The organism is Xanthomonas sp. WHRI 7945 (assembly GCF_035026585.1).
Window position 1 is genome coordinate 228,473 of record NZ_JAYIQP010000002.1, and the last position, 57,671, is coordinate 286,143.

Annotated in this window: 38 protein-coding genes (1 of these 38 cut by a window edge); 28 read left to right on the plus strand and 10 right to left on the minus strand. The window is 68.1% G+C overall.

The features are described from left to right. Nucleotides 1-338 precede the first annotated feature (338 nt). Nucleotides 339-7,691 carry an MBG domain-containing protein gene (locus VDQ83_RS02915; protein ID WP_455433786.1) on the plus strand — a complete coding sequence of 2,451 codons (7,353 nt, stop codon included), beginning with the start codon at nt 339-341 and terminating at the stop codon, nt 7,689-7,691. A gap of 44 nt (nt 7,692-7,735) precedes the next feature. Next, nucleotides 7,736-9,412 carry a ShlB/FhaC/HecB family hemolysin secretion/activation protein gene (locus tag VDQ83_RS02920; protein ID WP_455433787.1) on the plus strand — a complete coding sequence of 559 codons (1,677 nt, stop codon included), beginning with the start codon at nt 7,736-7,738 and terminating at the stop codon, nt 9,410-9,412. Between the two features lie 701 nt (nt 9,413-10,113). On the opposite strand, the gene VDQ83_RS02925 is transcribed toward VDQ83_RS02920, so the two are convergent. The 6 genes from VDQ83_RS02925 to VDQ83_RS02950 are packed head-to-tail and all read right to left on the minus strand — an operon-like array spanning nt 10,114 to nt 20,625. Beyond that, on the minus strand, nt 10,114-11,295 hold the full coding sequence (locus VDQ83_RS02925; RefSeq protein WP_455433788.1) for a VWA domain-containing protein: 1,182 nt from the start codon (nt 11,293-11,295) through the stop codon (nt 10,114-10,116). Beyond that, nucleotides 11,292-13,610: a DUF5682 family protein gene (locus VDQ83_RS02930; RefSeq protein WP_455433789.1), complete on the minus strand. Its 2,319-nt coding sequence runs from the start codon at nt 13,608-13,610 to the stop codon at nt 11,292-11,294. The genes VDQ83_RS02925 and VDQ83_RS02930 overlap by 4 nt, the downstream gene beginning before the upstream one ends. 13 nt (nt 13,611-13,623) lie before the next feature. Next, nucleotides 13,624-14,706 carry an ATP-binding protein gene (locus VDQ83_RS02935; protein ID WP_263398351.1) on the minus strand — a complete coding sequence of 361 codons (1,083 nt, stop codon included), beginning with the start codon at nt 14,704-14,706 and terminating at the stop codon, nt 13,624-13,626. Between the two features lie 27 nt (nt 14,707-14,733). Beyond that, nucleotides 14,734-16,260, minus strand: a complete 1,527-nt coding sequence (locus tag VDQ83_RS02940) for a DUF5691 domain-containing protein (protein ID WP_455433790.1) — start codon at nt 16,258-16,260, stop codon at nt 14,734-14,736. Continuing rightward, nucleotides 16,257-17,651 (minus strand): SWIM zinc finger family protein, encoded by a 1,395-nt coding sequence (locus VDQ83_RS02945; RefSeq protein WP_455433791.1) that lies wholly within the window; start codon nt 17,649-17,651, stop codon nt 16,257-16,259. Before VDQ83_RS02945 ends, VDQ83_RS02940 begins: the two co-directional genes overlap by 4 nt. A 58-nt stretch (nt 17,652-17,709) precedes the next feature. Further along, nucleotides 17,710-20,625: a sensor histidine kinase gene (locus VDQ83_RS02950; protein ID WP_455433792.1), complete on the minus strand. Its 2,916-nt coding sequence runs from the start codon at nt 20,623-20,625 to the stop codon at nt 17,710-17,712. A 546-nt stretch (nt 20,626-21,171) separates the two neighbouring features. Here VDQ83_RS02950 and VDQ83_RS02955 point away from each other — a divergent pair. After that, nucleotides 21,172-21,663: a cupin domain-containing protein gene (locus VDQ83_RS02955; RefSeq protein ID WP_455433793.1), complete on the plus strand. Its 492-nt coding sequence runs from the start codon at nt 21,172-21,174 to the stop codon at nt 21,661-21,663. A 117-nt stretch (nt 21,664-21,780) separates the two neighbouring features. Beyond that, complete coding sequence (locus VDQ83_RS02960) at nt 21,781-22,575, plus strand: SDR family NAD(P)-dependent oxidoreductase (RefSeq protein WP_455433834.1); 795 nt, start codon at nt 21,781-21,783, stop codon at nt 22,573-22,575. A 166-nt stretch (nt 22,576-22,741) separates the two neighbouring features. On the opposite strand, the gene VDQ83_RS02965 is transcribed toward VDQ83_RS02960, so the two are convergent. After that, nucleotides 22,742-23,365: a response regulator transcription factor gene (locus tag VDQ83_RS02965; protein WP_455433794.1), complete on the minus strand. Its 624-nt coding sequence runs from the start codon at nt 23,363-23,365 to the stop codon at nt 22,742-22,744. 175 nt (nt 23,366-23,540) lie between these two features. Here VDQ83_RS02965 and VDQ83_RS02970 point away from each other — a divergent pair, with 175 nt between their 5' ends. Both VDQ83_RS02970 and VDQ83_RS02975 read left to right on the plus strand, forming a co-directional pair. Continuing rightward, nucleotides 23,541-24,182, plus strand: coding sequence for an isochorismatase family cysteine hydrolase (locus VDQ83_RS02970; protein ID WP_455433795.1), 642 nt, complete (start codon nt 23,541-23,543; stop codon nt 24,180-24,182). A gap of 87 nt (nt 24,183-24,269) precedes the next feature. Further along, entirely contained in the window at nt 24,270-25,193 is a 924-nt protein-coding gene (locus VDQ83_RS02975; RefSeq protein WP_455433796.1) for an alpha/beta fold hydrolase, read from the plus strand. A gap of 232 nt (nt 25,194-25,425) precedes the next feature. Here VDQ83_RS02975 and VDQ83_RS02980 read toward each other — a convergent pair whose 3' ends face one another. Continuing rightward, the gene (locus tag VDQ83_RS02980; protein WP_455433797.1) at nt 25,426-26,169 is read right to left on the minus strand and encodes a siderophore-interacting protein; all 744 of its coding nucleotides are present in this window, start codon (nt 26,167-26,169) and stop codon (nt 25,426-25,428) included. Further along, entirely contained in the window at nt 26,166-26,870 is a 705-nt protein-coding gene (locus tag VDQ83_RS02985) for an O-methyltransferase (protein WP_455433798.1), read from the minus strand. Before VDQ83_RS02985 ends, VDQ83_RS02980 begins: the two co-directional genes overlap by 4 nt. Before the next feature lie 137 nt (nt 26,871-27,007). Here VDQ83_RS02985 and VDQ83_RS02990 point away from each other — a divergent pair, with 137 nt between their 5' ends. From VDQ83_RS02990 to VDQ83_RS03095, 22 genes are all read left to right on the plus strand, one after another. Next, on the plus strand, nt 27,008-27,838 hold the full coding sequence (locus tag VDQ83_RS02990) for an AraC family transcriptional regulator (RefSeq protein ID WP_455433799.1): 831 nt from the start codon (nt 27,008-27,010) through the stop codon (nt 27,836-27,838). Nucleotides 27,839-28,357: 519 nt separating this feature from the next. Continuing rightward, nucleotides 28,358-29,353 (plus strand): sigma-54 interaction domain-containing protein, encoded by a 996-nt coding sequence (locus tag VDQ83_RS02995; protein WP_455433800.1) that lies wholly within the window; start codon nt 28,358-28,360, stop codon nt 29,351-29,353. Between the two features lie 124 nt (nt 29,354-29,477). Beyond that, entirely contained in the window at nt 29,478-29,843 is a 366-nt protein-coding gene (locus VDQ83_RS03000; protein WP_263394557.1) for a hypothetical protein, read from the plus strand. A 21-nt stretch (nt 29,844-29,864) separates the two neighbouring features. Next, a complete protein-coding gene (locus tag VDQ83_RS03005; protein WP_455433801.1) occupies nt 29,865-31,769 on the plus strand; it encodes a phage tail sheath family protein in 1,905 nt (634 codons plus the stop codon). A gap of 25 nt (nt 31,770-31,794) precedes the next feature. Then, on the plus strand, nt 31,795-32,319 hold the full coding sequence (locus VDQ83_RS03010) for a phage tail protein (protein ID WP_263394559.1): 525 nt from the start codon (nt 31,795-31,797) through the stop codon (nt 32,317-32,319). A gap of 11 nt (nt 32,320-32,330) precedes the next feature. After that, entirely contained in the window at nt 32,331-33,092 is a 762-nt protein-coding gene (locus tag VDQ83_RS03015) for a hypothetical protein (protein WP_455433802.1), read from the plus strand. Then, nucleotides 33,089-33,889, plus strand: coding sequence for a hypothetical protein (locus VDQ83_RS03020; RefSeq protein ID WP_455433803.1), 801 nt, complete (start codon nt 33,089-33,091; stop codon nt 33,887-33,889). The genes VDQ83_RS03015 and VDQ83_RS03020 overlap by 4 nt, the downstream gene beginning before the upstream one ends. Next, the gene (locus VDQ83_RS03025; RefSeq protein WP_455433804.1) at nt 33,886-35,169 is read left to right on the plus strand and encodes a DUF4255 domain-containing protein; all 1,284 of its coding nucleotides are present in this window, start codon (nt 33,886-33,888) and stop codon (nt 35,167-35,169) included. The genes VDQ83_RS03020 and VDQ83_RS03025 overlap by 4 nt, the downstream gene beginning before the upstream one ends. Nucleotides 35,170-35,174: 5 nt before the next feature. Further along, complete coding sequence (locus tag VDQ83_RS03030; RefSeq protein WP_455433805.1) at nt 35,175-37,244, plus strand: ATP-binding protein; 2,070 nt, start codon at nt 35,175-35,177, stop codon at nt 37,242-37,244. Then, nucleotides 37,241-37,489, plus strand: coding sequence for a hypothetical protein (locus VDQ83_RS03035; RefSeq protein ID WP_455433806.1), 249 nt, complete (start codon nt 37,241-37,243; stop codon nt 37,487-37,489). Before VDQ83_RS03030 ends, VDQ83_RS03035 begins: the two co-directional genes overlap by 4 nt. Continuing rightward, complete coding sequence (locus VDQ83_RS03040; protein WP_455433807.1) at nt 37,486-41,907, plus strand: eCIS core domain-containing protein; 4,422 nt, start codon at nt 37,486-37,488, stop codon at nt 41,905-41,907. The genes VDQ83_RS03035 and VDQ83_RS03040 overlap by 4 nt, the downstream gene beginning before the upstream one ends. A 29-nt stretch (nt 41,908-41,936) precedes the next feature. Then, a complete protein-coding gene (locus VDQ83_RS03045) occupies nt 41,937-42,365 on the plus strand; it encodes a hypothetical protein (protein ID WP_263394566.1) in 429 nt (142 codons plus the stop codon). Between the two features lie 7 nt (nt 42,366-42,372). Continuing rightward, nucleotides 42,373-43,026 (plus strand): hypothetical protein, encoded by a 654-nt coding sequence (locus VDQ83_RS03050; RefSeq protein WP_455433808.1) that lies wholly within the window; start codon nt 42,373-42,375, stop codon nt 43,024-43,026. A gap of 10 nt (nt 43,027-43,036) precedes the next feature. Further along, a complete protein-coding gene (locus tag VDQ83_RS03055; protein ID WP_309916084.1) occupies nt 43,037-43,360 on the plus strand; it encodes a LysM domain-containing protein in 324 nt (107 codons plus the stop codon). A gap of 3 nt (nt 43,361-43,363) precedes the next feature. Further along, on the plus strand, nt 43,364-44,491 hold the full coding sequence (locus tag VDQ83_RS03060; protein ID WP_455433809.1) for a hypothetical protein: 1,128 nt from the start codon (nt 43,364-43,366) through the stop codon (nt 44,489-44,491). Next, complete coding sequence (locus tag VDQ83_RS03065; protein WP_263394570.1) at nt 44,488-45,027, plus strand: phage baseplate assembly protein V; 540 nt, start codon at nt 44,488-44,490, stop codon at nt 45,025-45,027. The genes VDQ83_RS03060 and VDQ83_RS03065 overlap by 4 nt, the downstream gene beginning before the upstream one ends. 14 nt (nt 45,028-45,041) lie before the next feature. After that, on the plus strand, nt 45,042-45,401 hold the full coding sequence (locus VDQ83_RS03070) for a hypothetical protein (protein ID WP_263394571.1): 360 nt from the start codon (nt 45,042-45,044) through the stop codon (nt 45,399-45,401). A gap of 17 nt (nt 45,402-45,418) precedes the next feature. Then, entirely contained in the window at nt 45,419-45,775 is a 357-nt protein-coding gene (locus VDQ83_RS03075; RefSeq protein ID WP_263394572.1) for a GPW/gp25 family protein, read from the plus strand. 21 nt (nt 45,776-45,796) lie between these two features. After that, complete coding sequence (locus tag VDQ83_RS03080; RefSeq protein WP_455433810.1) at nt 45,797-48,301, plus strand: putative baseplate assembly protein; 2,505 nt, start codon at nt 45,797-45,799, stop codon at nt 48,299-48,301. Further along, complete coding sequence (locus tag VDQ83_RS03085; RefSeq protein ID WP_455433811.1) at nt 48,298-51,459, plus strand: putative baseplate assembly protein; 3,162 nt, start codon at nt 48,298-48,300, stop codon at nt 51,457-51,459. The genes VDQ83_RS03080 and VDQ83_RS03085 overlap by 4 nt, the downstream gene beginning before the upstream one ends. Nucleotides 51,460-51,467: 8 nt before the next feature. Next, the gene (locus tag VDQ83_RS03090; RefSeq protein WP_455433812.1) at nt 51,468-53,681 is read left to right on the plus strand and encodes a hypothetical protein; all 2,214 of its coding nucleotides are present in this window, start codon (nt 51,468-51,470) and stop codon (nt 53,679-53,681) included. Between the two features lie 19 nt (nt 53,682-53,700). Continuing rightward, on the plus strand, nt 53,701-55,236 hold the full coding sequence (locus VDQ83_RS03095) for a DUF6519 domain-containing protein (protein ID WP_455433813.1): 1,536 nt from the start codon (nt 53,701-53,703) through the stop codon (nt 55,234-55,236). Between the two features lie 40 nt (nt 55,237-55,276). Here VDQ83_RS03095 and VDQ83_RS03100 read toward each other — a convergent pair whose 3' ends face one another. Then, on the minus strand, nt 55,277-57,671 hold the 3' portion of the coding sequence (locus tag VDQ83_RS03100) for an efflux RND transporter permease subunit (protein WP_455433814.1). Its footprint extends 671 nt past the window's final position; only the last 2,395 of its 3,066 coding nucleotides appear in the window; the start codon falls outside the window, past its right edge; the stop codon is at nt 55,277-55,279.

Sequence of the window (57,671 nt, forward strand, 5' to 3'; positions counted from 1 at the left end):
AGGCCCGGCGTATCGACTCGCTATCGCCTGCCGTCTTGCCAACGAAAACCTCGTTCCCCGTGTCGTCATTCCCGCGAAGGTGGGTGGCGCTTTACAGCAGCGAAGCTGGCAATTGCCCCGCAAAAGCGAACCGCTCCTCCACTGTGGCCTTGCCGTCGCAAGCGATTGCTCGTCACCCCGACGTCGTCATTCCCCCAACCTCCCCTTCCCAACTGAGACAGCCGATCAAGTCGCCTGTGCGTTCGCGCGCAAAATTCCCAGCTAACCAACCCGGTCATCGAGCCTGTGCAAGAGAAGCTTGCCCCGGGGAAATCTGCGTTGCACCACAGGGGAATCGCATGAATCACGTCTACCGGCTGGTCTGGAGCCAGGTCCGTCGCACCTGGCTGGTCGTTTCCGAACTCGCCCGCGGTCGCGGCAAGGCGGGGCGTACCTCGACATCGCGCCGCACGCGCCCGGCCGGTTGGGCTGCGCTACCCCTGAGCCTGCCGATGCTGGCCCTCGCTACCGCGCCAACCGGCGTTACGGCGATGGCCGCCGCCCGTCCGGCGGCGGCCATCGCCGCCGCTCGTCCGACGCTCGCGCCGACGGTCACCACGTCGACGGCATCCTCGACCCATCCCACCGGCGGTCAGGTCAGCGCCGGCAGCGGCCGTATCGACTACGGCGATCACCTCACCACCATCCAGCAGAACAGCCAGAACCTGTCACTGAACTGGCTGAGCTTCAACATCGGTGCGCAGGACACGGTCAATTTCCTGCAGCCGAACGCGCAGTCCATCGCCGTCAACCGCATTGCCGACCCCAACGGCAGCCTGATCCTCGGCCACCTGAACGCGAACGGCCAGGTGTTCCTGATCAACCCCAATGGCGTGCTGTTTGGACAAGGCGCGCAGGTCAACGCGGGCGGCCTGGTCGCCAGCACGCTCGACGTCAGCGACAGCCAGCTGGGTCGCGGCACGTTGCACTTTACCGGCGCAAGCGTCGGCCGCGTGACCAACCTCGGCACGATCACCGCTGCGCCCGGCGGCTACGTGGCCCTGCTCGGCCACGCGGTGTCCAACCAGGGTGCGATCCACGCGCCTGCCGGCAGCGTGGCGCTGGCCGGCGGCAGCGCGGTCACCTTGAGTTTCGACGGCAACCACCTGCTCGACATGCAGATCGACGCCAGCACCTTGAACGCGCTGGCCGAGAACAAGCAGCTGATCGTCGCCGACGGCGGCCAGGTGCTGATGAGCGCTGGCGCGAAGGATTCGTTGCTGGCCAGCGTGGTCAACAACAGCGGCACGATCCAGGCGCGGACGGTCGAAAACCGCGCCGGCAGGATCGTGCTGCTCGGCGGCATGGAAGCAGGCACCACGCAGGTGGACGGCACGCTGGACGCCAGCGCGCCGAATGGCGGCGACGGCGGCTTTGTCGAAACCTCGGCGGCGCATGTGCAGGTGGCCGACGGCGCAAAGATCACCACCCTGGCCGCCATGGGCAACGCCGGCACCTGGCTGATCGATCCGCACGATTTCACCATCGCCTTCAGCGGTGGCGACATAAGCGGTAGCACCTTGGGCAGCCAGCTTGGTGGTGGCAATGTCACCATTCAGTCCAGCCAAGGCGCCAACGCCAGCGGCAGCGGCGACATCTACGTCAATGATGTAGTGAACTGGGGTGCCAACACGCTCACGCTCACCGCCGCCCACGATGTCGATATCAACGCCGTGATGACGGCCAGCGGCAGCGCCGGCCTCGCGCTGAATCCCAGTACCGCCAACGGCGGCGATGCGGCGATTGGCGGCGGCACCGTCAATGTCAACATGGTCAGTACCATGCCGGGCCAGAGCGGCCGGGTGGATTTCACCGGCGGCAGCAACACGCTGAAAATCAACGGCCAGTCGTACACCATCATCACGACGTTGGGCGCCCCCGGCAGCACGTCCGGAACGGACCTGCAAGGCATCAGCGGCGCCCTCAACTGTTTTTGCTATTTCGCGCTAGGTGCCAATATCGACGCCAGCGCCACGGCCAACTGGGGAGATTCCGCCTTCGGCTCTGCCATCGGCTCCGGCTTCGTGCCGATCGGCCACAGGTTCAACGCCACCGATTCCAAGATGTTCACCGGTACCTTCGACGGCCTCGGCCACACCATCAGTGGCCTCACCATCAACCGGCCCGGCTCCAACAACGTCGGCCTGTTCGGTTACACCTACACCACAACGACGATCCGTAACATCGGCCTGCTTGGCGTGTCGATTCAGGGGCAAAGCAACGTAGGCGGCCTGGTCGGGTACAACTACGGCACGATCAGCCAGGCCTACGCCACCGGTGCGATCAACGGCAATCCCGGCGGTGCCGACGTCGGCTCCGGCGGCGGTGCCGACATCGGTGGCCTGGTCGGATACAACGACAGCAGCGGCCGGATCAGCCAAGTCTATGCCAGCAGTGCGGTCAGCGGCGTGGCCACCGTCGGTGGCCTGATCGGGTACAACAACCACGGCTCGATCAGCCAAGCCTATGCGACCGGTACGGTCAGCGGCAGCGGCGGTGAGGTCGGCGGCCTGATCGGGATCAACGACGGCGGCCCGATCAGCCAAGCCTATGCGACCGGTACGGTCAGCGGCAGCAAAGACGCCGGCGGTCTGGTCGGATACAACATCAGCGGCACGATCAACCAAGCCTATGCGACCGGCGCAGTCAGTGGCAGCAACTATGTCGGCGGCTTGGTCGGGAACAACGTATCCGGCACCACCATCAGCCAAGTCTATGCCACTGGTGCGGTCAGCGGCACCGGCAGCAACGTCGGCGGTCTCATTGGGTTCAATAATGCCGGCACGATCACCAACAGCTACTGGGACACGGAAACCACCGGTCAGTTCACCAGCAGCGGCGGTACCGGCCTGACTACCAAGGCACTGATCGCAGCGCTGCCCGGAGGTTTCACGGCCGCCAGGTGGGGCAACGTCGGCAACCAGACCACGCCATACCTGCTGAGCATGTCCGGCAATCAGGTATTCAACACCAACGACCTGCCCGCAGGCACCGTGACGCGCAGCAACCGGCCCAACCTCTACACCGTCATCCAGGATCTGAATCAGTTGCAGGGCGTGAACACCGGCCTCGCCGGCCGTTATGTGCTGGGCAACGACATCGACGCCAGCGCCTCGAGCGGATGGGTTGGCCTCGAGTTGGACGCCCAAGGCCGGCCCATCTTTGCCTACAACGGCTTCAGGCCGATTGGCGCCTCAGGCGCAGCGTTCACCGGCGTCTTCGATGGCCTTGGTCACACCATCAACAACCTGACCATCAATTGGCCGAACACCGATTACGTCGGCCTGTTCGGCGTCACCGGCAACGGCAGCGCGATCCGCAATCTCGGTCTGATCGGCGGGTCGGTTGCAGGGCAGAGTTACGTGGGCGGCCTGGTCGGAGACAACGGCGGCACGATCACAAACACCTATGTCGCCGGGATGGTCAACGGCTTCACCTCCGACGAACGCGACTACATCGGCGGCTTGGTTGGCTTCAACGAAGCGGGCGGCACGATCACCAACACCTATGCCACCGGGCCGGTCAGAGGCAGCAACTATGTCGGGGGGCTGGTCGGAAGCAACCTCGGCGCGATCACGAACGCCTATGCCACCGGGGAGGTCAACGGCATCCTGTACAGCGGCGGCAACTACGTCGGCGGCTTGGTTGGCTCCAACGAACCGGGCGGCACGATCACAAACACCTACGCCACCGGGGCGGTCAGCGGCAACAACTATGTCGGTGGTCTGGTCGGTTTCTACGCCGCAGGCACCATCATCGGCAGTTACTGGGACACGGAAACCACAGGCCAATCCACCAGTGACGGCGGCGGCACCGGCCTCACCACCGCACAGATGATGGACCCGGCCAGTTTTGCGGCCTGGGGCACGGATATCAGTGCCGTCGGCGGCAGCTCCGCGGCCTGGCGGATCTACGCGGGTGACACCGCGCCGTTGTTGCGTACCTTCATGACGGGCCTGGCGGTCTTCACCGTGAATATCGGCACGTTCTACAACGGCACCGCCTTTGCTGGCAGCAGCAGCTCGATCCTCGGCACGCTGACGCCGAGCCACTGGCGGCCAGCGAGCAGTGTGGATGCGAGCCTGATTCTGGGCGACGCCAACGCCAGAACCAGCACCCCGGCGACCAATGCCGGCAGCTACGCGCTGACTAGCGACCTGTATTCCGGCCAGATGGGTTACGACATCGCTTTCACGCCCGGCACGCTGACCATCGCCCCAGCCACCCTGACCTATCTGGCCAATACCGCAACTACCACCTACGGCGGCACGCCGACAGGGTTGACCGGCACGGTGACCGGCTTCGTCAACGGCCAGACCCTGGCCAACGCCACGACCGGTACCGTCGGTTTCACCACCGGTGCCACAGCCACCAGCAACGTCGGCAACTACGCCATCGACGGCAGCGGCCTGACCGCGAACTACGGCAACTACACGTTCGCACAAGCGGCGGGTAACGCCGCCGCACTCACGGTGAATCCGGCCCTCCTGACTTATGTGGCCGATACCGCCACTACGACTTACGGCAACACGCCAAACGGGTTGACCGGCACGGTGACCGGCTTCGTCAACGGCCAGACCCTGGCCAACGCCACCACCGGCACCGCCAGTTTCGCTGCCGGTGCCACAGCCACCAGCAACGTCGGCAACTACGCCATCGACGGCAGCGGTCTGACTGCGAACTACGGCAACTACACGTTCGCACAAGCGGCAGGTAACGCCGCCGCACTCACGGTGAATCCGGCCCTCCTGACTTATCTGGCCGATACCGCCACTACGACTTACGGCAACACGCCGAGCGGGTTGACCGGCACGGTGACCGGCTTCGTCAACGGCCAGACCCTGGCCAACGCCACCACCGGCACCGCCAGTTTCGCTACCGGTGCCACAGCCATCAGCAACGTCGGCAACTACGCCATCGACGGCAGCGGCCTGACCGCGAATTACGGCAACTACACGTTCGCGCAAGCGACAGGTAACGCCGCCGCACTGACGGTGAACCAGGCCATCCTGACAATCACGGCGAATAACGCCAGCAAGACCTACGGTGACACGCTCACGTTTGCAGGCAACGAGTTCACGGCCAGCGGCCTGCAGAACGGCGAAACCATCGGCGATGTCGCGCTCACCAGCGCCGGTGCCGCGGCAAGCGCCGGCGTCACCGGCGGCCCGTACACCATCACGTCGAACGCAGCTATCGGCGGTAGCTTCAACACGGGCAACTACGCCATCACTTACAGGAATGGCAGCCTCACAGTGGGTCAGGCCGCGCTGACGGTCACCGCCAATGACGACAGCAAGACCTACAACGGCCTCGCCTACACGGGCGGCCACGGCGTCACCTACAGCGGCTTTGTCAACGGCGAGACCACCTCGGTACTCGGCGGCGCGCTGGGCTATGCCGGCGATGCGCAAGGCGCCACCAACGCGGGCGGCTACACGATCACCCCCGACGGCCTCACCGCTGGCAACTACGCCATCGCTTACAGGAATGGCAGCCTCACAGTGGGTCAGGCCGCGCTGACGATCACCGCCAATGACGACAGCAAGACCTACAACGGCCTCGCTTACACGGGCGGCCACGGCGTCACCTACAGCGGCTTTGTCAACGGCGAGACCACCTCGGTACTCGGCGGCGCACTGGGCTATGCCGGCGATGCGCAGGGTGCCACCAACGCGGGCGGCTACACGATCACCCCCGACGGCCTCACCGCTGGCAACTACGCCATCGCTTACAGGAATGGCAGCCTCACAGTGGGCCAGGCCGCGCTGACGGTCACCGCCAATGACGATAGCAAGACCTACAACGGCCTCGCCTACACGGGCGGCCACGGCGTCACCTACAGCGGCTTTGTCAACGGCGAGACCACCTCGGTACTCGGCGGCGCGCTGGGCTATGCCGGCGATGCGCAAGGTGCCACCAACGCGGGCGGCTACACGATCACGCCTGACGGCCTCACCGCTGGCAACTACGCCATCGCTTACAGGAATGGCAGCCTCTCGGTGGGTCAGGCCGCGCTGACGGTCAGCAGCAGCAACGTCAGCAAAACCTACGATGGCGGGCTGAGCGCGATCGGCACAGCGGTAGTGAGCGGCGGCACGCTGTTCGGCAGCGACACCCTCAGCGGCGGCAATTTCGCCTTCACCGACAAGAACGTCGGCATCGGCAAGCACGTGACCATCAACGGCGTCACCGTGAGCGACGGCAACAGCGGCGGCAACTATGCCGTCACCTACGTCGACAACAGCAGCAGCACCATCACCGCGCGGAGCATCACCGTCGGTGCCACCGGTACCAATCGCGTCTACGACGGCACCACCGCCGATGCGGTAAAACTGGTCAGCACCGGCATCCTCGTCGGTGACACGGTGGGCTTCAACGGCACCGGTGCCTTCGCCGACAAGAACGCCGGCAGCAACAAGGCCGTCACCGTCAGCGGCATCACCGCCAGCGGTGCCGATGCGGGCAACTACAGCTACAACACCACCGCGAACACGACGGCCGACATCAGCCAGCTCGGCATCACCGTCGATGCCACCGGTACCAGCCGCGTCTACGACGGCAGCACGGTCGATGCGGTCACGCTGGCAAGTGCCGGCGTGCTGTCCGGCGATACGGTGAACTTCACCGGTACCGGCAACTTCCTCAACAAGAATGTCGGTACGGCGAGGGCGGTCGGTGTGAGCGGCATCGCCGCCAGCGGTGCCGATGCGGGTAATTACAGCTACAACACCACCGCGAACACGACCGCCGACATTACCGCCAAGACGATCACGGTCGACGCGATCGGTGTGGACAAGGTCTACGACGGCAGCACGGCCGCGACGATCACAGCACTGGGCACAACTGGCCTAGTGGCGGGCGATGCTGTCACCTTCGGCAACGCCTCGGCGGCCTTCGCCGACAAGAACGCCGGCAGCAACAAGGCCGTCACCGTCAGCGGCATCACCGCCAGCGGTGCCGATGCGGGCAATTACAGCTACAACACCACCGCGAACACGACGGCCGACATCAGTCAACTCGGCATCATCGTCGATGCCACGGGTACCAGCCGCGTCTACGACGGCAGCACGGCCGATGCGGTCACGCTGGCAAGTGCCGGCGTGCTGTCCGGCGATACGGTGAACTTCACCGGTACCGGCAACTTCCTCAACAAGAATGTCGGTACCGGAAAAACCGTCAGCGTCTTCGGTATCACGGCCAGCGGCAGCGACGCGAATAACTACAGCTACAAAACCAGCGCGACCACGACCGCCGATGTCACGCCCGCGACGTTGACATACCGCGCGGATACCGCCCACTTCAAGATCGGACAGATGCCGGGTGATTTGAGCCGTGCCGTAACCGGGCTGGTCGGTGGCGATACCTTGGCCGATGCCACCGACGGCACGCTGACATGGCAGACGCCAGCCACCGCGGCCAGCCCGGCCGGGCCGTACGCCATCGACGGCAGCGGATTGTCCGCACTCAACTATCTGTTTGAGCAGGCACCAGGCAACGCCGCCGCGCTACATGTGGTCGACGGCAGCGCGCCACGCCTTGTCGTCAGCACCGTCGCCGGGCTGCAGCAATCCCCCGAGGACACCGATGCTGTCCACGCGCCGTATGCGCCGGATGTGCGCATCGTCAACGGTGGAGTTCGTCTGCCGTGAATTACGCAACCCGCACATCCCGCGCCCCGCGCAAGGATCACCGTATGCCGTCACCGTTCAGCTTTCGCTTCGCCCCGCTTGCACTGGCCTGCTTCGCCCTGCCGCTGGCCACGCGAGCGCAGACGATCCCCAACAGCGGCCAGATCCTGCAGCAAGTGCCGCCGAAGCCGCTGGAGAAACCCGTCGCCGCACCCGGCCTGGTGATCGAGTCGCCGACCAGCAACACCACTGAAGACGCCACCCCGTTCGCGGTGACGCACCTGCTGGTGGAAGGCAACACCATCTTCGACAACGCAACCCTGCATGCGCTGGTCGCCGACGGCGAAGGGAAAACGCAGACCCTGACCCAGCTCAACGCGCTGGCGCAGCGGATCACCGACTACTACCACGCGCACGGCTACCCGCTGGCCCGCGCACTGGTACCGGCGCAAACCTTGAGCGGCGGCACGGTGCGCCTGCAGGTGGTCGAGGCGCGCTACGACCAGATCGAACTGGCCAACCAAAGCCGCATCGGCGACGGCCTGCTGCGCGCCACGCTGGCGCCGTTGCACTCCGGCGAAGTCGTCACCCAGTCCACGCTGTATACCCGCTTGCTGCTGCTCGGCGACCTGCCCGGCGTGGAACCCCACGCCACGCTGCGCCCCGGTACAGAACCGGGCACCTCGACCCTTGACGTGCAGGCCGACGCCGAACCAACTCTGCAAGGCCAGTTGGTCGCCGACACCGCAGGCAGCCGCTACACCGGCCGCCTGCGCGTGGGAGCCTATCTAGACATCAACAATCCGATGCGCCACGGCGACCAGCTCAGCCTGGGTACGCTCACCTCCGGCCGCGGCCTGCGCTACGGCCGGCTGGGTTATCAGTTCACCCTGAACGGGCGTGGCACCCGGCTCGGCGCCGCGTATTCGATGCTGGCCTATGCGCTGGGTGGTCCGCTCGATGCGCTGGATGCACACGGTACCGCCGGGGTTTCCAGTGCCTGGCTGTCGCAGCCGCTGGTGCGCACGCACGACAGCCGACTGGACGTCCGTTTGCAGTTCGACCGCAAGCAACTGCGCGACCGCATCGACAGCACCGCCCTGCGCAATGACCGCCACAGCAATCACTGGACAGCCAGCGTCGTCAGCCAGCACGGCGACGACTGGGGCGGCGGCGGGCTGACCAGCGCCAGCCTCGGCCTCGGCCACGGCCGGCTCGGCTTCGCCAACGCCGCGGCAGCGGCCGCCGACGCTGCCACCGCACGCACACAAGGTGGCTACACCCATTGGAACGCCAGCCTCGCCCGCCTGCAGAACCTCAGTGCCGCTACCCGCGTGTATGTGAGCCTCAGCGGCCAGCACAGCAACCGCAACCTCGACTCCTCCGAGCAGTTCCTGCTGGGCGGGTCGAACAGCGTGCGCGGATACGACGTCTCCAGCATCGCCGGCGCCAGCGGCTGGCTGGGCACAGTAGAGCTACGCCACCATCTGCCGTTCGACTGCGCCGGCCGCTGCGAGGGCAGCCTGTTTGTCGACCATGGCAGCCTGCGCGTCAATGCCGACCCGTGGATCGCCGGCCGCAATCAATTCGACCTCGATGGCGTCGGCATCGGCTTCAGCTGGGTCGGCACGCGCCATTGGCAGGCGCAAGTGCAACTGGCCACGCCGGTGGGCGCCACACCCACATTGCTCGGCAAGCGCAGCTCCGCACGGGCATGGTTACAGTTGGTCAGGGGCTTCTGAGCAGCGCGTAGGAGACGGAGGCAATTGAATGCCGTCTTTGCTCTCCTGATTCCGACATCACGCCTCCAAGGTCGCGAGGCGATAGCTCAGTGGAGGGGTCCATGCGGCAGCAAAGTCTGGCCGGTGTGCTGCTTTGCTTGGCCCGGGTACCATCGTGACGTGGTCCACGCTTGGCGGCTACCTATCGCCCACCCAAGCACCAAATCGCATCACGTGCTCAGTCCACAGAGGATGGCTTCGAGGAAACCGAATCATTCCGTGACAGGCTGAGGAAGCGCCGCGGTCGGCGAAGGACTACACGACGAACGCCTCAGCGCTGACTCAGCTGCCGCCGCAGTCCGAGCATACTGAAGGCGCCTCGTAAGTCTGGCCCGAACCGGCTGGGTATCTGGCACTTTTGCTGAGCCAAAATGTCAGTTGGAACCGACGAGCGAGGCATCCTATCCGCCAGGGGTCATGATCGTCGTCAGGTGCCCTGACGGAAGGATCTCGGCTGGAATATCGCGTCCAATCAGCCTGGCCTCGAGGACGTTGAGGAACAGAAATACGCAACGTGCACTTCCGATCGCGTTTCCGGATTTCTCACCGTGGCCCAGTTCGCGCGTCCTCGTTACCCCTGATAACGCTCCCTAATCGCACTGCGTTCGCGCTGCCCTGCCCCGTCTGTGCACCATGCATTGCTGCGCGATCCAGTGCAGGCCTCAACGCGTCGTCAACAGCCCCTGCCCGCCTGCCCATTGGTTGATGTCGTCGCGGCGGATCGCAGCGGCCATCAGGCCCGGGAATGCATCCGGCGTGCAGGCGAACGACGGTACGCCCAGTGCCGCCAGCTTGCCGGCCAAGGTTCGATCGTAGGACGGCGCGCCTTCGTCGCTGAGTGCCAGCAGCACGATGAACTGCACGCCGGCCTCCAGCAGCTCGCGGGCGCGGGCCAGCAGGTTGTCTTCCACCCCGCCCTCGTACAGGTCGGAGATGAGCACCAGGATGGCGTTGTGCGGTTCACGGATGATGCCCTGGCAGTAGCTCACCGCGCGGTGGATGTCGGTGCCGCCGCCCAGCTGCACGCCGAACAGCAGATCCACCGGGTCGTCCAGCTGTTCGCTCATGTCCACCACTTCGGTGTCGAACACCACCAGACGCGTGGCCACCGCCGGCAACGAGGCCATCACCGCGCCGAAGATGCTCGAATACACCACCGATGCCGCCATGGAACCGCTCTGGTCGATGCACAGCAGCACTTCCCGCTGCGGCTTTCTTGCCTTGCGGCCATAGCCGACCAACTCCTGCGGCACCACGGTGCGCAGTTCCGGCTGCCAGTGGCGCAGGTTGCTGCGGATGGTGCGGTGCCAGTCGATCTCGGCCAGGCGCGGGCGGCGGTTGCGGCGGGCGCGGTCCAGTGCGCCGGTCACTGCGGAGCGCATGGGCTCCTCGAGCTGGCGCAGCAGGTCGTCCACCACCTTGCGCACCACCATGCGTGCGGTGTCCTTGGTCTCTGCCGGAATCACCCGGCTCAGGCCGATCAGGTTGGCCACCATGTGCACGTCGGGCTGCACCTGCTCCAGCATTTCCTTTTCCAGCAGCATCTGGGTGAGATCCAGCCGCTGCAGGGCGTCGCGCTGCATCACCTGGACCACGGATGACGGGAAATAACGGCGGATGTCGCCCAGCCAGCGGGCCACATTCGGGGAAGACGCCCCGCGCCCGCCGCGGCGACCCAGGCCGCCGGGGCCATCAGGTTCGTACAGCGCGGCCAGGGCCTGGTCGATGCCCTGCAGGTTCTTGGGCAACGCGCCGCAGCTGCGATCGGCCTCCTGGCCCAGAATCAATCGCCAGCGCTGCTCGCGCGAGGTGGGGGTGTCCAGTGCTTCGGTGGTATCGGTCATGCGGGCAGCCCGAGCAGTTCGCGCAGCATCGGCAACGCGCGTTCGGCGCGTGCCAGGTTCCAGTCCGGGGCCAGCACGGCCGCGGGTTTCTGCACCGGGGCCCGCTTCACACGGGTGCCCAGGTCACGGCGATCGGCGGCCTCGAAGGCGGCAAAGGTCCGCCGCACCAGCGGCAGCACGCGCACCAGCTGCGCCTCGTCCAGCGCCACCACCCATTCGTCGATCATCCGCCACACCGCATCATCGTGCAGCAGCACGGTGGCGTTTCGGTTGAGGAAGCCATCCAGCCACTGCGCGGCTTGCAGTGGCTCGGCACCTGGCGAAAGCTGTTGCTGCAGCTGCACGTGCACCGTGTCGGCCGCCACCGCCTGCGTGTCGAACAGCAGCCGCAGCGCGACGCCGCGCAGCAGCGCGCTGCACGAAGACGAGAGCGCCACCCGCTGCAATGCATGCTGCCACCCGGCACTGCCGCCTGCGTCGTCACGCAGGCCAATGGCGCGGTCGGCATCCAGCACCACGGTGCGGGCCTGTTCGGCGCGCGCTTCGTCCAAGCTGGAAAGGGCCAGGGTCAGGCCGATGACCGCACGTTCCAGCATGCTGTCGAACAGGTGCGCCACCTGCACGCCCTCGGTCTGCCGCACGTTGCCGTAGCGGTGGATGTTGGCCAGCGGCGGCAGTGCGCCAAGCAGGGCCAGCGGATCGGCATCCGTGGCTGCGCGCGCCTCCAGCTCGGCGGCAATGGCGCGCACCGCCTGCGGCAGATCGGCCAGCAGCACCTGGTCCACCAGTCCGGAAAGTTCCGGCAGCGCTTCGGCCTTGCGCGCCTGCGCGATGGCCTTGCTGGAAGCGGCGTCCAGCAGGGTCTGCCCGTGGCGGCTGGCCTCCACCAGATCCACCAGGAAGTGCGGCTGCCACGCCAACTGCCAGACTTCGTGGAAGGTGCCGCGCACCGAATGCCCGGTGCGCGCAAGCCTCCCCCATTCGATGCCGATCAGCCGTAGGCGGTGCAGCAAGTGGCTTCGCGCCAGGTCGTTGTCCTTGCGCAGGTCCAGATCCAGCGTTTTTTCCAGCGCCTCGGGTTTCAGGCGCAGGCGTTTCTGCTGGGCTTCCAGGTCGCGCTGCAGCGGTACCACCGGCACGCTTTCGGGCACCTGGCCCAGCGCGTCGCCCACCATGAGACGTTCGCGGATGAGCCGCATGGGCGCGTCGTCGCCATTGCAGATGACGGCGCGACTGGCTTCGGCAATGTCTTCCAGCCCCGGCGAAGGATGGCCGCGAAGCGCGGCCAGGGTGTCGGCCAGGCGCGTGGCTTCGATGAGATGGGCCGGGGAGCAATCCAGCCCGTGCTCGCGCAGCAATCGGCCCACGCGGGCATACCAGCCCACGGTACGCTGGTCGTGCGAGCCGGCGTTGCGCCACAGGTGGTCGTACCAGCCCGGCGCGTCCACGCCGGCACCGTATCCGCTTTCGGCACTCAGGTGGCGGTAGGTCCACGGCACCCAGGTGCTCTGCGTCTTGCGCTTGGGCATGCCCTTGAGCAGGCGGTTGTCTGCCGTGGTGCTGTTGGCGCGCAGGGCGGCCGGCTGCAGCGCCGGCACGTGCCAGGCCCCGCACACGACGGCAACGCGCGCGAATTCCTTGCTGGCGCTGCGCAATGCGGTGCGCATGTGCGCCTCGCGTACCACCTCGTGCTCGCCGCGAAGACCGGGGTGTTCCGGTGTGTGCTCGCGCACGGCTGCCATGGCCTCGGCAATGGCGTCGAACAGCCCCTGCCCGTTGCCCCGCTCTTCCACCATGTAGTTCCACCACGCCTCGCCGTCGGCGTGGCCGGCGGCCCGCGCCAGCCAGTCCAGTGGGTCGGCCGGGCGGGCTTCGGCGTCTTCTTCAGCGGCAGATCCGGCATCGCCTTGGGGCCGCACCGCTGTTTCATCCGCTGCGTCCAGCGCTTCGGCGGCCTCCGGTACCAGGCGGTCCGCGCGGGCCTGCGCCTGCCATTCCAGCGTCAGCGCCGGGGGCACGTCCATGAAGCGTACCGGCACGCCGTTGCGTAACGCCCAGCTCATGGCCTGCCATTCCGGCGAGTACAGCGCATAGGGATGGAACACCGCCAGCTGCGGGTCGTCCACGCTATAGGAAAGCAACGCCACCGGCGGCTGCATGCCCGCCTCCAACACGTGCGGCAGCAACGCCTCGGTACCCGTCGGGCCTTCAATCAACACGCAGTCCGGCTGCAGCGCCTCCAACGCAGCCAGCAGGCTGCGCGCGCAGCCCGGGCCGTGGTGGCGGATGCCGAAAAGGGAGATGCCTTCGCTCATTGGCGCCGGCCGCTCAGACGTGATCGCGGAACGCGCGGTACAGGTCTTTCCAGTCGTCGCGTTCCTTCACCACGGTTTCCAGGTATTCCTTCCACACCAGCGCGTCCTGCACCGGATCCTTGACGATGGCACCGATCATGCCGGCGGCCATGTCGCCCGGGCGCAGCACGCCATCGCCGAAGTGGCCGGCCAGGGCCATGCCGTTGTTGATCACCGAAATGACCTCGGCGGTCGAAAGCGTGGCACTGGGACTCTTCAGCTTGGCCTTGCCGTCTTCGGTAACGCCGTTACGCAGCTCGCGGAAAATCCGTACCACCCGCGCGACTTCCTGCAGTGCCGGCGGTTCGGCCGGCAGGTCCAGCGCCACACCCATTTCGGCCACGCGCTTGACCACGATCGCCACTTCATCTTCCTCGCTGGAGGGCACCGGCAGGATCACCGTGTTGAAGCGGCGCTTGAGCGCGCTGGAAAGTTCGTTCACGCCCTTGTCGCGGTTGTTGGCCGTGGCAATCACGCTGAAGCCGCGCACGGCCTGCACTTCACTGCCCAGTTCCGGCACGGGCAGGGTCTTTTCGGAAAGCACGGTGATAAGCGCATCCTGCACATCCGCCGGAATGCGGGTGAGTTCCTCGATGCGCGCGATCTTGCCCAGGCGCATGGCGTTCATCAGCGGGCTGGGCACCAGCGCCTTCTCGCTGGGGCCGTGGGCCAACAACTGCGCGTAGTTCCAGCCGTAGCGGATCTGCTCTTCGCTGGTGCCGGCCGTGCCCTGCACCAGCAGGGTGGAATCGCCGCTGATGGCCGCGGTCATGTGCTCGGACACCCACGACTTGGCCGTGCCCGGCACCCCGAACAGCAACAGGGCGCGGTCGGTGGCGATGGTGGCCACGGCCACTTCCATCAGGCGACGCTCGCCGATGTACTTGGGGCTGACCACAAAGCCGTTTTCCAGCGTGCCGCCCAGTAGATAGGTCACCACCGCCCACGGCGAGAGCATCCAGTTGGCCGGGCGCTGGCGGGTGTCCTGGCGGCGCAGTTCTTCCAACTCTTCTGCGTATTGGTGTTCGGCGTGCTGGCGCAGGACGGCAGTGCTCATGTTGGCTCCAATGAAAGGTCGTGATGATCAGAAAGCGGAATGCAGCGCCTGACGCAAGGCCAGAAGTTGGCGTGCCTGCTGCACGCAGTCGTGCATGGCCTCGGTGGCGTCGGCCCGTGCGTCGGCCACCTGCACGTGCGACAGCACGGAGGGGTGAAGCACGGCCAACAGTTCCAGCAGCGCGTCGCGCAGGGTGTAGTCGTAGCGCAGGGACTCTTCGCCAAACAGCGCGCCCAGCCCGGCAGCCAGCTGCTGCGAGTAAGTCGCGCTGAGCGTCTGGCCGAGGCCGGTGCTGTCCAACACTTCGCCGAACAGGCGTTTTTGTTGAAGTTCGGCCGCACTGGTGGGCCAGTGCCGTTCGCGTTGCGTCGGCGGGAGCATGGCCAGCAGATCGCCCAGGCTCATGTGCCGCTGCTCCACACCAATGAGGGCTTCCACCCATTCTGGTTCGCTGGCGTCCACACGTTCCAGCCAGGCGCGCAACAGCGCGTCATACCAGTCCGTGGTACGAGCCCAGGCCAGCACCTGCGCCGGCGCTTTTTCCAGGGTATGGCACCACCAGGCCAACGGCAGCTGGCGCGCCAGCTGATAGAGCCACCAGGCACGCTCACCCAACATATCGTTGTTGGGGCGTTTGCCGTCGATGGCGGCTTCGGCCCATCCGGCATCAGCCGCCGAGGGAGCTTCCAGCTTCCAGGTCATACGACGCAGCAGCCCGCCGGGCTGGTGCTGCAGCAAGTTGAGTATTTGCGCCTGCACGTACTGTGCGTGCGGCGTGGGCGGCAGCCGAGCCAGCATCGGACCCACCAGCATGCGCACCTCGCGGCTGCGGTCCTTCAACAGCGGCTGCAGCAGCGGCGCGTCGGCCTCGCTCAGCTGCGGCTGCAGCGCAGCGACGAAGTCCACCCGTTCGCGCGCGGAAAGGTCTTTCAGCGTGCCCTGCAAGCGCGCGCGGGCGTCCTCGGCGTCGTGCGCACGCAGTTGCCGGAAGGCCAGCAGGCGCGCATCAAACGCGCCTTCGTTCCACACCTGCTCCAGGTCCGTCGGTGCCTCCGCTTCGCCCACTGCATCGGCCGCGTAGGCCCAGTCTGCATTGCAGGCCGCGAGCCAGCGGCCGCGTACACCCAGCACCGGGCGCAGGCCGGGGCGCAACGCGCTCAGGCGGACACCGGCTTCCAACGCCTGCGGCAGCACCGCCACTGGCAGGTGCCGGTTGTGTGCGGCCAACTGCAAGCAGGCCTCGTAACGGGCGCGCTTCATCCACGGCGACGGCTGTGCGCTGGTGAATAGCCCCTTCAACAGCGGTGCCCAGGCGTGGCCGGTGGGCAGCACCAGAGGATCGACTTCCGCAGGCGGCGGCAAAGCCACCGGCGCGGCCATGCGCAGGGCGGCGCGCCGGCAGGCGGCCAGGACGCCCACCTGTTGGCTGTAGCCCAGCGCGGCGTCTTCCTGCGTGGCCACGGCGGCGAGCACTTCGCCCAGCGCGCCTGCGGCGGGAATGGCCTGCGGGCGGTCTATGCCCAGCAGGGCCGGCTTCAACCATGCCTCGCTCATGCCCCGCTCCTTTCCCAGCGCTCGCCCGTCGCGTTCCATGCGGTCAGTGGCAGCAGCGCCTGGCCGTCCCACTCGCCCATCAGGCACAGCGGGTGGCCACCGGCAAACGCCATCAGCGCCCAGCCCTGCATCGTCGGAAGCCGAAGCGGCAGCGTGCCTTCGGCGTGCTGCACCCAGGCGTTGCGGCCATCGTGCGCCACATGCGCCTGCCCAAGGCGCATGGGTACCTGTGGCAGCCATGGGTTGATGGCGTACGCCTGCGCGGCGGCGTCCAGCGTATCTTCGCGCGGCGGCGCTGTACCTGCGTCCATACCCGCTTCCATCTCGCCCGGCACCGCGCGCAGCGGTACCGTGCCCGCGTGAAAATGCAGCGTGCCCGCATGAACATGGCCGTTGCGCCAGTGCTGCTCCCAACCGCGCCCACCGTGGCTGTAGTCCTGCAGCAGTGCGGCCCGCCCGCTTTCCAGGCCATGCAGCCACACGCGGCGCTCCACCAAGTTGCCTGGCTGTTCAATCACATGTTGACCCTGCACGTGCCAGCGATCGCGCACGGTCTCGCCCTCTCGCTGCACCGCTTCGCGCTCCATCGGCCAACCCAGCGCAGTGCGCAGGTCGGCCTGGCGCGCTGCGCTGAAGGTGTCCATGCGGGGCACCGCCTGGGTGAGCAGCTGCAACAGCCCCAGGCACTCGCCCAGTTCGGCCAGCTGGGCAAGGTCGCGTCCGCCCTCGCCCAGCGCCCGTTCCAGCCGGCTGGCCAGTCCCGGGGCCTGGGCATCCACCATGCGTGCCATCATGCGCTGCGCTTCCTGCTCGAAGCCCGCGCCCAGGTTGGCCAGCCCCTGGCGGAACTGGTCGGCCACCCAGCGCTGCAGTTCTGCCGCACCGGTTTCCATGCGCGACCAGCGCGCCTGTTCGCGCTTGGCGGCAGCGGCGGCCTGCACCTGCGGATCCGGCGGAGACACGCTGGCGGCGGCCTCCTCCTTCCGGACCGCACGGGCGCGACGGCCCTGCATCCACTCCTCCACCCAGGCTGGGCGCGCACTTGGCACGCAGCGCGGATTGCCGGCGGCATATAGCAGCAACAATGCCAGGCCGTGCTTGCAAGGAAACTTGCGGCTGGGGCACGAGCAGCGGCTCACCAGCGTGGTCAGCTCCACTTGGGTCTGGTATGGATTGGCGCCGCTGCCTTGGCATTCGCCCCACAGGGCTTCGGCGTCGGCACCGAGCAGGCCCCACTTTCCGTCTGTGGCCAGACCACCGGCCGCCTTGCTTGACGATGCATCAGGCGCAAGCGCGAGCACCTGCTCGCGCGTGAGTCGCACTTCCATATCCGTACTCACATCAGATTGCGGGGGATGATAGCCGAGGTCGGATACAGCTGCAGGACTCATGGTTGCTGGGGTATTGGTGACGACGCCCCTCGTTGAGTAGATAGAGCCGAAACCCGACCTAAACTCCAACGCCTCTTCCCGCGCGCCAGCGCGGCAGGCGCAGCCGCACGACCGTGCCCTCCGCCGGCCTGGATGTCACCGATAGCGTTGCCCCCAACAGTCTCGCCCGTTCGCGCATGCCGGTCAGTCCCCAGTGGCCATCCCGGTTGCCGCGTTTCAGGAGTCTTGCTTCGATCCCGCAACCGTCGTCCTGGACCTCCACCAGGACGCCAAGCCATCCACCGGTCACGCGGACGCGGAGATACCTGGCACCGGCATGGCGCGCCGCGTTGGCGACCGCCTCGCGCACTATTCGATACACCTCGTCCTGCTCCGGTGCATGCCAGCGGACCGGCCTGCCCCGCGTACTGAATTCGTAGGCGAAATCCGGCGGCATGTCGAGTGTCTTCGGCAGGTCGCGGAGGGCCGCTTCCAGGTCCTGGGGCTCCGCCCCTTGCTGCCGCAGGTCGCGGATACGGTCACGGCCTTCCACCAGCCCGGCATTGGCTTCCCGTACCGCGCGGGAAAGCCCGGCCTTGGCCGCTTCGCCGTCGCCGCGTTCGAGCCGCCCGCGCGCGGCATCCACCAGGAACACCAGCGCCTGCATGGATTGCAGCAGCGTATCGTGCAGATCGCGTGCGATACGTTCGCGCTCGCCGATACGGGCACGGTACGCCCGCTGCAGGCCCTCACGCGCGATCGCCACACGCCATCGCACCAGCCACCAGACCAGCAGCAGCGTGACCACCAGGCAGGCCAGTGCGAACCACCAGGTTTGCCAGAACGCTGGCAACACTTGGAAAGTAAACGCCGCTTCCCGTCCGGACCACAGTTGTGCCCCGTCGCTGGCCATGAGCCGGAACCGATAGGTGCCCGGAGCCAGGCGGCTGTACAACGCCTGGCGTCGAGCGCCGGCGTCATGCCAATCATCGTCCAGTCCATCCAGACGATAGCGGAACCGGGCCTGTTCGGGCCGGCGCAGGAAGGGCGCCGTGTAACCGATCCGCAGGTCACGACTACCGGCCGGCAGGGTCAGCGGCGATGCGAGCGGTAGAGTCTTTTCATCGACGTGCACGGCCAGCACGACGGGCGCAGCACCTGGACTCGCATTGCCGTGCTGGAGCTGCCGCGGATCGATCCAATGGACGCCGCGACTGGTCGCGAACCATACCCGCCCCTGGCCGTCGGCCACTGCGACCGGCGAGGCTCCGCTCTGCTCCGCTGCGCCCCGCAGGCCATCCAGCACCCCGAAGCGCTCGAAGGCGACCCGATAGGACGGCCGCAGGCGCCAGCGTGCCATCTCGCCAGCGGGCACCCGGGTGATGCCGGGGCGCCCGATGAACCAAGCCTCGCCATTGGCCAGCATGACCATGCCGGCTGTGCGTTCGAACGTTTCGCCATCGCGTCCGAGCAGGCGCTGGAAGCGCTCGCCGATGCGCGCCGCCACGCCCTGCACGCCACCGATCCAGAGCTCGCCCTTCCAGGCGCGCAGCACCGCGATGCGACCGACACCCGGCCCATCTTCATCGAAATCGCGGTGTGCGCCATGCTCGAACACCCGGATCGTCTGTCCCGCGTCGGACCAGATCCGACCCTGCGCGTCCTCCGCCAGCGCCCGCGGCGCGGTGCCCGGTGCCATGCCGTACCTGGCGTTCTGTGCTTCCCACCTTCCCTCGTGGAACCGCAGCAAGCCGCCATTGACCTTGCTCAGCCACAGTCCACCTGCGTGATCGCTGGCCATCGTCACGATCCTGCCGCCACCGGCGACCTCCGGCGGCAGCGGAACAGGCCGAAGCCCTGCCCCATCGGCGCGCCACAACCCGCCGTTCGCGTCCCCGACCCAAAGGTTTCCGGCGCCGTCGCGATGCAGTGCGGTCACGCCGTCATCCGCGCCCCGGACTTCCTGCACGAGCGCACCGCTGGCTTGGTCGGCATCCGGAGTGACGCGCATCGGTCCCTGGTCGGGATTGCCCGTCCAGATGCGGCCCGCGCGATCCGCCTCTATCGAAAATGCCTGCTCGCGCCGCGGTAGGCGGATCGCGGCCAGCACGTTCCCACGGAAGCGATCCAGGCCATTGGCCGTGCCGGCCCAGAGGTTGTCCTCCCGATCCTCGAACAGCGTCCACACCACCTCGGAGCTCAATCCCTGCGCGGTGCCGAAGTATTCCGGCGACGGCGCGGGATGGGCCTTGTCCGGCGCATGCAGCTTGGCAGCATCGCGTACGCGCGCGATTCCATCCGCGGTGGCGAGCCACATCACGCCGTCGCGGTCGAAGCGAAGGCCGGCGCCCTTGAAATCCGGTGCGAGCCAGCTGGCCGTGGCCCCGGCGTGCCCAGGCCGCGGCATCGCCTGCGCAAGCGGACGTACGCCCCATTCGTCCGCCGCCCAGAGCGTGCCGTTCGGCGCCTGGTCGAAAAAAGGAGTCTCGATGGACTGCGGCATGCGCTCGAACCGCGTCGCGCCGGGCGCCAGGTGCGCGATACCGTGTTGCGCTCCGTCCGAAAAGGCGACCCATACGCCCTTCTCGCGGTCGATGAACAAGCGCCGCGGCGACCACGCCGGATCGAAGTCCATAGCCGCAGAGGTCTTCCATGTATCCGTGGCCAGGTCCAGATACACGATCGTGCCGGACGTGGCTGCCCACAGCCGCCCAGTCGCGTCCCGTCCAAACCCGATCACCGAACCGATGGGGACATCGTCGCGTTGATACGGGTAGTTCGCCGGGCGTTGTCCGGCCATGCGGCTCATGCCGCCGCTGACATAGCCGATCCAGACGCTGCCGTCCTCGTCGGCGAACAGGTTGAGGATGTCGTCATCGACCATGGCCTCGCCTGCGATCCGGGTAATCCGCTCGAAGCGCAGCCCATCGAACCGGTACAGGCCCTGGCGCGATCCTAGCCAGAGGAATCCATCCGGCGTCTGCGCGATCGACATGACCTGCGCCGGCGCCCCCTGGTCGGGAGTCCATCGGTCATGCCGCAGCTGCGACAAGGCGCGATCGGGAGCAAGGGCTTGTGCCGTGGCGCACAAGCCGAGCAGGAGCACGGCGAAGCCAGCATGCAGGAGACGGCGCGCACCACCGCCCGGCTCGCCAAACCAGAAGGACGGCACAACGGGGACCAGAGGGGCCATTGGGGGGGCGACGCAATCAGAGGGATATGTGCCCGGCGATCTCCCTCGCCGGGATGGACTTCAGGAGTATGGCGCAGCAGATGAAGTGCTGCATCCGGCTGGTCGCAGAAGATCGGCGAACGTGGCCAACGCGGAAGTCCCCCAAATGGAGGACGGGCGACCAACCGTTTCCCGCGATGTCGCCCTGCGGCGATCGGCCGATGCTGGTGTCGTGGAGGCCGCGGCGCACGCCGGAGAAACCTGCCATGGATTCGCTGCGGCCAATCCAGGCGTCTCCGCGCACTTACAACCCCGCGTCGCCAATGACGGACGCAGAGAAGCCAAACCTCACCGATAGGACGAGCCAAGATGAACAAGCCGATGATTGCTTTGCTGGTTGCTCTGGCAGTGGATGCACATGCGCAGCAGACGAGCGTTCCGACGTTCTCGGACAACTATGCGAAGACGCCCAGCGAACTCGCTGCCATTTCCCCCACGGGCGGCGCAGGCGGCTCTGGCAATGCAAAAGTGCAGGTGGTCACCCTCCTCGGCGATCCATCGCAGCCCGGCCCTTACAGCCAACTGCTTCGTGTTGCCCCGCATGCCTCCATTCCCGCGCATCATCATGCGGGCGACCGCGCCGGGACGGTGTTGTCGGGCACGTGGCACTTCGGTTACGGACAGAAGTTCGACCCAGGCAAGCTCAAGACACTGACGGCCGGATCGGTCTACACCGAGCCGGCAAATGCCGCGCATTTCGCACAGACCGGTGACGAGGCGGTCACTGTGCTAATCACCGGTTTTGGACCGACGGACACGGTCTACGAGGATCCCGCGGACGCTCCGAGAGCCAAGCACTGAGTCCGCCCGTCGGGTGCCTGGAGAGGCAGCGCTCGACGTCGCGGCGCTGCAATGCAAAGCTTCATGAGCCACCGCAATTCAAGAACAACGTTCGTCAAACCTCTGGAGGAGATTTCCATGCAGATCGACTTGAACGACAGGACCGCCATCGTCACGGGTTCGACGGCCGGTATCGGACTTGCCATCGCCAATGGCCTGGCCGCTGCTGGCGCCCGAGTGGTTGTCACTGGGCGCACCCAGCAGCGCGTGGACGCCGCGATCGCTGCCATTGCCAGCAACGTTCCCCATGCCAAGGTGTCGGGTGTCGCCGCCGACCTGGGGACGAGCAAGGGCGCACAGGACCTGATTGCCGCCGTATCGGCGACGGACATCCTTGTCAACAACCTTGGGATCTTCGAACCGAAGGCGTTCTTCGATATTCCTGACGAAGATTGGATGCGATTCTTCGAAGTGAATGTTCTGAGCGGCATTCGCCTTGCCAGGCATTACGCACCGGAAATGGCCCGGCGTGGCTGGGGCCGCATCCAATTCATCTCGAGCGAATCAGGCGTACAGATCCCTGCGGAGATGGTGCACTACGGCACAACCAAAACCGCACAGCTCGCCGTGTCGCGCGGCCTCGCCGAATCGCTGGTCGGCACAGGGGTCACTGTCAATGCCATCTTGCCGGGTCCCACCAGATCCGAAGGTGTTGGCGATTTCTTTGGGAAAATCGCCGTGGAGAAGGGGATTTCGCAGGCGGAGGTCGAACGCGACTTCATTGCCACGCACAGGCCGACGTCCTTGATTCGACGCCTCGCAACGGTCGATGAAGTCGCCAATCTCAGCGTCTATCTTGCCTCGGAGCAGGCCTCGGCCACTACCGGCGCGGCCGTACGCGTGGATGGTGGCGTGGTGCGCTCCGTCGTCTGAACTGGCGCTGGTGCCGCAGCGCTGGCCGATCTGGGGCACGCTGCTGCCAATCGCCATCGACCAAGGCCAGGAAGCCCCGCCGTCCATCGGCATCCTGCGCTCAGCGGCGTGGAACCACCTTGAGACGCAGGCTGCGGTCGCCCTCGTAGCGCATACGGGGCGACGTTCAATCGTCGAGCCTCACCAGGCCTCGGCGCAGCGCGATCTGGAATGCCTCGGTCCGATTGCTGGCATCGATCTTTTCGAAGATGCGGGTCAGGTGCGACTTGACGGTTTCGGCCGAGATTCCCATCTCATTGGCGATCCGCTTGTTTTCCCAGCCGCGCGCCAGCGCCGTGAGGATGGTCAGTTCGCGCGCGGTCAGGGCCTCCTCTCCGATGTGCCGGGAGATCTCCTGCGACACTTCGGCGGATACGCAGCGCTTTCCCTGCGCGATCTTGCGCAGCGCGTCGATCAGTTCACCTCTCAGCGAGCTCTTCAGCAGGTAGCCGTACGCACCCGCTGCCATCGCCTCGCGTGCATTGCCATCCCCGCTGTAAGTCGTGAGCACGGCCGCCTTGGCCGCGGGAAACTCCCCACGCAGCCTGCGGATGAACTCGATGCCGTTGCAGCCTGGCATCTGCAGGTCCACCAGCACGATATCCGGCAGCAGGCGGCGGAACGCTTCCAGACCGCTTTCGACATCGCCGGCCTCGCCTACTACGGCCAGGTCCTGTTCGACCTCCAGCATGGCGGAGATGCCATCCCGCACCAGTGGATGATCGTCGATGGTCAGTATCCGGATGGCCATGTCAGCTCCGCTACGCACGCCTCTGTCGTTCGCGAAGCAATGTACAGCAAACCCGGATCGCCAACGGGATCCCCCAAATGGAGGACGCGCGACCCACCGTTCTCTGCGATGTCGTCTCGCCACGACCGGCCGAAGCTGGCGTTGTGGGCGCAACGGCGCGCCCGGAGACGCTGCCATGGATTCGCTGCGGCCGTTCTATCCGCCGGGCCATACCGCGCTGCTGCTGGTAGACCCTTACAACGATTCGCTGTCCGACGGCGGAAAGCTCTGGCCGCGCTTGGCCGAAGTTGCCGTGGCCGTCGACCTGTTGCCGAACCTGCGCCGGATCCGTCAGGCGATCCGCTGCGCGCGATGGCCGCTGTTCTTTGTCCCCCATCACCGCGCGCAGCCCAGCGACTTCGACCGCTGGCAGCACCCTACCCCTTCCCAGAAGGCGATCTCGCAAGCCCAGGCGTTCCTGAAGAACGGCTGGGGAGGCCAGTGGCATCCGGACTTCATGCCGGCATCCGGCGACACCGTGGCCACGGAACATTGGGGCGCCAACGGTTTCGTCAGCACGGACCTGGATCTCCTGCTCAAGCAACAACGCATCAGCCACGTCGTCGTGGTCGGGTTGATCGCCAATCTCTGCGTCGAAACCACCGCCCGCCATGCCAGCGAGCTGGGTTACCACGTCACCCTGGTCACCGATGCCACCGCGGCCTTGAGTCACGACGCGATGTTCTACGCACACGAAATCAATGGGCCCACCTATGCGCATGCACTGCTGACGACGCGCGAGTTCCTGGCACGCGTGCCCTTCACCGCAGATCCATGAGCCGGTTCTTTTCCCTGCCGGCAACGGCATCCACATGACCGGGAGGAAAACCCTCCCCTCCCGCAACGCTCCTAACGAGGAATTCCCATGAAAACGCTGCTTCGTTCCTTCCGGCGTGCCGGCATCGCATTGCTGGCGCTCCTCGCCGCATCCACCGCCTATGCGGCCAACGATCCCATCCAGAGCCATTCGGCCGACGTCAATGGCGTCACGCTGCACTACCTGCAAGCCGGCGGTGGCACCGGCACGCCGGTCGTGCTGCTGCATGGCTATGCCGAGACCAGCCACATGTGGCGTCCGCTGATGCGCCAATTGGCCGATCGCCATATGGTGATCGCACCCGATCTGCGTGGTGCGGGTTCGTCCTCGAAACCGCAAGGCGGCTACGACAAGAAGACCATGGCCCAGGACATCCATGCGCTGGTGCAGTCGCTCGGCTATCCCAAGGTCAAGATCGTCGGCCATGACATCGGCCTGATGGTCGCCTATGCCTACGCAGCCCAGTACCCCGACCAGGTCGAAAGTGTCGTGCTGATGGATGCCTTCCTGCCGGGCGTAGGCGACTGGACCAAGGTCTGGTTGCTGCGCGACCTCTGGCACTTCCACTTCTATGGAGAGGTGCCGCTCAAGCTGGTCGATGGACGCGAGCGCATCTACTTCGAGCATTTCTGGAACGACTTCGCCGCCGATCGCGCACGTTCGATCTCCGAGGCGGACCGGCAGTTCTACGCTGCGCAGTACGCCAAGCCGGGAGGCATGCGCGCCGGCTTCGAGTACTTCCGCAACTTCGAGCAGGACGCGAAGGACTTCGCCGACTTCGCCCGGACTCCGATCCATGTCCCCATGCTGGTCTTGTCCGGCGAGAAGGCCGGTGGCCAGTTCCTGATCGACCAGGCGCGCTTGGTCGATACCAATGTCGAAGGCGTCATCGTCAAGGGCTCGGGCCACTGGCTGATGGAAGAGGCGCCGGAGCAGACGATTCCTGCGCTCGTTTCCTTTCTGGACAAATAGCACGAGAGAAGCACCGCGCGAGGAACCGGCTCGCATGCACGATGTGGTCGTCCCGGCACACGGCACTTGGGTGGTTCATTCCCATGCGCACTGCCGGGGAGCCAGCGAATTGCGAGGATGGCCGCTGCGAACGCGTGGTGATACGCGGTGGTCGATGGTGGCACTGCCTGCCCGCAGGCAGTGCCTACCTGCACGAATGCTCCCTAGTCGACAAAGACTCAGTCCGCAAACCTCAGTCCAGCCCAGTTTTACCCTCCGCCCAATACGCCTTGGCGATGAGGCGCGATGCCGGAATGCCTAAGTCCTTCAACGTGCGGCGCAGACGCTGGATGGATGCAGCCCTACCCGTCAAGACAAAGGTCGCACCGGTTGCGGCGATCACCTGCAAGCGGCGCTCCATGTCCTGGAGGTGGCGGTCGTCGGCGCAGCGGCTTAACAGTTCGGCGTCCTCCAGGTCGAGGCGATGCAGCACTGCGCGCGCGGCGGCCTCGTGGGCCACTTCAAGCAAACACGCCACCTCGCTGCGGCCGCCGAGCCGGCGGCGGAGTGCGTAGGTCAGCCCGATGGAGGTCTCGTCGCCGAGAACGACGCAGGGACCGGCGATGCGACCGAGATCGAGCGATGCGCGCGGGCCGAAGACATCGCATGCGTTGCCGGGCTTGGCGTTGTCGATCCAGGCGCTGCCGGGTCCGCTGCCGTGCGTGTACGCGACGATGCGGGTTCGCCCGGCTACCGCGTCCCATTCGATCGGCGTGTAGGTCCTCGCGACCAGCGCCGAGCCCATTGCGATCTGGATCTTCTGACCCGGCAGCCATTGGAGTTCGCGGAACGCCGGGCTCTCCAGCGTGATCAGCCGGAAGTTTTCGGCGAGGCTTTCGGCTTGCACCACGCTGGCCTGCTTCATGAACAGCTTGAGCAAGGCACGGCCTATGCGACCCGGCCCGGGTACCGCGACGTCGGGGTTCTGCGCGCTCATCGGGTAAAGATCGACAGTTCGTTGCCCCTGCCCTCGTCGATCGCGATCGGCTGCGACAGATAGCCGTTCGCCGGGTCGCGAACATAGGCCAGGTACTCGTTGTCGACGTCGAAGGCGTTTTCCGCAAGGATCGGCGTGCCTGGCTTCAGGTACGGCTCGAGCAGCTTGAGCACCGGCAGATAGAGGCTGAACGCGCCGTCCAGCAGCACGAGGTCGATCTGGCCGCCGACATCGGCCAGCGTTTCGCGCGCGTCCCCGACCCGGATATCGACCAGATCGGCAAGCCCGGCAGCGTGCAGATTCGCGTTGGCGCGAGCGGCCTTTCCGGGTTCCAGCTCGGTACCGATCAGATGCCCGCCGCCCATATCACGCAACGCGGCGGCGAGGTGGATGGTGGACACGCCCATCGATGTGCCGAACTCGACGATGCGCGTGGCTTGGCGCATGCGCGCGCACTGGTAGAGGAAGCGGCCATACGCCGGCGTGACGTTGAGGAAGTTCTCGGCGTATCCCTGGTACACGCCGCGCAGATCGTGCCTTTCCGCATTCATCAGTTTGGCGATGGCGCCGCTGAAGGCCTGCTCCGCATGTTCGCCGGGATCGGCCTCGAACTGATCCATGATCCCCTGGTCGGCGCGATCGGCTTCCTGGAACAACTGCTGCAAGGTCTGCGCGACGCGCTCGGTGTGTAGTGCATCCACGGTGTTTCTCCAATGGCAATGGCCGACGGGGTATCCCTCTGCCGTCACGCATCGTAGGGAGCCGCAACGCTGGCGGCATTGGGGAACTGTGCCAAGATATTCGCAATTCCTGCCAATCGCTGTGGAGTCGACGCCGCGTGCCTGTGCTGACCGATCTCATCGATCCCACCGAGTGGACCGATCCGGACCTCGTCCCGCGCCCGGTGGTGACCATCGGCACCGCCGGCACCGACGTGGCCAGCCTCGGCGACGGGCAGGACCGGCTGGAAAAGGACTTCCATCGCCATCGCAAGGGACAGCTCATGTTGTTGCTGCGTGGCGTGCTCACCTGCGAAGTCGAAGGCAGTCTCTGGATCGTGCCTCCACAGGGCGCGCTGTGGGTGCCGAGCGATGTCCTGCACAAGATCACCGCCGCCGGCACGATCGAAGTCTATGTCGCCTTCATCGATCCGGCCGTCGCCTCGGCGCTGCCGTCGACCTGCTGCGCCATCTCCACCACGGCGCTGTTGCGCGAGCTGGTGATCCGTTCCGCACGCCTGCCGATGCTGTATCCGGAGGGCGGCGCCGAATCGCATCTGGTCGTCCTGCTTCTGGACGAACTGGCGGCAGCGCCAATCGGAACGCTGCGCCTGCCGATGCCGACCGATTCCCGGCTTCGCAAGATCGTGGAGGCGATCGTCGCCGAGCCGGCCGAGCGCGGCACGGTGCAGACCTGGGCGCGGCGCGTGGGCATGAGCGAGCGCACCCTGGCGCGCCTGCTCACGCACCAGACCGGCATGAGCTTCGGCCGCTGGCGCCAGCAGCTTCACCTGATGCTCGCGGTCAAATGGTTGAGCACGGGGGTGTCGGTGCAGCAGGTCGCCGACGATCTGGGCTACGAAAGCGCAGGCAGTTTCGTCACGATGTTCCGCAAGGCGCTGGGTACCTCGCCTGGCCGCTACATGGCCGAGCGGCGTAATCCTTCTTGACTCGCGTTGGGCGTCTTGATCCCTCGCTACCCCGATAGATCGCTCCAGTCCGCGCTCCGTTAATTGGCCATCGGCTAGGCGGGGACGCTTCTGGCAAGAAATCTGCCGCTCCTGAAGTCGAATGGCTTCGAGCCCAGAGATTCCGGGCGCCAATAGGGCAAAGGGTTGGCTGCAATTCCTAGAGCCAGTTGCTATTTGGTCCTCCGCCCTGCCCCATGGCGTTTCGCTCGCCGCCAGGAGCGGGGTTCGTTCAACGCTATCCAGCGGGTACTAGCGCCCTAGAACAGCTGCGCTCTTGCGCAGATCCAGGTGCCCACCGACGTTGGCGAACCGCGTCGGAGGTTCGCTGTCCGGTTACTGCCGGCTTTCCCGTTCAACTTGACGTTGCCTCAGATTCTGCTTCCTGCATCCAGGTGCGTTTCCGGCCCGTGATTCGCCATCTGTCGCGCAACGTACCTACAAAAGCGGTCAACGACGGAGTCAAGTGCTATGGACAGTGCGGCTCAGAAGCCCAGGGAGATGCCCGTGTTGGTCGGAGACTCCGACGCGATGCGGGAGTTGAAGGATCTCATTCAGTGCTATTCAGGCTGCGATGCGTCCGTCCTGATCGAGGGCGAAACCGGCACGGGCAAGGAACTGGTGGCACGCCAGTTGCACTACGCCAGCCCGCGTCGCGACAAACCCTTTGTGCCGGTCAACTGCGGCGCGTTGCCCGACAACCTGCTCGAGACGGAACTCTTCGGCCACCGACGTGGCGCCTTTACCGACGCGCGCAGCAGCGAACAGGGGCTGGTGGAATTCGCAAGCGGCGGCACGCTGTTCCTGGACGAGATCGACTCGCTGTCCTCGCGGGCGCAGACCACGTTGTTGCGCTTCCTGCAGAGCGGCGAGTTCAGGGTCGTCGGCGAGCGGGCATTGCGTATGGCCGACGTCCGCGTATTGGCGGCTACGAACTGTCCGTTGCTGTTGGCGATCGAACAGGGTCGCTTCCGCCGCGATCTCTACTACCGGCTCAGCGCGCTGCAGCTGACCTTGCCGCCGCTGCGCGATCGAGGCGGCGACCTGAAATGGCTGGCCATGCATCTTCTGGCCGAGCTGACCGTACGCTTCGGCCTGCCTGCATGCGAGTGGACCGAGCAGGCTTTGCAGGCGCTGTCCCGCCATGACTGGCCAGGCAATGTGCGCGAGCTGGAGAACGTCACGCTCCGGGCGTGCGTACGCGCCAACGATGGCCGAATCGGTCTCGGTGAATTGGCGCTTGCGGCGAAGACGATCTTTGCAGTGCTGCCCGCCGCATCGATCACCTCGATGCCGCCGGTCTGCGGCGACGATCTGCTTTCGATGGCTGAAGCCAAGCAGCGCGCCGTCGAGCGCTTCGAGCACGACTATCTGACGCAGCTCATGGCCCGTACCGGCTACAACGTCAGCCGAGCCGCAACCGAGGCCAACACCGAACGCCGGCATCTTGGAAAGATGCTCAAGCGCCACGGCATCGGGCGCCACTGCCACGACTGACCACCGGGTCCAGGCGCACCCGGCCGCACCGCGGTTGGGTGGGCAATCCCCCAGTCGAACTGGTCGCTCAACAGTTTTTGCGCGCGTGAGTTGGGCTGCAAACCACAGCTTTCTGCGGATTCCCATGCGTCCCGACGCGGTCGTCGCCGAAAAGATCGCTGGCATGGATGTTGCGACCCTTGCCGAGAAAGCACTGGGGATGCTTCACATGATCACGCTCGAGCCGCATGGAAATGATTCGGATCAGGAAGTCGCCGACGCAGTGCTGTCGTATCTCCGCGCGCATCCGGAAGCCGCGGACACGCTGCAGGGCATCGTTCGGTGGTGGCTGCCGCAACAACGGTACAACCGCGAAAGCGGACGTATCGAGGCCGTGCTGACGTCGCTTGCGGAACGTGGCCGCCTGCAGGTTCGAATGCTTCCGGACGGACAATTTTTGTATGCGTTGAGCGTGGCCTACAACGCCGATCGCACCGCCGACCTGCACTGACCGAGACCAAGGAGAACCGAAATGCCCGCTGCCCTTAGCTATCCCGGCGTCTACGTAGAGGAGATCCCCAGTGGCGTGCGCACCATCACCGGTGTGGCCACGTCGGTGACGGCATTCGTCGGCCGCGCACTGCGTGGCCCGGTGAACGAAGCGGTGACCATCAACGGCTTCGGCGACTTCGAGCGTACCTTCGGCGGGCTGTGGTTGGGAAGTCAACTCGGTTACGCCGTTCGCGACTTCTTCCTCAACGGCGGCGGCCAGGCGGTGATCGTGCGCCTGTTCCACCCCAGCTACGCCAGCGACGCCGATCGCGTCGACGCCGAAGCGGCCGCCGCGGAGGTATTGGCGGCAGCCGGCGGTGGCGCCGACCTGGCGACGGTGGTCGCCAATGCCAGCACCAAGGCCGCAACGTTCGCCGAAGAACCCGAGCTGTCCGCGGCCAAGGCCGTCGCCGCTGCGATCACCGCCGCCTCGGCAGCACCAGGGGCGACCAAGGATTCCGCGCTCGCTGCAGGCGGCAAGGCCGCCGCGCCGTCGCGCGCGTCGCTGCAGGCCGGCGGTCTGTCGCTGCAGGCCGCCAACGAAGGGCGCTGGGGCGGAAAGTTGCGCGCCGCCATTGCGATGTCGGGCAACGCCGAAGTCGCCGCCACGCTGGGCGTGGGCGCCGGCGACGTGTTCAACCTGACCGTGCGCGACGCCTCGGCCGGCGGCGGCAGCGAGACCTATCTCAACCTCACCGTGGTCGAAAGCGCACGCCGCGTGGACCGGGTGCTGCTCTCCGAATCGAACCTAGTGCGTGTGCAGGGCAGCTTGCCGGCCACGGTCGACGATGGCGTGGACGAGGTCAGCGCCGCCGAGGACGCGGTTGCCGCGGCCAAACGCGCGTTCGACAAGGCGGTCCGCGACAGCGTCGACACGGCCGCGCTGAAGCAGACCATGGACCAGGCTCGTGCGGCGCTGCAACTGAAGTACGACGAGGCCGGCCGCCGCGCCAGCGATGGCGGCGCCTTGGCCGCGACCGACTTCCTGCCCGAGCTCGGCCTGGTGCAGAAGCGCGGCCTGTACGCGTTGGAGCAGGCCGACCTGTTCAACCTGCTGTGCATCCCGCCCTACCGCAGCAACGACGGCGCGAACTACGATGCCGAAGCGATCGTGCTGTCGGCAGCGACCGCGTACTGCGAGCAGCGCCGCGCCTTCCATGTCATCGACTCGCCCAGCGCCTGGGACACCAAGGCCGACGCGCTGGACGGTCTGGACGAGTTCGCCGATCCGCGCAGCCGCAACGCCGCACTGTTCTTCCCGCGCCTGCGCCAACCCAACCTGCTGCGCAACAACGCGATCGAAACCTTCGCCGCCTGCGGCGCGGTGGCGGGCGTGTTCGCGCGTACCGATACCCAGCGCGGCGTGTGGAAGGCGCCGGCCGGGCTCGACGCCGGCCTGGTCGGCGTGCCGCAGCTGTCGGTGCCGCTGACCGATGCCGAGAATGGCGAGCTCAACCAGCGCGGCATCAACTGCCTGCGCGCCATGCCGGCCAGCGGCCGCGTGGTCTGGGGCGCGCGTACGCTGCGCGGCGCCGACCAACTCGCCGACGAGTACAAGTACATCCCGGTGCGGCGGACCGCGCTGTTCATCGAGGAAAGCCTGTTCCGCGGCCTGAAGTGGGTGGTGTTCGAACCCAACGACGAGCCGCTGTGGGCGCAGGTGCGGCTCAACGTCGGCGCGTTCATGCACAACCTGTTCCGCCAGGGCGCGTTCCAGGGCAGCTCGCCCCGCGACGCCTACTTCGTGCGCTGCGACAAGGACACCACCACGCAGAACGACATCAACCTGGGCGTGGTGAACGTCGTGGTGGGTTTCGCGCCGCTTAAGCCGGCCGAGTTCGTGGTGCTGAAGCTGCAGCAGATCGCCGGCGCGATCGAGACCTGATCCCCCTCTTCACCGGAGCACGTCCATGGCCCAGTTCACCGTCAACACGCAGCGTTTCGATCCTTACAAGAACTTCAAGTTCCGCGTCAAATGGGACAACAAGTACGTCGCCGGCATCAGCAAGGTCGGCGCGCTCAAGCGCAGCACCGAGGTGGTCGAGCACCGCGAAGGCGGCGACCCGAGCATCAGCCGCAAGTCGCCCGGCCGCACCAAGTCCGAGCCGATCACGCTGGAGCGCGGCGTCACCCACGACAAGGAGTTCGAGCAGTGGGCGAACAAGGTGTGGAATTTCGGTTCCGGCCTGGGTTCGGAAACCTCGTTGAAGGACTTCCGCAAGGACTTGATCATCGAGGTCTACAACGAAGCCGGACAGCTTGCCATCGCCTATCGCCTGTTCCGTTGCTGGGTATCGGAGTACCAGGCGCTGCCCGACCTGGACGCCAACGCCAATGCGGTCGCCATCCAGCACATCAAGCTCGAGAACGAAGGCTGGGAGCGCGACCCCGACGTGGTCGAGCCGGCCGAACCGAGCTTCACCGAGCCGGCCTGAGCGCGACGCCGATGCCTGCTGACTTTCACGACGCCGGATTCCAGCAGGTGCTGTTGCAGACCTGGGAACGGCTGCATGCCGCTGCCGCCGACGCGCGCGCGGTCGGCCTGTTGCAGGCGGTGTGGCCGCAGCCCGAGGCCGACGCGTGGGGCGCGGCGAGCCTGGGGACGCGCGATGCGGCGCTGTTCCGGTTGCAGTCGGCGTTGTTCGGACCTCAGCTGCACACCTTGACGCAGTGCCCGGCGTGCGGCGAAACACTGGAATCGCAGTTCGACTGCGCGCAGTTCGGCGGTGCCGAAGCTCCAGCGCCGATGCCGGTGCCGGTTGCATTGGCACTGCGCGAGCAGGACTGGGAGATCGAGTTCCGTCTACCCAGCAGCAACGACGTCGTGGCGCTGCGCGAGGCCGCTGCCGACCCCGCGGTGGCGGTCGCCGCGCTGCTGCGCCGCTGCGTGTTGCGCGTGCGCCAGGGCGAACGCGAGGCCAGTGCCGACGAACTGCCGACCGCGCTGGTGGCACGGCTGGAAACCCGCATGGCCGAGCACGATCCGCTGGCCGACCTGCGCCTGGCGCTGGCCTGCCCTGCCTGCGCCACGGCGTGGGCCGCGGCCTTCGACATCGGCGGCTATCTATGGGAGTCGCTCGACGACTGGGCCCAGGACCTGCTGTCCGACGTGCACCAGCTCGCGCGCGCCTATGGCTGGCGCGAATACGACATCCTCGCGCTGACGCCGCTGCGCAGGCGCTTCTACCTCGACATGGTGCAGCCATGAGCGGCTTCCTGCAGCGGCTGGTGGAACGGGTGCAGGGCCCGGCGCATGCGGCGTTGCGGCGGCGCCGGCCGAGCGTGTTCGAAGCTCGCGAGGCCGCGCCGTCTTCGCCGATGGCGTTCGACGCCGGACCCGCCGCGCCGGTGCCGACGCCGCCTGGCGGCGGCGAGGCCTACGTGGTGCACAGGCACGACATCCATCATCACGATCGCCCGGACGCGCCGGTCGCGCTGCGCGCGCCACGCGCCGAGAGCCCGACCACGCCGGCGCCAAAGGGGGCGCATCCGACACAACCCGCGTTGCCGGCGCCGCCGTCGCTGCGTCCCCTGCCCGCCTCGTCCGCCGTGCGACACAACGTGGTCACCGTGGCCGCGAGCGACCAGACCCCGGTGCCGACGGTGCGCCGCCCACGACGCGAAACCGAGGACACCGCGCCGGCGCCCTCCGCTCCGCACGCGCAGCCGCCGGCCGAAGCGGTCGATCCCACACCGCTGCGCCGCGCGCGTCCCGCATCGACACAGTCCGCCCCTCCCGTGCCGGAGGTGCCGACCTTGCCGTTGCCACCGCGCCTGCCGGCGACCCAGCGCGTCGCCGCGCCGGTCGCCCATCCTGCACGCCGCGCCGCGTTGCCGGCCGCGACCGAGACGTCGGTGCAGGTCACCATCGGCAGCGTCGAAATCCGCGCCCACGCGCCTGCGCCTGCGCCTGCGTCGCAACGGCCGTCGTCGCGCCCTGCCGCCAGCGCAACGGCGCCCAGCCTCGAAGCCTACCTGCGTCAGCGCCACGGGGGCCCGCGATGAGCAATGCCCTCGCCATCGCAGCGGTGACCGCGGCATTGAAGAATCTGGTCGACCGCCATCTCGATGGTCTCGACCTGTCCGCGCTCGGCAGCGTCGGCGTCGGCGCAATGGCGCTGGACCGCGTGCTGACCGGCGACAACGAGCCCAACCAGATCAACCTGTTCCTCTATCAGGTCAGCGCCAATGGCGGCTGGCGCAACACCGGGCTGGCCTCGCGCGACGGCGCCGGACAACGCGTCGCCAACCCGCCGCTGGCGCTGGACCTGCACTACCTGCTCACTGCGTTCGGCAACCAGGAGCTGAGTCGCGATGCGCTGCTCGGGCTCGGCATGCAGGCGTTGCACGAAACGCCGATGCTCGACCGCGAGCGCCTGCGTGCGCTGCTGGCGCCGCCGGCCCTGCCGTTCGGCGCGTTCTCGGCCGAGAGCCTGGCCGACCAAGTAGAGTGGCTGAAGATCACCCCGCAGTACCTCGGCGCCGAGGAACTGTCGAAGCTGTGGACGGCGGCGCAGGCGCGCTTCCGCGCGTCGATGGCCTATCAGGTCTCGGTGGTGCTGATCCAGTCGGACGCCAGCGTGCGCGCCGCGTTGCCGGTGCTGCGGCGCGGGCCCGACGATCGCGGCCCGCGCGCCCTCGCAGCGATGCCGCCGCGCCTGCGCGCGATCGAGAACCTCACCCTGCCGGGCCTGCGCGGCGGTCGCCTTGGGGACCTGCTGCGGGTCGATGCGGACGGCGCCGATGCCGAGACCCAGCTGGTGTTCGAACACGCACGCAGCGGCCTGCGCCAGTCCCTGCCGTTGCTGGCCGATGGACCGCGCCGCTGGCAAGCGCAGCTGCCGGCCGCCGACGCGCCGGGTGCCGCCGCGGCGTGGGCGCCCGGCCTGTACACGCTGCGCCTGCGCGCCAGCACGCTCGGACAACCCGACCGGATCGGCGATCCCCTGCCGTGGATGCTGGCGCCGCGCATCACGGTCGTGCCGTTGGCGGCGGCCGCGGATGCCGATGTCGCGCTGGCGATCGACTGCGTGCCGCAACTGCTGGCCGCTCAGCATGCCGGCCTGCGGCTGCTGTTCGGTGGACAGGAACTGGCGGTCGACAGCGTCGACACGCCGGCTGACGCGAGCCTGCCCAGCACGGTGCACGCGACCGTGCCTGCGGCGATGGCCGTCGCCGGCGCGCACGCCGTGGCGCTGCGCGTGGAGGGTGTGGACAGTCTGCCGGTGCTGCACAGCGAGGGTATGCCGCAGTTCGATCCGCAACAGAGCGTGGCGTTGGCGTGAGGCCCATGCGCACCCTTGCCCCCCACGACCACCCCGGTTGGAGCCTGGCCAACGAGCGCTATCTCGAGCTGTCGCTGGACTGGCTGCACCTGCGCCTGCAGGCGGTGACGCCGTCCACCGCCACCGTTGCCGCAACCACCGCAGCTGGCGGATCGCCACGTTCCTGGTCGCGCTGGAAGAAACACGCGCCCGACCTGCCGGCTCTGCCGGCACCGGATCCCGCCGCATCACTGGCCGACGTCGCCGCGGCGCGCGATGCCATTGCGGGCGACGAGCCGCTACCGGCACTGCTGGCGCTGGCGCGACGTTTCGGCCTGGATCGCTTCGAGACCGACGTCCTGTGGCTGTGCGTGGCGGTCGAACTGGATTCGACGCTGCCCGCCGCGATTGCGGCCGCGCAGGACGGCGTGTCGGCGCCGACGTTCGCGCTGGCGCTGCGCCTGTTCGACGATGCGGCGTGGGATGCCTTGTCGCCGCACCGGCCGCTGCGCCACCTGCGCCTGCTGGAGATCAACCAGCCCGGTGCGACCGCGCTCACCGCCGCCGCGTTGCGCGCGGACGAGCGCATCGTCAACGCCGTCAAAGGCCTCAACGTGGCCGATGCGCGTCTCGGCGCCTGGATCGGCCCCGAGGTCGCCGAGCGACCGGTGTCGGCGCTGCAGCAGGCCAGCGTGGAGCAGATCCTGGCGGCGCTCGACGATGCGCCCGGTGATGTCCCGCCGGTGGTCCAGCTGCTGGGCCAGGACCGCCATAGCCGCCTGGCGATCGCCACCCAGGTCTGTGCGCGGCTGTCGCGCCGGCTGCACCGCATCGCGTCCGAATCGCTGCCGTTGCAGCGCGGCGAACTGGAGACGCTGGCGCGCCTGTGGCGCCGCGAAAGCCTGCTGCTGCCGCTGGCCTTGTACGTGGAGGCCGACGAGGCCGAGGGCGAACGGCTGGCCGCGTTGTCGACCTTGCTCTCCCTGCCGCTGGGGCCGGTGTTCGTCGGCCTGCGCGATACGCCGTTGGCGCTGGACGTGCCGAGTTGTCATGTCCGCGCGCCGCTGCCGGCGGCCAGCGAGCAGTATCACGCCTGGCGCGAAGCCCTCGCCGGGGAAGACAACGAGACCGAAGCCGCCAGCCTGTCCAGCCACTTCGATCTCGACCTCGGCCGCATCGGCGAGGCCGCCGCAGGTGCACGGACGCGCGCCATTCCCGCCTGGGATCTGTGCCGCGACTTCGCTTCGCCGCGGCTGGACCTGTTGGCGCAGCGGCTGGAGCCCAGGGCGCACTGGAACGACCTGATGCTGGGCGAGGAACCGCATGCGCTGCTGCGGCAGATCGCCGCGCAGGCGCGCGCGCGCCACCGCGTCTACCGCGAATGGGGCTATGGCGAGCGCATGAACCGCGGTCTCGGCATCAGCGCGCTGTTCGCCGGCGAGAGCGGCACCGGCAAGACCATGGCCGCCGAGGTCATCGCCAACGAACTGCGCCTGCACCTGTACCGCATCGACCTTTCCTCGGTGGTCAGCAAATACATCGGCGAGACCGAGAAGAATCTGCGGCGTCTGTTCGACGCCGCCGAACAGGGCGGCGCCCTGTTGTTCTTCGACGAGGCCGACGCCCTGTTCGGCAAGCGCAGCGAGGTCAAGGACAGCCACGATCGCTACGCCAACATCGAGACCAACTACCTGCTGCAGCGCATGGAGTCGTTCTCCGGCCTCGCCATCCTGGCCACCAACATGAAGGCCTCGCTCGACAATGCGTTCCTGCGGCGCCTGCGCTTCGTGGTGAACTTCCCGTACCCCGGCCCGGCCGAACGCTGCCGCATCTGGCGCAACGCGTTGCCGGCGGAGGTGCCGCGCCGCGCACTGGATTGCGAGCGCCTGGCGCGCTTCAACCTCAGCGGCGGCAACATCCATTCCATCGCGCTCAATGCCGCCTTCGCCGCCGCGGCCGACGACGATGCGGTGGACATGCCGCGGATGCTGGCGGCGGTGCGCGCGGAACTGCGCAAACTGGGCCGGCCGGTCGACGAGGCGGACTTCCGTGCCACGGCGCGGCCGGCGCCGGCGTCCGCGAGAACGCCGGCATGAGCGCCCGGCTGCATATCGAACGTGTCGTCCTGCACGGTGTCGCGCTCGGCCCCGGCCAGCATCCGCTCTTCCAGGCGGCGCTGGAACGGCAACTCGGCGTGCTGCTGGCGCAACAGTCGCTACCGCCGCGGCCGCTCGCGCAGGAGCGCCTGGCCGCAGCACCGGTCGCGCTCGGCCGCAGCACCTCCGCGGAAGACGGCGCGCGCGCCGTCGCCAGTTCGCTGCTCGGCGGCCTGCGCCGATGACCAAGGCACTGCGCCAGCGCGACACCTGCCTGGCGGTGCCCGCGTCGGCCGCCGCCTCGCGTTGCGCCTGTGGCAACCACACGATGGGCGAAGCGCGCTGTACCGCCTGTGCCGCCGCCTTGCACGCTGCCGGACCGATCGCCATCGGCGACATCGACGACCCGCGCGAACGCGACGCCGACCGCTTCGCCGATGCGTACGCGGCGGGTCGTTCCGCACCTGCGTTGCCAGCGTCCACCGCACCGCGCGACCGGGCTGCGCACATCGCCCCGCCGGTGTCGCTGGCGCGCACGCTCGGCAGTCCCGGCCAGCCGCTGGCGCCGGCGCTGCGCGAAGACATGGAAGCGCACACCGGCACCTCGCTGGGACATGTGCGCCTGCACCATGACGCCGTCGCCGCGCAATCGGCGAGGGCGCTGGACGCGCAGGCCTACAGCGTCGGCGCGCATGTCGTCTTCGACCAGGGCCGGTATGCGCCGCGCGATGTCGAAGGCCGGCGCCTGATCGCGCACGAGCTGGCGCATGTCGCCCAGGACCGCGGCATGCCGCCGGTGCTGCGGCGCAAGCCCAATGCCGGCACGACCACGGCGCCCAAGCCCGCCGATACGGAGCAGAAGAAGACCGACGACCCCGATTGGACGCGGCTGCAGATCCACAGCAGCGGCATGGACGCGGCGGCCGCCTACATGGGCGCCAACCACCTGAACTTCCGCGGGGAAGCGCTGCGCAAGATGGTCTTCGTCGGCCTGCACCCGAAGTTCCTCAAGGTCTATGACGACAGCGGCAAGCCGGTCGGCGGCAAGCTGCCCTTCAAGGACATCAAGGGGCTGGCGTTCACCCCCGGCATCTACGTGCACTACGGCAACGCGATGCGCGCGGTGACCGTGGATCGCAGCGGCAAGAGCATCGACATCGAGTCCAGCGCCAGCCCGGTGGTCTCGCGCGACCTCAGTGCCGAGGAGAAGCAGCAGGCCGCCGACGACGCCAAGAAGGCAGGCGCCGGTGCCGCCGCGCCGAAGCGCCTGCCGATCATGGATCTCACTGCCATCCTGCAGGACGCCGGCACGTTCCGGCAGCGGGTCAACGCCACGCCGAACCCGCTGGTGATCTATTTCGTGCCCACCTACGACAGCGGCGGTCGCGGCGGCAAGGAGGGCGCCGGCGGCGCCGGCCTGTATGCCAGTCCGCTCCAAGGTCGCGGCGACGGCCAACCGCCGAATGCGCCGCCGTGGCCTGTCAACATGACCGGTCCCAAGCTGGTCCCGGTCGATGCCAACCCCACCTATTCGGCCACCATCGACTGGGGCGCCAACGGCAACTACAACATGGCCTCGCAGGCGATCTCGCAGATCGGCGAAACCATCCACTACCGCTGGGAGTCGTTCGACGTCACCCAATACGCCGAGCAGCAGGCCAACAAGGACAAGGCCAAGCAGAAGGGCGAGAAGGTCGACGACAGCGGCCCCAGCTACGAGGAAAGGCTGGCACAGCTCCAGCATGCGAGGAAAGGCACCGGCAAGGACGTCACCGGCATGGGCGGGGCCAACCACGAGTTCAATCGCGCCTTCAGCGACTGGCGGAAGGACAATCTTCGCGCCGCCCACGGAACGCTCAACCCGCAGGGCGACACCGTAGGCGAGCGTCTATCCAATGCCGCCGCGAATCGGCTGGCACTGGAACTGGCGCCGGTCTCGCTGCTGACCACCGCCATAGGCGCGGCGCTGAGCTGGGTGGCCGAGCTGTTCGCTGGCCCGCGTACGCAACAGGAAATCCCTTTCACCAAGAAAGGCATCTACCTGGTGCGCACGATCACCACGCCGGCGATCAACGAGGACCGCGAAGGCAAGCAGATCATCCGTCCGCCCTCGGTCGCGTCCAAGATCACCGAAGTGGCGCCGATGGAAAAGGCGGTAGACGAAGCGCTGGACGAGCCCAGCGCGCAACTGGCCGAACTGGAGGCGCAGATCAAGCTGGCCGACGCTGCCGGTGAGGTCGCCAAGGGCAAGTACCTCCGCGAGTTGCTGTCGCAGGCGCGGCTGCGCTTTGAAGGCTCGGCGTTGGACGTACTGCGCAAGAGCGAGGCCGAGAAGCAGAAGGAACTGGACGACTTCAGGAAGGAGGCGCCGAACCTCTCCGACTACGGCCGCGAGCGCGACCTGGAACTGGTGCAGGACCAGATCAAGCGCTACCAGCGCCACGAGGCCGAGCGCACCGCAGGCGCGGGCGACCTGCCGCCGATGCGCCGGCTCAACGCCACGCTGATCTCCGAGGTCACCGGCGAGCAGTATCCGATGCTGCTGTCGGCCGGGCCGATGGCCAAGCACGGCGACCGGCACCGTTGGCTGGTCAGCGACGTCACCAACCGGGATGGCGATGCCTATGTCGGCATGGGCGGCACGCCGAGCGAGGCGCTACGCTCGGCGCTGACCAAGTTCGGCGGCCATGCATCGTACGGCCGCGGCAAGATCGGCGTGCGTACCGGCAACCTGGGGCTGGAATCCGGCGCGCCGGAAACCATGTACGTGGAAAGTGCGCCGGCCAACTGGGCGCTGGCCGAGAAGCGCCTGGACGACCTGGTGATGACGCTGGCCGCGGTCGGCCTGTTCGTCGCCTCGGCCGGTACCGCCGGCGCGGTGATCGGCGCCGGCGTTGCGGCGGCGCGGCTGATCCAGCGCTGGCAGGCGGGCCGCCTGTACCTGGACGCGCAGACTGTCAGCGATGTGCTCGGCGTGCTCGGCGGTGTCGGCGCGGCCGGCCAGTTGGGGGCCGGGCTGCGCGTGCAGAAGTTCGAGAAGGTGTTCGCGATCGTCCAGGACGGCAAGTTCACCCAGGCCCAGATCAGCGCCGCCACCGACGCGCTCAAGGCCGCCGAGCGGATCGCCAAGGGCGTGGAGATCGCCAACGAGGTCATGAACTACGGTGGGCTGATCTGGGGCAACCTCAGCTTCCTCGATCAGATGGTCGATATCGCCGCGCAGGAACGCAGCGGCAACATGACCCATGCCGCCGCCCGCCGCGCCCGCGCGCAGGCGATCGGTTCGGCGGTGCAGAACAACGGCATGTTCATCGCCGGCAACGTGATGAAGGCCAAGCAGGCGGCCAAGGAGGCGCAAGGGCCGGCAAAGCCGGAAGCCAAGGGCGCGGCTGCCAAGGAAAGCCTGCCGGCCGAACGCGCGCCGACTCCGGGCGAACCCACCGCCAAGAGCCCGCTGGAACGCGCGCCCGGTGAACCCCAACTGGGCGAGCCGCCCGCGATCAAGGAAAAAACCAACAGCGTCGACGACGAGGCCCGCGCCAAGGCCGACAAGGAAGCGGCCGCTGCGCATCCCGAACAAGCCGGCCCCGGCACCGCGCCGGCGACCGAGCGCCGCTCCACCCTGGAAGAAATGGCCCACGAGTTGCCGCCGGACATGCGCAAGCTCGCCAGCATCGACGACAAGCTCGAAGGCAACGATGTCCGGGTCGATTACGACATCAACGACAAGACCGGGCTGATCACCGAGATCCGCATCCGTTGCAGCCCCGACGCCCGTCCGGAAACGGTCGGCATGCATGCCGATACCGTGCGCGCGATGCAGAAATACCAGGGCTTCTCCGGCCGGGTGAAGCTGGCCATCGCCGACATCGCGCGGCTGATCGGCATCGATGCGATCAAACCCGAACACCGCGCCTCGTACGAGGCTAGCCTCGAAGTACAGAAGCTGCCCAAGGCGATCAAGCAGCAGATGGAGCACATGCGCACGCTCGGCCCGGAAGCCGCGGCGCAGGCGATGGCCGAGCTCGAGAGCCTGCAGGTGCAGCTCGATCAGCATCTGCGCACGCTCGACATGGGCACCGCGTTCGCTGGCGACGGCGAAGGCTTCGTTGCCGCCAAGGGCTTGTCCAAGGCCAAGCAGCGCCAGTACGCCGAGCTCGAAACCAAGCTGCGCCAGCAGGACGTGGGCAGCAAGCGGCACAAGGCGATCCGCCGCGAAATGTACGAGTTGATCGGCGGCGACCTGCCTTACGACAGCTGGTCCAATGTCTATGACGCCAACGTCGATCGCGCCAACAAGGCCAACATCATCGTCGCCGCCGAGCATGCGCGCATCGGCATGGGCAAGACCGAGCAGACGGTCAAGACCGGCAAGGATGAGGTGCGCCGCCTGGATATCGCCGACGTCAAGAAGAAGATCGGCATCGAGGTCAAGGCGTACGAGACCGGCAAGATCTACGCCACCGAAGACATCGTTTCCGAAGTGATGCGCGACGCCAAGCTGGTCAAACGCGGCTGGAAGATCAAGTGGATGCTGATCGATACCGAACCTAGCGGACCCTTGCTCAAGCTGCTGCTGGACAATGGCATCCTGGTCGAGCGGCGCACCTCCGACGGCAAGGGCAACAGCACCTTCGTCAGCCGCAATCTGCCCAAGCGATGACCCCTTCCCCGACTCCGGAGCATACCGACATGGCCGACCCCTTCCACGCCTTCAGATTCCACTCGCGCGAGGACTTCCAGATCTGGCTGGCCAGCGATGTCGAAGTGCGCGACGAGCTCTACGCGATGATGCCCAGCGACCCGGGCCGCGACATGGCCTCGCTCGATGCGGTCGAAGCCTTCCTGCTCGAACGCTTCGCCAGCCTTGATGCGGCGCTGGCGCTGGAGCACCGCGCCGTGCTCGACGCGGTGGCGCGCCACATCGGCCTGGTGATGGTGCTAGCGCTGGACGAGGCGTCCTGGGACATCGATCTGGACGATCCGGACAACGTCTATTACCGACTGCCCATCGTGCGCATGGACGACGACGCCGAAGAGTGTCCGCTGAGCATGGCCACCGCCGCCCTGGATCGCCGCCAGCCCGGCTACCTGCGCGGCGTGGCCGAGAGCTACGAGTGAGAACGCCATGAGCGGCTATTCGCGCACGCCCAAGCTGGTCAAAGGTGGCCTGGCCCTGCTGGACCCGCTGGCCGGCCACGTGCTGCGGATCCTGGCGCTGCAGTACAACCCGGACACCCTCACCCGGACCCTGCAGGTGCGCGGGGTGGGCAGCGACCAGGGCGACCGCAGCGAGGCGCTGCGCTTGAAGGGCCCGGCGGTGGAGACGATCAAGCTCGAGGCCGAGATCGACGCCACCGATGCGCTGGAAAGCGGCCGCGGCCCCAACGTGACGCTTGGCCTGCATCCGCAGTTGGCGGCGCTGGAAGCGCTGGTGCAGCCGAGCAGCGCCGACCTGCGCAATGCCGACGCGGTGGCCTCGACCGGTTCGCTGGAGATCGCGCCGGCGCAAGCGCCGCTGGCGGTGTTCGTGTTCGGGCCGCAGCGCATCGTGCCGGTGCGGGTGACCGAGCTGAGCATCACCGAGGAAGCGTTCGACACCCAGCTCAACCCGATCCGCGCCAAGGTCTCGCTCGGCCTGCGCGTGCTCAACGTCGACGACCTCGGCTTCGACAGCCGCGGCGGCGGCCTGTTCATGGGCTACCTGCAGGCACGCGAGCGCCTCGCCGCGCAGGCCGGCCAGGGCGACTTCCGCGCGCTCGGCATCTCCGGCATCCACTGAGCAACCCATCATGGCCAACTACGACTTCCCGCCGACCAGCCGCTATCACAATGTCCCGCTGACCGAGCTGACCTTGCCCGACGGCACCGTGGTGCCCTACCTGCAGCGGCGCTTCCTGCCGAGGGTGGACGGCTTCAGCGTGCTGCGCGAACACGCAGTGGTCGAAGGCGAGCGCCCCGACCACATCGCCGCACGCGAACTGGGCGATCCAGAGGCGTTCTGGCGCCTGTGCGACGCCAACGGCGTGATGCACCCCGATGCGCTCACCGACGAGGTCGGCGGGATCGTGCGCATCGCCCTGCCCGACGGCGTGCCCCCGCCGGCGCGGGAATGAGCCATGCTGCAGGGCGTCCACCTCACGCTGATGATCGGGCCGGCCGTGCCGGTCCCGGTGCCGCGCGCGGTGATCGAGGCGTTGCAGAGCGTGGAAGTGACCAGCGGCCGCGACCGCGCCGGTTTCCAGCTGACCTTCGCGGTGGGCAAGAACTCCAGCCTGCTGACCACGCTGTTGCCGTCGGGCTATTTCGATCCGCTGGTGACGCGCGTGATCGTGATGGTCACGCTCGGCGGCATGCCGCACGTGCTGATGGACGGCATGGTGACGCGCCAGGACCTGGCGCCGAGCAACGATCCGGGGCAGTCGACGCTGACCGTCACCGGCGACGACCTCAGCGCGGCGATGGACCTGATCGAGCTCGCCCTGCCATATCCCAACATGTCCGACACGGTGCAGGCCTATGCGGTGCTGGCCAAGTACGCCGCGCTGGGCGTGGCGCCGATCGTGATCCCCGGCTTCATTCCGACCCAGCCGATCATGACCGAGCGCATCGAGTCGCAGAACGGCACCGACCTGACCCATCTGCGGCGCATCGCCGACGACAACGGCTTCGTCTTCTACGTCGAGCCCGGCCCCTTGCCGGGGCAGAGCATCGCCTACCTCGGCCCTGACATCCGCGTGCCGGTGCCGCAGCCGGCGCTGAACGTGAACATGGACGCGCACACCAATGTCGAGTCGCTGAGCTTCTCGCTCGACGGCCTGGCCAAGGAGAACATGTTGGTCACCGTCTACGACCCGGTCACCGGCCGGGTACCGATTCCGCTGCCGATCCCGGCGATCAGCATCTTCCAGCCGCCGCTGGGCGCGCGGCCGATCGCGCCGTTGCGCCTGGCGATGTTCCGCGAGTCCGGCGGCGACGACACGCTGTCCACCGCCAAGAAGGTGCTCGGCCGCCTGCTCAAGGGCTCGGCCAACGCCATCACCGCCACCGGCTCGCTCGACGTGTTGCGCTACGGCCACGTGCTGCGCTCGCGGATGCTGGTCGGCGTGCGCGGCGCCAGCATGGCCTACGACGGCCTGTACTACGTGGACAGCGTCACCCACAAACTCAAGCGCGGCGAATACAAGCAGAGCTTCCAGCTCAGCCGCGACGGCCTGATCTCGTTGACGCCGAAGGTGCCCACATGAGCCAGTCCCATCGCAACGGCCAGTTCCCCGGCATCTATCGCGGCACCGTCACCAGCAATGCCGACCCCTACTTCCGCGGCCGCCTGCTGCTGTCCATTGCCGACGTCGCCTCGTTCGTGCCCACCACCTGGGCCGAACCGTGCACCCCGCTGTCCGGCCCGCCCGGTCCGGGCATGGGCATCTATGCGGTGCCGCCTTCGGGCACCGGCGTATGGGTGATGTTCGAACAGGGCAACGCCAACAAGCCGGTCTGGCTGGGCTGCCGTTTCGACCTGCCCAGCGACGCGCCGGCGATGGCCAAGCTCGGCAATCCCGCCGATCCCAACATCGTCATCCAGACCCTGCTGCAGAACATGGTGATGGTCAGCGACATGCCGCCCACGCCGGTCACCGGCGGCATCGTGCTCAAGAGTACGACCGGCGCGATGCTCGTGGTCAACGACAGCGGCATCTACATCGACAACGGCAAGGGCGCGTCGATCTATCTCGTCGGCCCGGCGATCACCTTCAACAAAGTCGCGATGACCATTACCTAAGCCGAGGTTCCGCCATGCCGGGTTTCCTGCTCCATGCCAACGCCGCCATGACCTGCCAGCACGCCGCCGGCCAGGCCAAGATCGTGCCCGGGCAGACACGGGTGCTGGTCGTCGGGCAACCGGTGGCGGTGATGCCGCCGGGCGCGCCGACCATCGCCGTACTCGGCTGCCCCTTCACCGTGCCGCCAAGCAAACCGCAGCCCTGCGTGACCGTGCGCTGGTCGATGCCGAGCACCCGGGTCAAGGTGATGGGGTTGCCGGTGATGCTGGCACCGGCGCCCGGGCCAGGACCGGGCATCTGCCAGAGCGCCGAACAGATTCCGCAAGGGGCGCCGATCGTCGGCGCGATGCAGGCGCGCGTCAGCGCGATGTGACCGCCAGGAGCATGAGCATGTACCTCGACTTTCCTTTCCACGTCGATGGCCGCGGCCGCAGCGCTGAGGTCGGGTTCGATGGCCACGTGCGCGACCTGATCGAGCAACTGGTGTTCACCCAGGCAGGCGAGCGCGTCAACCGTCCGGATTTCGGCAGCGGCCTGCTGCAGTTGGTGTTTGCCGGCAACAGCCCGGAACTGGCGGCGACGGTGCAGTTCACCCTGCAGGCGGCATTGCAGCGTTGGCTGCAGGACGTGGTCGAACTGCGTGCCCTGCAGGTCAGCGCCGACGACGCAGCATTACGCGTACACGTGGAGTACCGCGTGCTGCGCACCGGCGAAGACGCCGTCGCCGATTTCGAACACGCCCTCTAGGCCGCGACCAGGAGCCTTGCCATGCACCTTTCCTGCCTGACCGACCCGCGCCGCCAGGCCGTCCGCGCCTTCCAGGGGCGGGTCGGGCTGGATTTCGTCGAAGTCTCCGACGACCAGCGTGCGTTGTACGTCACCTTCCTCGGCAAGCTGCCGCCGGAACTGCGCGAGGACGGCCCGGGCCTGCCGGGCCATCTGCGGCTCGAAGGCGGGCGTAGCGACCGGCCCCTGGTCATTGTCGATGTGGACCCGCAGATCGGCGACGGTCCCGATCGCGACGACTGGCTGGTCGTGCGCCTGGACCGGCGCGGCGATCACGGCACCTATCGGCTGCATCTCGAAGGCGTGGCCGGGCTCGACCCGATGTACGCGAGCGCGGCGTTCTCGTTCAAGGTCGGCTGCCCCGCCGAGCTCGACTGCGCCAGCGCGCCGGCCTGCGTGGAACCGGCGCCGGCCGAACCGTCGCTGTCTTACCTGGTGAAGGACTATGCGAGCTTCAAGCGCCTGATCGAGGATCGCCTGGCGCTGATCTCGCCGGCCTGGCAGCCGCGCTACGTGCCGGACCTCGGCGTCGCCCTGACCGAACTGCTGGCCTACGCCGGCGACTACCTCAGCTACTACCAGGACGCGGTCGCCACCGAGGCCTATCTCGGCACGGCGCGCCAGCGCATCTCGGTGCGTCGCCATGCGCGCCTGGTGGACTACCGCCTGCACGAGGGCTGCAACGCGCGCGCCTGGGTGGCGCTGGAAACCGACAGCGACCTCGACCTGCCCGCGGCCGATATCGCGTTTGTCAGCGGCATCGCCGCCGACGCACCACTGCCCACGGTGCTCGACGACGAACGCATGGCCGCGCTGGACGCACCGGCACTGGCGGTGTTCGAGCCGGTCGGTGCGGACGCTGCGGCCAACGTGCGGCTGCGCGCCGCACACAGCCGCATCGGCCTGTACGACTGGGGCCGCGACGACGGCTGCCTGCCGCGGGGCGCGACCACGGCGGTGTTGCGCGACGGCTGGGCGGGCGCCGAGGGGCAGGCGCGCACGCTCGATCTACGCATCGGCGATGTGCTGATCCTGCGCGAGGTGGTCGGCGCGCGCAGCGGCCTGGAGGCCGATGCCGATCCGCAGCGCGCCTGGCCGGTGCGGCTGGTCCGCGTCGCGCCCGATGAGGACAGCCTGTTCCCGTCAGGCCCCGACGATCCGCGGCCGACGCCATTGCTGCGGATCGAATGGCATGCGCAGGACGCACTGCCTTTTCCGCTGTGCCTGTCCGCGCTCGGCCCGGCGCCAGCCTGCGCCCGGTTGCGCGATGTCGCGATGGCCTTCGCCAACGTGTTGCTGGTCGATCACGGCCGCAGCACCGGGCCGCAGGACCTGGGTACGGTGCCGCAAGCGCAATCACCGCCCGAATGCCAGTGCGAGGGTCAACCGGCGCCGACCGATGCGGGCGCAGCCCGCGTGAGCTGGCGCCTGGCCGAGTCGCCGCTGACCCATCGCCATGCCGCCCCCGCCGCCACTGCGGCGGCCAGCGCCAGCGTCGCTGCCGATCCGCGCGACGCATCGCCGGCCCTGGCCGTGCTCGACAGCGACCAAGCCACCTGGCAACCGGTGTTCGACCTGCTCGCCAGCCGTGGCGGCGACCGCCACGTCGTCGCCGAGATCGACAACGACGGCCGCGCGCGCGTGCGCTTCGGCGACGGCAGCCTGGGCCAGCGCCCGCGCGCCGGACTCACCATGCAGGCGCGCTATCGCGTCGGTAACGGCAGCGCCGGCAATGTCGGCGCCGGCAGCATCAATCGCCTGTACGTGCGTGGGCAGCGCCTGAGCGGCATCGATCTGCGCCTCGGCAACCCGTTGCCGGCGCGTGGCGGCGTCGATGCGGAACCGCTGGCACAGGCGCGCCTGCTGGCGCCGTCGGCGTTCCGCAGCGACCTGCAGCGCGCCATCGTCGCCGCCGACTACGCGCGCATCGCCGAACGCGATCCGCGCCTGCAACGCGCCGCCGCAGAACTGGTCTGGACCGGCAGTTGGTACGAAGCCGATGTCGCGCTCGATCCGCTGGGCCAGGTGCCGGCCGCGCCGGCGGTGCTGGCGCAGGTGCGGACCGCCCTGGAACGGGTGCGCCGCATGGGCCACGACCTGCATGTGGAAACGGCGAGCTACGTCGCGCTGGACCTCGCGCTGGAAGTCTGCGCCCTGCCCGGCCACGCGCGCGGCGCGGTCGCCGCCGCCCTGCGCGAGCGCTTCGGCGCCGGCTGCCGCAGCGACGGCCAGCCCGGCTACTTCCATCCCGACCGCCTGCAGTTCGGCCAGAACGTCCGCGTCAGCGCACTGGTGGCCGAGGCGATGTCGGTGCCGGGGGTGGAATGCGCGCGGGTCACCCGCCTGCAACGCCTGTACGCGCCGCCGAACCGCGAACTCGACGATGGCGTGCTGGCCTTGCGTGGCAACGAGATCGCGCGCCTGGACGCCGATCCCGCCCGGCCCGAACACGGGCGACTGTCGATCAGCGTGGGAGGTGGGCGATGAGTACGCACGATTGCCACTGCGGTGGCGCGCAGTGCGGCTGCTGCGACGGCGTTGCGACGATGACGCCGGTCGCGATCGCACCGCGCCCGGCGCTGCCGGCGCTGCCCTATCGCGTCGGCACCCACGGCCGCTTCCTGGCCAGCATGAAGGCGCGCCTGTCCGGCATGGAAGCGACGGCGCCCGGCGAGGACGGCCAAACGCTGCTGCACCATCGCCCGTTGCAGGCCCTGACCACCCGCGACCCCGCCGATCCGGCGCTGGCGCTGCTCGATGCCTGGGCCTGCGTCGGCGACGTGCTGACCTTCTACCAGGAGCGCATCGCCAACGAAGGCTATCTGCGAACGGCCGTGCAGCGGCGCTCGCTGGTCGAGCTCGCGCGCCTGGTCGGCTACCAGCCGCGCGCCGGCGTGTCGGCCAGCGTGCACCTGGCCTACAACGTCGACGAGCATCAGGCCGAGCCGGTCGAGGTGCCGGTCGGCACGCGTGCGCAGTCGATCCCCGGGCCGGACGAGTTGCCGCAGATGTTCGAAACCGACGAGCCGCTGCAGGCGCGTCGCGTATGGAACGACCTCGGCATCCGCCGCCAGCGCCCGCAACGGATCGACGCGGCGACCCTGCCCGCCTTGAACGTGGTGTACGCGGCCGGCGTGGACACCGAGGCAAGCGCCGGCGACCTGCTGTTGTTCGAATTCGCTACCGGCGCCATGCGTTACCAGGCGCGTCGCGTGCTGGCGCTGGAGACCGATTTCGAAGCCCAGCGCACCACGCTGCGTCTGCAACCGTTGGCGCCGCTGGTGCCGCAGGCGTTGCCATTGCTGCAGGACCTGGTACTGGAGCTGCAGCGCCTGCAGGACAACGGCGACGGCGATGCGAACGCCGTGCGCAACGCCACCCGGCTGCGCGATGGCCTGCTGCTGGGCGCGGACGCGTGGCCGCTGGCGGAGTGGGCCGAGCGGTTGCAGAACGGCGTGGAGGGCGACTCCATCGATGCGATCGCCAAGTTCGGCGATGCGCTGAAACAACTGGAACTGCCTGGCGCGGCGCCGATCGTGTCCACGCCCGATGAGGCAGTGGAGGCCTTGCTGATGCCGCCGCAGGTCCAGGCCGCCAACCGCCTGCGCCTGCGCCGCGACCTGGGCGATGCCTTCGCCCGCGGCGCCGACCTGCAACCGCAGTTGATCACCGGCTTCGCGCCGCGCCTGAAGGATGCTTACTACGATGCCTGGCGCGGCTCCACTGCCGGCGCGGCGCCTTCGGCCCTGCAGGCGGTCTACTTGCTCGGGCCTGGCCAGGCGTTGTTCGGCGCTACGTCGGCGCATCCGGTGCCTGCCACCGACTCGCCCGGCCTGCCGGCGCTGGAGAGCTGGAGCGATTGGCACTATGCGCCCGACGAGTCATCCAGCAACGCGTTCCTGGCCAGCGCCGCTCCCTTGTTGGCATCCGGAGCCCTGATCCTGGTGTCGCGCGCCGGCGAGGACGTCGACGATCTGCCGCGCCTGGAGGTATTGCGCGTCGCCCGCGCACGCAGCGGCCCGCGCAGCGCCTATGGCCTGTCGGGCGACACCACCCGGGTGGAGTTCGGCGACGCGGACGGCCCGAGCCAGTGGCGCGAGGTCGAAGTCAAGGAGGCGCGCGTCTTGATCACCGAACTGCGCAGCACCTGGCTGCATCCGCAACGGCGCTCGCTGGTCCTGACCGATGCGCCGATCCTCGATGACGTCGCCGGCGGCACGCTGGAACTGGCTCCGCTGCACGAGCAGCTGGGGTCCGGGCGCTGGGTGGTGGTCGAAGGCGAACGCAGCGACATCGCCGGAGTGCGCGGAGTGCGTGCGGCCGAGTTGATGATGGTCGCCGGGCTGCGCCACGGGCAGGATCCGAACCTGCCTGGCGACCGCCCGCACACCACCCTGCAGCTGGCCACGCCGCTGGCCTACCGCTACTACCGCGCCAGCGTGCGCATCCGCGGCAATGTCGTCGCCGCCAGCCACGGCGAGACCCGGCGCGAAGTGCTGGGGAGCAGCGACGCGCGGCGTCCGTTGCAACGCTTCGACCTGCGCCAGCCGCCGCTGACCTGGCGGCCGGCGCCAACCGCACTCGGCGCTCTCAGCACGCTGAAGGTCTACGTCAACGACGTGGCCTGGCCGGAAGCGCAAAGCCTGGCGATGCTGGGACCGCACGACCGTGCCTTCGTCACCACTACCGATGGCGACGGCGGCACCGCGGTGGTCTTCGGCGATGGCGAGCATGGCCTGCGTCCGCCCAGCGGATTCGAGAACCTGCGCGCCGAATATCGCAACGGCCTGGGCAAAGGCGGCAATGTGCGCCCCGGCCAGGTCGCGCTGATGGTCACCCGCCCGCTCGGGCTGAAGGATGTGGTCAATCCGCTGCGCGCCTCCGGTGGCGCCGACCGCGAGACCGAGGCGCTGATCCGCGAGAACGCGCCACGCTCGGTCATCGCCCTGGACCGGCTGGTGTCGGTATCGGACTACGCCGACTTCACCCGCATGTTCGCCGGCATCGCCAAGGCCGATGCGCAGCGACTGGCCGACATGGCGGGCGACTACGTGCAGATCAGCTACGCCGGCGTGGAGGACATGCCGATCGACATCGATTCGGACCTCTACCGCAACCTGGCCCAGGCGCTGCGCACGCTGGGCGATTCCGGACTGCCGATACGGCTGGTCTGGCGCGAACGCATCGCCCTGGTCCTGCAGGCGCGGTTGCGGCTGTTGCCGGGCTACCGCTGGGAACCGGTGGCCACCGCGGTGCGCACGCGGCTGCTGGCGCGCTTCGGGTTCGATGCGCGGGCGCTGGCGCAGCCGGCCCTGCTGTGCGAGGCGATCGCGGCGATCCAGTCGGTGGCCGGGATCGACTGGGTCGACGTGGACAGCTTCGGCGGCATCACCGATACCGAGATCGACCCGCAGAGCGGGCAGCCGCGGCTGGTGAGCCAGGCGCAGATCACCGCGCAGGTGCAGCGGATCCTGCATGGCGACAACGCGGGCAAGTCGCTGAGCGTTGGCGCTGCGCTGCAACGGCCCCCACCGCGCGTGGAGGCGCGCCCGGGCCGCATCGAACAAGGCGTGGCCCGGCCCGCGCAGATCGCCTGCTTCATGGCGTCCGTCGCCGACACCCTGATCCTCAACCCCGACTCGTGAGCGCAGACATGGATCTTCCTTCGCTGCACACGCTTCCCCGCGAAGACCGCCTGTATCGGCTGCTGCCGGCGGTGCACCGCATCCGCGACGCCGAACAGGGCTATCCGCTGCAGGCGCTGCTGCGGGTGATCGCCGAGCAGATGAACCTGGTCGAGGACGACATCGCGCGTCTGTACGACAACTGGTTCATCGAGACCGCCGAGGACTGGGCCGTGCCCTACCTCGCCGACCTGCTCGGCTATCGGCCGGTGGAGGCGGCACTGGGCGATGGCGCCGGTGGCCAGGCGCTGGAACGTGTCCGCGTGCCGCGGCGCGAGGTCGCGCATCTGATCTCGCAACGGCGCCGCAAGGGCACGGTCTCGTTGCTGGAAGACCTGGCCTTCGATGTCGGCGGATGGCCGGCGCGCGCGCAGGAATACTTCCGCTTGCTCGACCGCGCCCAGCATCCCAGCCATCTGCATACCGAGCGCCTGGGCACGGCGGACCTGCGCGACATGCGCGCGCTGGACCGCTGCGACGGCCCGTTCGACACCCTGGCCCGCAGCACCGATCTGCGCCGCATCCAGTCGCGCTACCGCCGCGGCCGGCACAACGTGCCCAGCGTCGGCGTGCACGTCTGGCGCACGCGCAGCTACCCGGTCACGCGCACCCCGGCCTACTGCGTGGAGGACGCCGGCGCGCATTGCTTCACCTTCAGCGTGCTGGGCCAGGATGCGCCGCTGTACCGCAAGCCGCGGCCGGAGCCGGACGCGTTCCACCAGGCCGACGAACGGAACCTGCCGCTGCCGCTGCGTCGCCGCGATCTGCGCGACCATCTGCGCCAGGACTACGGCGCCGACGCCAGCCTGGCGATCTGGGCAGAGCAATGGGCCGGCCAGGACGGCAGCGCGCCGGTGCCGGTCGAGGCGATCGTGGTGGCCGACCTGAGCGGCTGGCGCTACCGGCCACCGCGCGGCAAGGTCGCGGTCGACCCGCAGCGCGGACGGCTGATGTTCCCGCCCGACCAGGTGCCGAAGAAGGGCGTGCGGGTCAGCTACCACTACGGCTTCGCGGCCGATCTGGGCGGTGGCGAATATCCGCGTCCGGCGCGGCGGCCACCGCCGCCGTTCACGCTGTATCGCGTCGGCCAGGGCGGTGCATCGTCGTTGCCGCGCCTCGGCGATGCCTTGCGCAAATGGGAGGAGGAAGCGCCCGCCCATGCGGTGATCGAGCTGATGCACAGCGGCGTGTGGGTCGAACCGGTGCACGTGCGCCTGCGTCCCGGCCAGTCGTTGATGCTGTGCGCTGCCCCTGGAACGCGGCCGGTGATCCGCCTGATCGACTGGCAGACCGACCTGCCCGACGCGCTCGGCGTGGAACTGGACGTCGGCAGCCGCTTCGCGCTGGAAGGCATCCTGCTTGCCGGGCGGCCGATGCAGGTCAGCGCCCCGCACGACCCGCAGGCCTACGCCGAGCAGGCGGCCAAGACCCCCGCCTGTGGCGCCGAACTGGCGATCCGCCATTGCACGCTGATGCCGGGCTGGGGAATCGGTTGCGACTGCGCGCCCGAACGCGCTTCCGAGCCCAGCCTGGAATTGCTCGGCGTGCAGGCACGCGTACAGATCGAGCACAGCATCGTCGGCTCGATCCAGGTGCGCCAGGATGAGGTCGGCACCGATCCGATCGCGCTGGTCATCGCGGACAGCATCATCGATGCCGCCGGCAGCGGCGATGCGATCGGGGCGATGGATGCGGCGGTCGCCCACGTCCGGCTGACCCTGCGCGACAGCACGGTGCTCGGCCAGGTCCAGGTGCATGCGGTCGAGCTGGCCGAGAACAGCGTGTTCGACGCCTGCCTCAATGTGGCGCGGCGCCAGATCGGTTGTGTGCGCCACAGCCACATCCCCTGCCACTGCCGCTCGCCGCGGCGTTACCGCTGCCAGCCCGACGAGGTGACGGCAGCGGTGCGCGCGCACCATTTGCCGGAAGCGACCGAACAGGTCCTGATCGGCGCCGAACGCCAGCGCGTGCAGCCGCGCTTCCAATCGCGCCGCTACGGCCTGCCCGGCTACGCGCGGCTGACGCCGGACAGCGCGCTGGAAATCCGCCGTGGCGCCGATGACGGCTCGGAGATGGGCGCCTACCACGATCTCTACGAACCCCAGCGCGAAGCCAACCTGCGCGCGCGCCTGGACCAACACACGCCGGCCGGGATGACGGTCGGGCTCCTGTTCGCGGACTGAACCAAAAAAGGACCTACCCATGAAAGGCGATTTCTCGCGGGTCAGCTTCGATCCCCGCCACCACTTCAGCCAAGTGCTGCTGCAGCAGGGACGCGTCACCCTGGACGCCGATCCGAACGAACAGGGCGCCATCCTCCTGCACCACCTGCGCACGTTGGCGCTGGATCTGTTCGGCCCCTACGCCGCGCCGGCCGGCAGTCCGGGTTTCGGCCTGACGCTGGACGACGACGACGGCCTGGGATTGCAGATCGGTGCCGGCCGCTACTACGTGCAGGGCATGCTGTGCGAAAGCGAAGGCTGCGATTACCTGGCGCAGCCGCACTACACCCCGGCCGACGGCAAGGATGGGCCGATCGACGCGCTGCGCCGCTGGCTGGGCGCGGCCAACCGCGACGACTCGCGATTCTGGGTGTATCTCAAGGTGTGGGAGCGCCACGTGACCAGCATCGAAATGCCGCACCTGCGCGAAGTCGCGCTCGGCGGCGCGGACACCTGCAGCCGCTCGCAGGTGGTCTGGCAGGTGCGCGCGCTCGACCTGGCCGAGGTGGACAAGCGCTTGCAGGGGCGCATCGACGACTGGAAGAAGCGCATCGAGCAGACCGAGGACGAGGATGAGCGGGCCCTGCTGCAGGCACAGCTGGACGCGCTGCAGGCGCAGCGCGATCTGCTGCGCGAGAGCCCGGAGCAGGCCTGCGCGGTGCCGTTGCAGCTGTTCGAGCGCGATGCCGGGGCGGCGATGACGCTGCGCCTGGAACCGCCAGAGCGCCTGGACGATCCCTGCGTGACCGATCCCGACGTCGCCTACCGCGGCACCGAGAACCATCTCTACCGCGTGGAAATCCATCGCGGCAGCGAAAGCGGCGCGCCGACCTTCAAATGGTCGCGCGACAACGGCAGCGTGGCGACGCGCTGGGTGTCCGGCGGCGGCAAACGCCTGCGCGTGGCCAGCACGCGCGGCTTCCTCGACGCGCAGTGGGTGGAGCTCAGCGACGAGGACGACGATCTGCAAGGCCGGCCGGGCACGCTGTGCCGCCTGGCCAGCGTCGACGGCGACGAACTGGTGTTGGCGACGGACGCGCCACGGCAGGCGAACGCCACCAGCAAGGTGCGGCGCTGGGACCAGCAGGCGCGCGACGACGTCAGCCTCGACGACGGCGCGGTGCCGCTGCGGCCGTCGTCCGGGCTGGAGGACGACTGGATCGACCTGGAGGATGGCCTGCAGGTGCGCTTCGACCCGGACGGCGAGTATCTCAGCGGCGACTATTGGCATGCCGCGGTGCGGACAACCGGCGATACCGGCTGGCCTCGCGACCGCGACGGCCATGCCCTGGCGGAACCACCGCAGGGCACCCGCTACTACCACGCACCGCTCGGTTTCGTCGGCCTGTCGGCGACCGGCGCGCCTGGCGTGCTGGCCCCGTGCACGTGTCTGGTCTATCCCGCCAGCACCTGCGCTGCGCCTCGCGCGCAGCTGGTCGGCCCCCCCTCCAGGAAACGGGACGGTGTCGTCGCGCCAGGTGCGACAAAGACCTCGCGCAAGCGAAAGGACGGCTGACAGGTACGGCGTGGTCGCGCGGCCGTTCCTGGCGCGGCCGTCACGCAGATGCGCCGCCGCGGCGAGCGTTGCCCATTATCGCCACCACGCGTCGGCGCAGCTCGGCGATGCTGACGAACAACACCGGCACCACCAGCAGGCTGAGGACCGTCGAGGTTACCAACCCGCCGATCACGGTGATCGCCATCGGCTGCCGGAAGCTCGCGTCGGCGCCCAGTCCAAGCGCGATCGGCAACATGCCGGCGATCATCGCCAGCGAGGTCATCACGATCGGGCGTGCGCGGTGCGCGGCGGCCTCGGCGATCGCCTGCGACGGGGAAGAGGCCTGGCCGTTGCGCAACGCCTGCTCGGCATGGTCCACCAGCAGGATGGAGTTCTTGGTCACGATGCCCATCAACATGATCAGGCCGATCATGCTCGGCACGTTGAGCTCCATCGAGCTCAGCAGCAAGGCCGCGAATGCGCCACCCAGTGACAGCGGCACCGCCGACAGAATGGTGATCGGCTGGAACGCGTCCTTGAACAACAGCACCAACACGCAGTACATGCAGACGATACCGGCGGCGATGGCGCCGATCAGCCCGCCTGCCATTTCCGCGGCCAGTTCGGCATCGCCGGTCTCGATCCGCGTGACCGCCTTGGGCATGGCTTGGCTGGTGGGCAGTGCGGCGATGGCGGCGTTGGCCTGTCCGAGCGCAAGCCCGCCCAGGCTCGCGCTGAGCGTGACGTAGCGCTGGCGGTCGAACCGCTCCAACTGGTACGGCCCGCTCTCCATCGCCACGCTCGCCACGCTGCCCAGCGGCACCGGGCCGTGCCGCCCCGGCACGCGCAACTGGGTGAGCGTGTCGAGGTCGCTGCGCGCGGCCTGCGGCAGTTGGGTGCGGATCAGCAGCTGGCGGCTGTCGAGCGTCAGCCTGGGCAGGTCGGTGTCGTAATCGCCTCCCAGCGCGATGCGCACGGTGTCGGCCAGGGCCTGGGTTTCCACGCCCCGCTCCACCGCAAGGCCCAGCATCGGGCGCACCACCAGCTCCGGCTGCTCGAGGCTGGCGGAGGATGTCACGTTGGCCAGTCCGCGCACGCCACGCATTTCGCGCTCCAGCGAACGCGCCGTGGCGGCCAGCAGGTGGGGATCGTTGCTCGCCAGGATGAGCGCGACCTCGCCCCCGGGCGCGTTGCCGCCGACCGTCACGCGCGCGCCGGGCAGCGTGGCCAGCCGGTCGCGGATCTGCTGCTCGAGCGCAGGCTGCGGTGGGCGCTGGCCGCGCTTGGCCAAGGTGATGGTCAGCACCGCCCTGCGCGTCTCGGACACCGACATGCCGGCGTCGCCTTCGGTGCCGCCGATGCTGGTGAACACCTGCACGACGCCGGGCAGATCCGCCACCGCCTGGCGCACCCGCTCGGCCATGGCGGTGGAGCGCTCCAGCGACGTTCCCGGCGGCGACTCCACGCCGATCTGCACATAGCCCTGCTCCGCCGGCGGGATGAAACCGGTGGGGATCAGCGGCAGCAAGGCCAGCGATGCAACCAGCATCGCCGCGGCCAGCAGCAGCGTCGCGGCGCGGTGCTGCAGGCACCACGCCACTCGCGCACGGTACCAGGTGACCCATGCGCTTTCCTGGCAATGCACGGCGGGCGCGTCGGCCAGCCAATGCACCGCCAACAACGGTGTCAGCAAGCGCGCGACCAGCAGCGAGGCGAGCACCGCGATCACGGTCGTCCAGCCGAACTGTGCGAACAACAGGCCGGAGATGCCCGGCATGAGCGCGGTCGGCAGGAACACCGCCACCAGCGTGAGCGTCGTGGCGATCACCGCCACCGCGATTTCCGACACCGCATCGGCGGTGGCCTCGCGCAAAGGCTTGCCCAGCCGCCGGTGGCGTTCGATGTTCTCGATCTCGACGATCGCATCGTCGACCAGGATGCCGGCGACCACCGCAAGCGCAAGCAACGTCAATGTGTTGAGAGAAAAGCCCAGCCATGGCATCAGCGCGAAGGTGGGCAGGATCGACAACGGCAGCGCCATCGCCGCCACCGCGGTGGCGCGCCAGTCGCGCAAGAACCACCACACCACCAGCACGGCCAGCAGCGCACCTTCCAGCAACAGCTGCATCGAGCCGTCGAACTGTTCCTGCGTGTAGTCGACGCTGCCCGCCACCCGCGTCACCACCACCTCCGGGTAACGCTGTGCCAGTTCGGACAGGGCCTGCTCCACCGCCGCCGCCACCCGGGTTTCGTCGCGTCCACGCGCACGATAGATGTCCATCCCGACCACCGCTTTGCCATCGAGCAGCGCGGCGCTGCTGCGATCGCGCGGACCGTCCACGACGCGTGCCACCTGTTCCAGCCGCAGCCAGCGTCCATCCGCCAATGGGATCGGCAACCGTTCCAGTTCGCGCGCCTGCTGCACTGTCGCCACCGTGCGCAACGCCTGCGTC

Bases quoted from the DNA above. Each gene is read 5' to 3' on its own strand.
- VDQ83_RS02915 (WP_455433786.1), top strand. From the start codon at position 339: ATGAATCACGTCTACCGGCTGGTCTGGAGCCAGGTCCGTCGCACCTGG.
- VDQ83_RS02920 (WP_455433787.1), top strand. From the start codon at position 7,736: ATGCCGTCACCGTTCAGCTTTCGCTTCGCCCCGCTTGCACTGGCCTGC.
- VDQ83_RS02925 (WP_455433788.1), bottom strand. From the start codon at position 11,295: ATGACCGATACCACCGAAGCACTGGACACCCCCACCTCGCGCGAGCAG.
- VDQ83_RS02930 (WP_455433789.1), bottom strand. From the start codon at position 13,610: ATGAGCGAAGGCATCTCCCTTTTCGGCATCCGCCACCACGGCCCGGGC.
- VDQ83_RS02935 (WP_263398351.1), bottom strand. From the start codon at position 14,706: ATGAGCACTGCCGTCCTGCGCCAGCACGCCGAACACCAATACGCAGAA.
- VDQ83_RS02940 (WP_455433790.1), bottom strand. From the start codon at position 16,260: ATGAGCGAGGCATGGTTGAAGCCGGCCCTGCTGGGCATAGACCGCCCG.
- VDQ83_RS02945 (WP_455433791.1), bottom strand. From the start codon at position 17,651: ATGAGTCCTGCAGCTGTATCCGACCTCGGCTATCATCCCCCGCAATCT.
- VDQ83_RS02950 (WP_455433792.1), bottom strand. From the start codon at position 20,625: ATGTCGATCGCGCAGACGCCGGATGGATTCCTCTGGCTAGGATCGCGC.
- VDQ83_RS02955 (WP_455433793.1), top strand. From the start codon at position 21,172: ATGAACAAGCCGATGATTGCTTTGCTGGTTGCTCTGGCAGTGGATGCA.
- VDQ83_RS02960 (WP_455433834.1), top strand. From the start codon at position 21,781: ATGCAGATCGACTTGAACGACAGGACCGCCATCGTCACGGGTTCGACG.
- VDQ83_RS02965 (WP_455433794.1), bottom strand. From the start codon at position 23,365: ATGGCCATCCGGATACTGACCATCGACGATCATCCACTGGTGCGGGAT.
- VDQ83_RS02970 (WP_455433795.1), top strand. From the start codon at position 23,541: ATGGATTCGCTGCGGCCGTTCTATCCGCCGGGCCATACCGCGCTGCTG.
- VDQ83_RS02975 (WP_455433796.1), top strand. From the start codon at position 24,270: ATGAAAACGCTGCTTCGTTCCTTCCGGCGTGCCGGCATCGCATTGCTG.
- VDQ83_RS02980 (WP_455433797.1), bottom strand. From the start codon at position 26,169: ATGAGCGCGCAGAACCCCGACGTCGCGGTACCCGGGCCGGGTCGCATA.
- VDQ83_RS02995 (WP_455433800.1), top strand. From the start codon at position 28,358: ATGCCCGTGTTGGTCGGAGACTCCGACGCGATGCGGGAGTTGAAGGAT.
- VDQ83_RS03000 (WP_263394557.1), top strand. From the start codon at position 29,478: ATGCGTCCCGACGCGGTCGTCGCCGAAAAGATCGCTGGCATGGATGTT.
- VDQ83_RS03005 (WP_455433801.1), top strand. From the start codon at position 29,865: ATGCCCGCTGCCCTTAGCTATCCCGGCGTCTACGTAGAGGAGATCCCC.
- VDQ83_RS03010 (WP_263394559.1), top strand. From the start codon at position 31,795: ATGGCCCAGTTCACCGTCAACACGCAGCGTTTCGATCCTTACAAGAAC.
- VDQ83_RS03015 (WP_455433802.1), top strand. From the start codon at position 32,331: ATGCCTGCTGACTTTCACGACGCCGGATTCCAGCAGGTGCTGTTGCAG.
- VDQ83_RS03020 (WP_455433803.1), top strand. From the start codon at position 33,089: ATGAGCGGCTTCCTGCAGCGGCTGGTGGAACGGGTGCAGGGCCCGGCG.
- VDQ83_RS03025 (WP_455433804.1), top strand. From the start codon at position 33,886: ATGAGCAATGCCCTCGCCATCGCAGCGGTGACCGCGGCATTGAAGAAT.
- VDQ83_RS03030 (WP_455433805.1), top strand. From the start codon at position 35,175: ATGCGCACCCTTGCCCCCCACGACCACCCCGGTTGGAGCCTGGCCAAC.
- VDQ83_RS03035 (WP_455433806.1), top strand. From the start codon at position 37,241: ATGAGCGCCCGGCTGCATATCGAACGTGTCGTCCTGCACGGTGTCGCG.
- VDQ83_RS03040 (WP_455433807.1), top strand. From the start codon at position 37,486: ATGACCAAGGCACTGCGCCAGCGCGACACCTGCCTGGCGGTGCCCGCG.
- VDQ83_RS03045 (WP_263394566.1), top strand. From the start codon at position 41,937: ATGGCCGACCCCTTCCACGCCTTCAGATTCCACTCGCGCGAGGACTTC.
- VDQ83_RS03050 (WP_455433808.1), top strand. From the start codon at position 42,373: ATGAGCGGCTATTCGCGCACGCCCAAGCTGGTCAAAGGTGGCCTGGCC.
- VDQ83_RS03055 (WP_309916084.1), top strand. From the start codon at position 43,037: ATGGCCAACTACGACTTCCCGCCGACCAGCCGCTATCACAATGTCCCG.
- VDQ83_RS03060 (WP_455433809.1), top strand. From the start codon at position 43,364: ATGCTGCAGGGCGTCCACCTCACGCTGATGATCGGGCCGGCCGTGCCG.
- VDQ83_RS03065 (WP_263394570.1), top strand. From the start codon at position 44,488: ATGAGCCAGTCCCATCGCAACGGCCAGTTCCCCGGCATCTATCGCGGC.
- VDQ83_RS03070 (WP_263394571.1), top strand. From the start codon at position 45,042: ATGCCGGGTTTCCTGCTCCATGCCAACGCCGCCATGACCTGCCAGCAC.
- VDQ83_RS03075 (WP_263394572.1), top strand. From the start codon at position 45,419: ATGTACCTCGACTTTCCTTTCCACGTCGATGGCCGCGGCCGCAGCGCT.
- VDQ83_RS03080 (WP_455433810.1), top strand. From the start codon at position 45,797: ATGCACCTTTCCTGCCTGACCGACCCGCGCCGCCAGGCCGTCCGCGCC.
- VDQ83_RS03085 (WP_455433811.1), top strand. From the start codon at position 48,298: ATGAGTACGCACGATTGCCACTGCGGTGGCGCGCAGTGCGGCTGCTGC.
- VDQ83_RS03090 (WP_455433812.1), top strand. From the start codon at position 51,468: ATGGATCTTCCTTCGCTGCACACGCTTCCCCGCGAAGACCGCCTGTAT.
- VDQ83_RS03095 (WP_455433813.1), top strand. From the start codon at position 53,701: ATGAAAGGCGATTTCTCGCGGGTCAGCTTCGATCCCCGCCACCACTTC.